Origin of the sequence: Leptolyngbya sp. FACHB-60, from assembly GCF_014695775.1 — a bacterium.
GTDB lineage: Bacteria > Cyanobacteriota > Cyanobacteriia > Phormidesmidales > Phormidesmidaceae > Nodosilinea.
Map to the genome: position 1 here is coordinate 1 of NZ_JACJOX010000065.1, position 43,005 is coordinate 43,005.

The following is a 43,005-nucleotide window of genomic DNA, read 5'->3' on the forward strand; positions in this document are numbered from 1 at the left end:
AATACCGAAGACTATGCTTACGGCTGGTGCTTGAAAGGCGAACGATTCGCGGCTGAACGTCGGGGCAATCGTACCGAACGAGTGAGCTTTATAGCGGCTTGGCATCACCATCAGCTCGTTGCCCCACTTACCTATCAGGGGTACTGCAATCGCCTGGTGTTTGAAACATGGTTAGAGGAGAAACTCTTGCCCGTACTCAAAGCTGGCAGTGTGATCATCTGTGACAACGCCTCGTTTCACAAAGGTGGGCGCATTGAAGCATTGATTCGTCAGGTGGGCTGTCATCTCTTATATCTGCCGCCTTACTCCCCGGATTTGAACCCGATTGAACATCAATGGTTTGTTCTGAAAAACCGGATGCGAAAACAGATTCAATCCGGCCAACCCTTTCGGCAAGTCGTTGACCAAGCCTTCGTTGACTGACCGGACCTATCCACGGATTGCTATACCAGCCCACAGACGACACCGGGTCGATTTCACCAGCAGCGATCCGCCCTGCGTTTGGCTAGCAATTCACAGCTTCAGGGAGTAACCGGGTTTTGGCTCGTTCTTGACCAGGTCTATTGTGACAGGCCATAACCGTCTAAGGTTCGGGGTTTAAGGTGTCGGGTCTAAGGCTTGCCTTGAACCTGAGACCTTGAACCCTAAACCCCACTAACCTTTGCAGACTACTAGCTGAACTTAGATCAGGGAGATGGCACCGCTGAAACCTGGCTTTTGAGTCGGCCTAGTTTGAGATCGCATCTACCGTGAGGTCAGAGCGCAGGGTGATGTCGAGATCGCTGGGGTTAATGACCACTACCGCGCTGTTCGAGGTGACCTGGTTGTCGCCGTTGATGACGGCCCCAACCACGCTGCCCAAGGAGCTGTTGCCGGTAATCCTACCTAAAATCGATTCGGCTGCACCGGTAATTAGCGCCCCTTGCAGGGTGCCGCTGCTGACGGTGTTGGTAGCGGCGATCGCGCTGGACTCAGCATTGATGTTGTAGGTGCGTCCGTTAACCGTGAGGTTGTCGGCTACAAACTTAGCTGCCGTTACCGAAGAACCGCGAATTTGCACCGGCACAATGCGGCCCTGGATGGTGCTGCCCGCAGGGACTAACACCTGGTTCTGGCTATTGCGAATCGGCGTGGTAACTTGCAGGCTGGTAGCAACGGTTTGGCCAGGCGCTACCACAATATCTACCTCGGTAGTGCTGTTGGGGTAGCGCACCGCTAGGGGAGTGCCGCTGGGCACCAAGCGGGGCGAGCTGGTGGAAGTGCCGGTGCCAGTACCAGTACCGGTGCCAGTGCCAGTACCGGTGCCAGTGCCAGTACCGGTGCCAGGGGTAGCGCCGACGATGTAGCTGTTGGCGCTTTGGCTCGCTTGCAGGGCTGGCATGCGGCCCTGGGCCACGAGTGCTTGATAGATAAAGGCTGCCACGTCAGCGCGGGTGGCGGTGCGCTGGGGTTGCAGCGTACCTACGTTGGGATAGTTAACCACCAGCCGGTTTTCGGTAGCCGCCGCTACGGGCCCTTCGCCGTAGCTAGGAATTTGGCCGCGATCGCGGTAGACGCCCAAAACTTCGTTGACGGAGCCCCGAGGGCTGTAGTCAAGGCCATTAGCCAGGGCGACTAGGGCCTGCACCCGAGGAATCTGTTGCTCAGGCTGGAAAGCGCCGTTGGGGTAGCCCGAGAGAAAGCCCTGGCCGTAGGCGTTGGCGATCGCAGCGCTGGCCCAGTAATTGCTGGAGACATCGCTAAACCGAGGAGCAGTGCGATCGAGGGGCTGGTTGAAGGCGTTGCGCACAATGGCAGCAAACTGGGCGCGGGTCACCGGTTGGTCGGGCCGAAAGGTGCCGTCGGGGAACCCAGCGATAATTTGCTCAGAGGCGAGGCTTTCAATAAAGGGACGCGCCCAGTAGCTCGAACCCACATCATTAAACTCGGCAGTTTGGGCAGTGGCAGGCAGCGCCAACCCCACAAATGCTACAGAACCTAGCGCCACAAAGGCGGTGGTTTTGGCAGACAGATTCAGTACGGTGCTCATACTCAATGATTCCTTAAAAAGCGGAGTGTTAATACAGCGTCAATAGAGGGTCAGTGGAAACGGGTCATCCACAGCAAAATGGCCTCAGAACTAGCTAGAGCGAGTCAGAGGCAGTGCTATAGAGATGGGCCGTCCTACCAAGGCATCTTTGGTAGAACCAATAGCCTGGAGCAAATAGGGGCAAATTTATTCGCTAAACCCTGAGAGTGGGGTTTGGTGTTTAGCCGAGCCAAATGGTAAATGCACGGGAACCTATGGAAGAAAAGCTGCGCTTTTAATTACACAGACCATTAGCATCGGGCTATTTGTTCCCCCTTTTCGAGCCTAATGCCCGAAAGTTTGGATAAATCAGCCTTAGGAGATAGGGCGATCGCCTTCTTTCGCCTCTTCACGCTCAGTCTAGTCACTTCTGCTTTAAAGCACCTGTGCCGACAGAGAGGCTTTGCGAATCATCACTACAGCCGATGACTGGCGGTTTCTAAACCCAATCTCGTCAAAAACAGGCTTATCTAGTGGGTTTATGCTAAGACAGACCCTTTAATCTGCATCTGCGCGCAGCGAGCGCTCAATTCACTATGAAAGCTGTTGCCCTGACCCATTATTTGCCCATTAGCGATCCAGAATCACTCTTCGACGCTCGCCTACCCAAGCCTAGCCCTACAGGCCGTGACCTTCTGGTGCGGGTAGAGGCGGTCTCGGTCAACCCAGTTGACACCAAGGTACGTGCCCCAAAGGAAAAAGTCGAAGACACGCCCAAGGTGCTGGGGTATGACGCTGCTGGCGTGGTTGAAAGCGTTGGCGATGCGGTGACGCGCTTCAAGCCCGGCGATGCGGTTTACTACGCCGGAGACATCACTCGCCCCGGCTCCAACGCTGAATTTCAGCTGGTGGATGAGCGCATTGTGGGTGCCATGCCCCAAACCCTCTCCTTCGCCGAAGCCGCCGCTCTGCCGCTCACCACCCTCACCGCCTGGGAAGCCCTGTTTACGCGCTTGGGGATCAATCGAGCCGGGGGCGATTCGCGAAGCGTTCGGGAACCGACTCGGAACGAGTATCCCTACGGGAATCGCGGCCAGTCGATTCTAATCATTGGTGGAGCCGGGGGCGTGGGGTCGATCGCCATTCAGCTGGCCAAACTGGCGGGGTTGGTGGTGATTGCCACCGCCTCGCGGCCCCAGTCGCAGGCCTGGGTGCGCGAGCTAGGCGCCGACCACAGCGTGGACTACAGCGATGCCCTGATTGAAGAAATGGCCCAGCTCGGCCACCGCGAGGTCGATTTTATCGCCAACTTCAGCGATACCGATGCCTACTGGGGCGTGATGGCCGAGCTGATTCGTCCCCAGGGCAAAATTGTCGGCATTGTCGGCAATACCGACCCGCTTGACCTCAATCTGCTCAAAAACAAAAGCGCCACCTTTGCCTGGGAGTTTATGTTCACCCGCTCGATGTACCAAACCGCCGACATGGCCGACCAGGGCCACCTGCTCAACGAGGTTGCGGCGTTAATCGATGCCAAAACAGTTCGCACCACCCTAGGGCAAACGCTCTCACCCATCAACGCCACCAACCTGCGCCAGGCCCACGCGCAGATCGAGTCGGGGCGAACGATTGGCAAGCTGGTGTTAGAGGGGTGGAGGTAGAGAGTGGTGAGGAAGGTAAGGGAGGTAGAGGAGATAGGGGAGGGGAGGACTGTAGAGAGCAGTGCTCAACATCCCCATCCTGTTATTTCACCGAGACGCGGCCATCGGCTTCAATCGTGATGCTGCGATCGCTGGGTTCACTGGGCGCATTGTACAGTTCCACCCGCAGCGTGTTGGGGCTGGGGCGACCGAGGCGAGCGCGCACGGGCAGGCGTTCTTGTGACCAGAAGAAGAACGATGGCTTGGGCTGCCCGGCCCAATTTATCCGGGTTTCGAAGGTGTTGCCGGTGTAGAGCAAACGGGGGCCGAGCAGGGGTGGTTGCTCCAAGCTGAGGGGACGGCTGCCAACGTTGATCACTTGCACGGTGATGCGATCGCCCGGCGTAAACTGAATCTGGCCCGACCGACAGTTAACGGTGCAGGGGTCAGCTATAGCAGCAGGAACGCTCCACAGCCAGGCCGCCAGGCCGACCAAACATCCCCCCACTAAAAAACTAGACGGCACAAACTTCTTCAAAGCAACGATCCTCACAGGAAAACGGATCTTTTGTTGTAATCGCTACCGGAGTACCCTGGAACCCTATCTACACATCTTGTAGGAATTGATGGTTACACCAAGCGCCACCAGAGCGTGATACCCAAACAGCGGGCTATGAAACGTCAGGTATGAACAAGACGACTGAGCTTGACTCAAGAAATATAGGTAATTTAGGCGGCCTGGTCTGTAGCCACGGCCTTAGTAGCCAGGGAAATAACTATGGCATCGTCAGGTTGAGGGGTGAAGCTGTCCCACTGATCTAGATATTGGGTGAGGTGATGGTCGCCCTGGGCAATGCGATCGCCCACCATTCCCCGCACCCGCAAGTCCTCTTCCAAGTACTGCTCTTCGCTAAAGAATCCTGCAAACCTTGCCGTCCGCAGCCACACCAGGTAGGTACTCAGCGCATCGTACTGGCTCTGCACTACGATTGATCGCAAGTCCCCCTCAACCCACCAATTCACTACATCGTGGGGCTCTGGCCCCACCTGCCCAGGAATGCCCATCGCCGCCGCCAGTTCGTGCAGGGTAGGTGTAGCAATTCCCCAGCCGCTGATGACGCTCTTTAAATCAATATGGGCGTCGCCGTGACGACTAAAGTAGTCGCTGCCCCAGCCTTTGTCACCCCGACGGCAAAACTCTGCTGCCGAAATGCCTGTTACCAGCCCACGTTGAAGCAAAATGGGCAAGTCAGCGGTTTGAGAATTAAAGCCCACCAGCTGAGGATGGTGCTGCCCCAGATAGCCTAAAAAAGCCGAAATCAGTTCGCCTTCATCCATTAAGCGATCGCTCTGTCTGGGTAGAGTGGTTAGCCGTAGCGTAACCTCGCCGTTGGTTTGCTGCTCTCGCACCACCGCCGAGACAGCCACCACGCGGCACAGCGCTGTTTTAAGATGAGGCCGAGGTTTTTCTGACGTGGCTCCAGCTTTGGCCCACATCACCTCAAGCACCTCAGTATCCGAGAGTGTTGCGGGCAGGCCGTACACGCGCCGACCCGAGGTCGGGTCGGGCACCCACTCCAAGTCAAAGGCGCATACGTGCCGACTAACGGATTTAAACATGGCTGCTCCCTGGGATGCACTAAAAACTGACCCAGGCCGTTGCCCAGGCGCTGTTTTTAGCATTCCCAGCCCAATTAGATGAGCAGCTAGGGAACCTGCCAAGCCCGCTGATGGTAGTCGTCGGGTTCTGGAAAGAGATCTACAGGTTCGCCGTGATGATGCCCATGATCGTGGCCGTGCCCATGCCCGTGCCCGTGGCCATGATCTTCGTGGGCATGTCCGTGGTCATGACCATGACCGTGCTGAGCGCCCCCGGCAGCCAGGCGAAATTTGCACATTTCACAGTTCATCGCCACCTGGCCCAGGTGAGTTTCAATTTCGCGATCGCGCAAAATCTGCATTAGCTGCGGATGACTTCCCATCTCCGGCAGATAGCTCACCAACTGTTTTGGATGCGCTGCCTGCTCCCGCTCGGTAATCGCTAAAATCTTCTTAATCAGCACACCGGTAAATAGAAAGTAGGGCAGCACGATAATGCGTTTCGGCTCGTACATACGGGCGCGACGAAAGCCCTCTTCTAGGCGCGGATGGGTAATGCCGATGAAGCAAATTTCTACCGTTTTATAGCGGCTGCCCTCCCACACAATACGGGCCAGTTTATAGACATCGCCATTGGCATCGGGGTCGCTGGCCCCCCGGCCCACAAACAGCAGCACCGTGTCTTCGCGGGCAATGTTGTCTGGGTTAAAGCGCGGCGTATCTAGCTCTGCCAGTCTCTCCTGCCAGAGTTGAATGATGGCTGGGGTAATGCCAAAGTGGCGACCGTAGTGAAATTTCACCTGGGGGTGGCGCTGGCGAGCCCGGTCCAATTCGTTGGTGACATCAAACTTGTTGTGGCGAGCCGCAAAGAGCAGAATTGGCAGCACCGAAATATCGGTGTAGCCCTGCTCTACGCACTGATCTACCCCGTCTTGAATAGTGGGTTCCGTTAATTCTAAAAAGCAGGGAATCACCGGGCGAGAAGTGTCGAGTTTTTGGTAGGCGGCAGCAAATTCTAGAACGCGATCGCGCCCCTCCAGATCTCGGCTACCGTGGCCCACCAGCAGCAGCGGTCGCTGAGTCGGTAGCGGCGACCAGGTGCCTGTAACGCTGGGCGAAAAATCGTTGGGGGTAGTAATGATTGGTGCGATCGCCATAGGTGCTCAAAGTGCCGCAGTGATACTAAATCTAACCCTCAGTCCAGCCTAAAGATATCACCAGTGAAAATTTGGCCCACAGCGGCCTAGGAGCAAACGCTAACCTAGACCCAGTTCAACCTTCAAAGCCAAATTGACCATTAGATAACTCGAAGCCCAGGGCAAGATGACTATAAAATCGCAGCCAGATAAAAATCAGTCTGCCTGGTTATCTTAGCCCAGGCCAGAGCACAGAACCATCCTGGGGGTGGGCATTAATACTATGAAAGAACCTACTGACGAGAAGCAGGAAGCCTGGCGCGATGGTCAGAGACCGGCGCTGCGCGAACGCCTGCGCGACCACCTAGACACCACCGACACGGTGCCTGGTCGGGTAATCAATAGTGCGATCGTGCTGCTGATCTTTATGTCGGCCACCATTTTTGTGATCAAAAGCTACCCGATTTCTGCAGCCCTAGATGAATGGCTAGACATTCTCGACTGGCTCATCGTGCTGGCTTTCACCCTTGAGTACGGCCTGCGTCTCTGGACGGCCCCGCGTCCTTGGCAGTACGCCTTTAGCCTCTACGGCTTAATCGACCTGATCGCCATTCTGCCCTCTTGGATTGGCGTCTTTGACATTCGGTTTTTGCGCTTTTTTAGGTCACTACGAATTTTGCGCTTGGTGCGAATCTTTAACGATCGGCTTTGGTTTGGCCAAGTAACCAGCACCGACAGTCTAATTTTGATTCGCATTTTACTTACTTTAGGGACAATTATTTTTATTTACTCCGGCCTGATTTTTCAGGTCGAGCACCCTAGCAATCCCGAAGACTTTGGCACGTTTTTAGACGCGCTCTATTTCGCCGTCGTCACCATGACCACCGTGGGCTACGGCGACGTTACCCCTATTTCAGAAGCCGGGCGAGGGCTGACGGTGATGATGATTCTCACCGGCATTGCCCTGATTCCCACTCAAATCAGCCGTTTGATCCGGCAATTGGGCAAGGTCTCCCAGCCGCAGCACTTACCTTGCCCCAACTGCGGCCTCACCCTCCACGATGATGATGCCCAGTTTTGCAAACGTTGCGGTACCCTTCTAGAACCCTAGTTAGACGAGCCCTTCAGCCGCGCTGTTATCTCAGTGACGAAACATAACAATTATTGAAAAAACAAATATACCTTTTGCCGGATATAGTGTTTCCGGTACAATGACCACCCAAAAGCCCCGTCAGCCTGTCCTCGGTGCTGGCTGCGCAGTTCATACGTTTTTGTCAGCCTCACCCCTGAGTCTGTCTAGCCCATCTCAGTTAGGACGTTCCATGACTTCTGTGCTCCATCGCCCCACCGACGACGCCAAACTGTCCGGTCTTCCCGAAGACGTCAGGGCCAGCCTGCAAGACCGCTTCAAGCTTGTAGTGCCCTCCCGCTCCGCCTCCGACCCTTCCCCTGCCCCCGTGCTCGACGCCGCTCCCCCCAAAGACCCCTCCGTTCAGCCGATCGTCTCCCTCAACAATGTTGAGAAGGTCTACACCAACGGCAGCAAAGCTCTAGCAGGTGTCAATCTCACCGTCAACCCCGGCGACTTTCTCTTCGTCACCGGCCCCTCGGGCTCAGGCAAATCGACCCTGCTCAAGCTGCTCTACGGCTACGAGCGCCCCACCAGCGGCAATATTCTCGTAGGCGATGAACCCATTTCTGACCTAAGAGGCAACCGCCTGGCGATGATGCGCCGCCGTATTGGCGTCGTCTTCCAAGACTACAAGCTGATTCCTAAGCGCACCGTGGCCGAGAACGTGGCCTTCGTGCTGTGGGCCCAAGGCTTCACCCGCAAAGAAATTCACCGCCGCCTCTGGCCGACCCTCAAAATGGTGGGTCTTCAGGGCAAAGCCCAGTGCTTCCCCGATGAGCTCTCCGGCGGTGAACAGCAGCGAGTCAGCATTGCCCGCGCTGTTGTGAACACTCCTCCGCTGCTACTGGCCGACGAGCCCACCGGCAACCTGGACGCAGAAAACTCCCTCCAAGTAATCAAGATCCTTAAAAAGCTCAATTCCATCGGCATTACTGTCATCGTCACCACCCACGATGAGCATCTGGTACGCATCTCAAACCACCCAGTTGTGCAGATTAAGAACGGTCGCCTGCATCACCTGCGCCGGTAGTTTACGTTCCTTAACATCAACAGGTGCGCCTTATCCAATCAATAGGATAATGATCAGAGCTAACATTCAGGCGGTTTTCAACCTAGGCCGCTGAATGACTTTGGACTCTGAGAGGAACGCGCTTTGGTCAGTACAGCCCCGTTTAAAACAGCAAAATCACAAGAAATTTTCGCCGCTGCCCAAAACCTCATGCCGGGCGGCGTTAACTCTCCCGTACGGGCCTTTAAGTCGGTGGGCGGGCAGCCCATCGTATTTGACCGCGTCAAGGGTGCCTATATCTGGGATGTCGACGGTAACCAGTACATCGACTACGTCGGCACCTGGGGGCCTGCTATCTGCGGTCACGCCCACCCCGAAGTGCTGGCGGCTTTGGCAGCAGCTTTAGAAAAGGGCACCAGTTTTGGCGCACCCTGCTACCTTGAGAACGTGCTGGCGGAAATGGTGATTCAAGCCGTGCCCAGCATTGAGATGGTGCGCTTTGTGAACTCCGGCACCGAAGCCTGTATGGCCGTACTGCGGCTGATGCGGGCCTACACCGGGCGCAACAAGATTATCAAGTTTTCTGGCTGCTACCACGGCCATGCCGATATGTTCTTAGTGCAGGCGGGTTCCGGCGTTGCAACCTTAGGCTTGCCTGACTCTCCAGGGGTACCCAAATCGGCCACCAGCGACACCCTTACCGCTCCCTACAATGACCTTGAGGCGGTCAAGGCCCTGTTTGCCCAAAACCCTGAGGAAATTGCCGGGGTGATTCTAGAGCCGGTGGTGGGTAACGCCGGGTTTATCACTCCTGATGGCGGCTTTTTAGAAGGGTTGCGAGAAATTACCCGCGAAAACGATGCTCTGCTGGTGTTTGACGAAGTCATGACCGGCTTCCGCATCGCCTACGGTGGGGCTCAGGCCAAATTTAACGTCACTCCCGACCTCACTACTCTGGGTAAGGTGATTGGGGGCGGCTTGCCCGTAGGTGCCTACGGCGGTCGTCGCGACATTATGGAAATGATTGCCCCTGCCGGGCCGGTCTACCAGGCGGGCACCCTATCGGGCAACCCCCTGGCCATGACCGCCGGCATCAAAACCCTGGAGCTGCTCCAGCAGCCTGGCACCTACGACGAGCTCGATCGCCTGACGAAGAAGCTCATCGACGGTTTACTTCAGGTGGCGCGGGATGCAGGCCATGCTGTCTATGGTGGCCACATCAGCGCCATGTTTGGCATGTTCTTCCATGCAGGGCCGATCAGCAATTTTGAAGAGGCCAAGGGAGCTGATCTGGAAAAGTTTAGCCGCTTCCACCGGGGCATGCTGGAGAGTGGGGTTTACCTGGCACCGTCGCAGTTTGAGGCCGGGTTTACCTCCCTAGCCCACACCGATGCCGATATTGACGCTACGATCGCAGCCGCCCGCGACGTACTTACAGCCCTGTAAGCCGTTCTGTCGGTTCGTCACCCTGAGTGGTGACGAACCCCAGGACAGTTAGCCTACCTAAAACAAACCCCCAGATTCCTCAAGAATCCGGGGGTTTTAGATTTCTCTAGCAAGATTTTTCTAGAGCTATGACATCGCTTGGATGATGTAGTCGAAATAGGGCCGAGCTTCGGCAGCGTCTTCGTCAGATAGCAGATTTAGAGAAGCCTCTTTCAGACAGCGAATGGCTTCAGCCATACCGGGCACGGGCACGTCTAGGGCGTTGTACATTTCGCGAACGCCCACGATGCCAATGGCCTCAATGGGAGTCTGATCACCCGCTAGCACACCGTAGGTGACCAGGCGCAAGTACCAGCCGTAGTCACGAATGCAGAGGGAACGCTGCTTTTGACCATAAGCATTGCCGCCAGGGGCGATGAAGTCGGGCCGTCGCCGCCATAGCTCTCTGCTGGCCTGGTCAACAATCTTTTTCTCGTTTTCAGATAAGGTAGCGGCAATGCGGGTGCGCTGCTCGCCAGTCTTCAAAAATTCTTCAATGGCCTTGAGCTCGCCAGTAGTTGGATAGCGCAGCTCGTCGTCGGCATTCAAAATAACTTGGCTAACAACAGACATAGTTAAAAATGACGGGATGACCTTTTTCCATAGCTAGTTTAGCGACTTGGGGGTCATCAGGGAAAGTTAACTTCTCATTTAGTTGCCAATGTCAAAGGCGCTCTAGACAGATTGACTGGGGCGACAACCAAGCTAAAACGTCCATTCTGTGGGGAATTTTTAGGGATTACTCAGTGTTCTTCTGGTGAGAACGCGGGGGGCTTTCGTAACGCTTTTGCAACAATTGGCTAGGTGAAAAGGTCAGCGCGGGGGCGGAAGCGCTCAGTTTGACGAAGCTCTTCATAGAGGGCTTTTTCGCGATCGCTTAGCCCCGTCGGCACCACCACCTCTAGCTCCACAATTTGGTCGCCCCGGCTTTCTTTGCCAACGGGGTAGCCCCGCCCCGGCAATTGAAGGATCTGCCCGGTCTGCGCTCCCTGGGGCAGGGTGGTGCGAACAGGGCCATCCAGCGTGGGAATATCGATGGTGCTGCCCAGGGCCGCCTCGCTGGGGGTAATGGGCAGCCGGCAGTACACATCGTTGCCCTGGAGGGTGTAGAACGGGTGCGGGTCAACCTGAATGCGCAGATACAGGTTGCCACCGCCCACACCCTGACCCCGCAGGCGAATGCGCTGCCCGGTGACCATGCCAGCGGGCATGTTGACCTCTAGCGATCGCCCATCCTCTAGGCGAATGCGCTCTCGCCCGCCCCGAAAAGCTTTTTCTAGAGGAACGGTGAGATCGGCCTCGGCATCGCGGCGGCCGGTGGGGGTAGACGGTGCGTAGGTAGTGGTGTTGGTAGGGTAGCCGTCGTCGTCACTAACACTACGGCGGGCTGGGCGACGGTTGAGGAGTTGGTCGACAAAAACATTGAAGTCGGGAAATTCGCCAAAGCCAAAGTCTTCTAAGGAAATTCGTCCGCTGAAAATATCGCTGACAACAGATTTACCCTGGCCTTTCTTAAAGCCCTCCTGCTGCCAGTACTCGCTAAATTTCTCGTACTGGGCGCGCTTTTCGTCGTCGGAAAGCACGGTGTAGGCTTCGCTAAGCAGCTTGAACTGATCCTCTGCCGCTTGGTCACCGGGGTTGAGGTCGGGGTGGTACTGCCGGGCCAGCTTGCGGTAGGCCTGCTTAATGTCGCTAAAGGTTGCTTCTCTGGAAACCCCCAGAATGTCGTAGTAGTTCCGAAAGTTCTCCATGCAAGGTGGATGGGTGGGCGGGTTGGGGGAGGGGGTGGGTGAGCGAGTAGGGGAGTGGATAGGCCTGTTTACCAGTTCACTCCCCTAACTAGCAGGGTGAAGTGAGCGGTGGTTTAGAGCCACTCGTCGCGATCGCTCAAGTTGTCGCCGTCATAGCGGGGGGCAGGGCGGCGATTGTCTTGACGCGGGGGCACTGGTCTCGCAGCGTCAGTCCCGCGTTCCGGGGGTGCGGGCCGTGAGCGATTCTCGGGTGCCGGATTTTCAGGGGGGCGATTTGTCCCTGCGGGCTGGCCCCAGGGGTCATCCTCCCAGTTGTTGTCTCGACGAGGGGCCGCAGGGGCGGTATTGGGTCGAGTCTCCGGAGAGGACGCATCGCGAGCATAGGGGTCATAGCCCTGATTGTCGTAGCCACGGTTCCCAGAGCGCTCTGCTCCAGGGTCGCGATACCCGGCATTGCCGTAGCCTGGCTCAGGGGCGCTAGGTCGGTCGTAGCGCGGGTCATCGTAGCCCGCTTGACCATAGCCCGCATCGCCATAGCTAGGACGAGCAGGTTCAGAATTTTGCGTTCTGGGGGCATTCTCCGCGGGGAATCGACCGTAGTCTTGGCCATAGTCTTGACGGCCATAGCTAGATTGGTCGTAGCCACGGTAGTCGTCGGCAGCGGGTTGGGTATCGCCTGACGGTCTATAGTCTTGGCGATCGTAGCCAGGTTGCCCATAGTCTTGACGGTTATAGTCTTCACGACCATAGTCCGAGGCGGGCGGCTGGGGACGGCTCGGTTCTGGAGGACGGTCATAGCCATTGCTGTAACCCTGGTCATAGCCAGAGTTGCCATAGCTAGAGCCGCCGCTGGGGCGATCGCTGTACACCTGACTGCCATAGCCCTGATCGCTATAGCCTTGGCTGCCGTAATTAGAGTTGTTGTAACCCTGGCCGTTGTAACCGGTCGTACCGTAGGCACGGTTATCATATGCTGGGCTGCCATAGCGCTGGCCGCCTGCTCCACCACGATTGTCGTAGTCCCAGTCGTCGTCCCAGTTTCCCCAGGTGGTAGATCCCTGGTAGCCGTAGTTGGGCCGAGCATCCAGGTCATCGTCGAAGGAGAAGGTTTTCTTCAAGGTATTGCCAATCTGGCCTAAGATGCCGCCTTCGGGGGCATCGTCAGCTTCGTAGAGGTAGGCCTCACGGTTGAGGTCGTAGAGTTCGTCTTGCAGTTCGGCCTGGGCAATATCGATGCCCCGCTCGTCGCTTTTCTCTAGGTAGTCGCGCAGCTCTTGCACTAACCCTTCGATGCGGCGACGGCGATCGCGGGCAAACTGCATACCAAAGTCAAGGGCTACCTCCCGCAGCAGTCGCTCGGCCTGGAAGGTGAGGGCTTCGGCCCGGTTGCGCTTCTCGACTCGCTCGCGCTGGAGGCGATCGGTTTCAGCAAACTCCTCCGCCTCGCGGATCATCCGCTGCACTTCGCCTTCTTCGAGGTTAGAAGCGCCCTGAACGGTCAAACTCTGCTCGCGGCCGGTGGTCTTATCCATGGCCGACACTTGCAGAATGCCGTTAGCGTCGATATCAAAGGACACTAGCACCTGGGGCACACCGCGCGGCGCAGGGGGAATGCCCATCAGCTTGAAGCGACCCAGGGATTTGTTGTTGGCCCCCATCTCACGCTCGCCCTGAAGCACATGAACCTCCACGGAGGTCTGGTTATTCTCAGATGTGGAGAAGATATCCGATCGCCGCACCGGAATCGTAGTGTTGCGAGGAATCACCTTTTTCATCACGCCGCCGATCGTCTCCAACCCCAGGGATAGCGACGTGACATCCAGCAGCATGATGTCTTGCACTTCTTGGGTGATGATGCCCGCCTGCACGGCAGCGCCCACGGCGACGGCTTCGTCAGGGTTCACATTTTGGCTAGGTTCGAGGCCGATGAGACCGCGCACCAAGTCCTGCACCATGGGCATGCGGCTGCCACCCCCCACCAGCACCACCTCGTCGATGTCGTTGGGGGTGAGGCCAGCATCACTGAGCGCCTGCTTGAGGGGAGCGCGCAGGGCGCTAACCAGATCGCCACAGAGGCCTTCGAACTGCGATCGGCTCAGGCGCGTCTCAATGTGCTTTGGGCCTTCAGGGCTAGCGGTAATAAACGGCAGGCTGATTTCGGTACTGGCCACGCCAGAAAGCTCAATCTTGGCTTTCTCAGCCGCTTCGGTTAGTCGCTGTAGGGCCTGGCGATCTTTCCGCAGGTCAATGCCTTCTTTTTCGAGAAATTCATCCGCTAGCCAGTCGACGATTTTGGTGTCAAAGTTGGTACCGCCCAGTTGGGTATCGCCCGAGGTCGATCGCACCTCAAACACCCCATCACCCACGTCGAGAATCGACACGTCAAAGGTGCCACCCCCTAGGTCAAACACCAAGATAGTCTCGTTCTGCACCTGATCGAGGCCGTAGGCCAACGCCGCCGCCGTGGGCTCATTCAAAATGCGCTTGATTTCCAGGCCGGCGATCCGTCCGGCGTTGCGGGTGGCCTGGCGCTGGGCGTCGTTGAAGTAGGCAGGCACGGTGATCACTGCCCCGGTCACCGGTTGGCCTAGGTAGCGGCTGGCCTCATCTGCCAGCTTGCGCAGCACAATGGCCGAAATTTCTTCGGGGGCAAAGTCTTTTTCGAGGCGGGGGCAGCGAATTTTGACGTTGCCCAGTTCATCGCGGCGAATGGTGTAGGGTACCCGCTTAGACGATGGGTCAAGCTCGGCGTAGCGGCGACCCATATAGCGCTTAACGCTATAGAAGGTGTTTTGGGGGTTGAGCACCGCCTGCCTGCGAGCCATCTGCCCCACCAGGCGCTCGCCCTCTTTGCTAAAGGCCACCACCGAGGGCGTAGTGCGCATCCCTTCGGCGTTGGCAATGACTACCGGCTTGCCGCCCTCCATTACAGAGACCACGGAGTTGGTCGTACCCAGGTCGATGCCAACTACTTTTCCCATGCGCTCTGGCGTCTCCTTATCTGTCGGACTGCGTGCTCAATGAAGGTTAGCACCGAGGGGGCATCGCTTCTGCCAACCTACTTACATCAACTTTCTTAATGATAGTCTGTCACGGGCTGGCCTTGATTCTACCCTATGGCTTCTGGAGCCTTAGCTAAGGGGGAAATGAGGGTAGAGAAATGGGGGAGATAAGGGAGATGGGGAGGTGATTGGGTTAGTGGTGTTTCTGGAGTTGGGCTGGGCTTTAGACTGAAGTTATCTTGAGAGTGCTTAGCCTTCTTTGGTCTTATGGTGCAGACGCGGCCTAGGTTCTATAGCTTTGAAGAGTATCTGGCCTACGACGACGGCACGGAACATTTTTACGAGCTATTTAATGGAGAACTGATCGAGGTGCCGCCAGAGTCAGGGCAAAACGTGCAGATTGCCAATCGCCTGCTGCTGACCTTCGCGCTGCTGTTAGGGATAGACCGGGTGCGGGGGCATGGTCTAGAGCTTGAAGTCAGGGGCGAACCGAAGAATCGCTACCCTGATCTGACGGTAATTCAGCCCGAACACATTCAGCTATTGGCCAAGCGCAACACCATTCGCCTAACGCTGCCGCCTCCGGCACTGGTGGTCGAGGTAGTCAGCCCTGGAGAATTGCAGTGGGAGCGCGACTACGTGGCCAAGCGTGCCCAGTACGAAGATTTAGGCATTTCTGAATACTGGATTATCAACCCTCAAGATCGCACAGTGCTGTTGCTGGCGCAGCAGGGGCAGGGGTTTGCTCCGATAGGAACCTTCGCCGGGGAGCAACGGATAGAGTCGGCCCAGTTTACCGATCGCACCCTGACCGCCGCTCAGCTTTTTGCGGCGGAGCTGCCCGCATAAAACATTATGGTTGGTGATGCAGTTTTGTTGACCGCGATCGCACCCTATCCGCAGTTTCCCACTGCCGCCTAATCTGCTTATTATTCAGACAATTCTTAGGGTAACCACCCTCTATGCGCATCAATCTGGATATTCCTGACGAAGTCACTCAGTGCCCAACTTTCTCTAGGGCCGACTGGCTGCGAGAAATGGCAATTTCTCTGTTTGAGCAGGAGCGGGTTACTCTGGGCATTGCCAGCCAGATTGCCGGCATTCACCCGATGGAGTTTCAAAGAATTATCGGCAGTCGCGGCGTTTGTGCCCACTACGATGTCGAAGAGTTTGCAGACGACATCAAAAACCTGCGCCGCCGGGGTTGGCTATGACCATTGTGAGCGATGCTTCATCACTGGGCAGCTTGGCCTTGATTGACTACCTCTGGCTGCTGGAGTCAATTTACGACACCGTGGTGATTTCAGAAGTGGTGGCGCGGGAGTTGGCCACGGCCAAAAATGCTCGCATTCAGGCGGTGCTGTCGGTCAGTTGGGTCAAGGTGCGGGTGCCGACGGAGAGCGCGATCGCTACCATTCGGCAGCAGGGCCAGCAGTTCGACCTGGGCGATACCCATACCCTGGCCCTGGCTCTACAGATCAACGCCGACGAACTGCTGATGAACGAGCGGCGGGGACGGCAGATCGCCCAAGGGCTAGGGCTGTCGGTGATTGGCATTTTTGGCATTATTATCGTCGCTAAGCAGCGGGCGCTGATTCCCAGCGTGCGACGGGTGATGGATACCCTGGTTGAGCTGGCGGGTTTTCGCATTAGCCATCGGCTCTACCAAAAGATCCTTAAATTTGTCGATGAAATCTAAGGTGTCAGCGGACGGGGTTTAAGGTTCAGGGTTCAGGGTTTGGAGCTGCACCCTAAACCTTTACACCCTAGACCCGACACCTCGAACCCGTCAGCCCTTGATACCCAACAACTCCCCAGGTTCACCATCAAAATGACAGAATCCCTAGGTACACTGTCTTTAATGCAAATAGTCCCCGCGCTCCAGGTTTTGTGATGACGGCCACCGTTCCCGCTCTCTCCGCCCAGTACGACCCCACGCAGACCGAAACCAAGTGGCAGGCTCAGTGGGAAGAGAACCAGGTCTTTAAAGCCGACCCCGACCACCCCGGCGAGCCCTACTGCGTGGTGATTCCGCCGCCGAACGTGACCGGCAGCCTGCACATGGGCCATGCCTTTGAGAACGCCCTGATCGACACCCTGGTGCGCTACCAGCGCATGGCCGGGCGCAACACACTGTGGCTGCCGGGCACCGACCACGCCAGCATTGCCGTGAGCACAATTTTAGATCGGCAGTTTCAGGCTGAGGGGTTGAAGAAGGAGGATGTGGGGCGCGATCGCTACCTGGAGCGTGCTTGGAACTGGAAAGCTGAATCCGGTGGCACCATCGTCAACCAGCTGCGCAAGCTGGGCGTCTCGGTGGACTGGTCGCGGGAGCGCTTCACCATGGATGAAGGGCTTTCTCACGCGGTGCTGACCGCCTTTACCCAGCTCTACGACGAGGGGCTGATCTATCGGGGCAACTACATGGTCAACTGGTGCCCCGCCAGCCAGTCGGCGGTGTCTGACCTGGAAGTTGAGCAACGGGAGGTCGATGGGCACCTCTGGCATTTCCGCTACCCCTTCACCGACGGCTCGGGCTACCTAGAAGTGGCCACCACCCGCCCCGAAACCATGCTAGGCGACACGGCGGTGGCGGTGAACCCCAACGACGATCGCTACCGCGACATGGTGGGCAAAACCCTAATGCTGCCGATTGTGAATCGCGAAATTCCCGTGATCGCGGATGACTATGTCGATACGGAGTTTGGCACCGGCTGCGTCAAAGTCACCCCCGCCCACGACCTCAACGACTTTGCCATGGGCCAGCGCCACAACCTGCCCCTGATTACCGTCATGAACAAAGACGGCACTATGAATGAGCATGCGGGGCCATTCCACGGGCTAGACCGCTTTGAGGCTCGTCGTCTGGTGGTGAAGCGGCTGGATGTCGAAGGGTTTTTGGTGAAGATCGACGATTATCGTCACACGGTGCCCTACAGCGATCGCGGCAAAGTGCCCATTGAGCCGCTGCTCTCCACCCAGTGGTTCGTCAACATTCGCCCCCTGGCCGACAAGGCGCTTGATTATTTAGACAATCGGCAGGAACCTAAGTTTGTGCCCGATCGCTGGACCAAGGTCTACCGCGATTGGCTGGTAAACCTGCGCGACTGGTGCATCTCCCGACAGCTCTGGTGGGGCCACCAGATCCCCGCCTGGTATGCCGTGAGCGAAACCGGCGGTGAAATCACCGACAACACCCCCTTCGTGGTGGCCGCTACGGAAGAAGAGGCCAAAGCCAAGGCCACCGAGCGGTTTGGCGAATGGGTGACCCTGACCCGCGACCCCGACGTCCTCGACACCTGGTTTTCTTCCGGTCTGTGGCCCTTCTCCACCATGGGCTGGCCCGCTGAATCGGCTCAGGATTTTCAGACCTACTACCCCACCACCACCCTAGTCACCGGCTTCGACATCATCTTCTTCTGGGTAGCCCGCATGACCCTGATGGCGGGGCACTTCACCGACACCATGCCCTTCGAGACCGTCTACATCCACGGTCTGGTGCGCGATGAAAACAACAAAAAAATGTCGAAGTCGGCCAACAACGGCATTGACCCCCTGGTGCTGATCAACAAGTACGGCACCGACGCCCTGCGCTATACCCTGATTCGCGAAGTTACCGGGGCGGGCCAAGACATTCGCCTGGAGTACGATCGCACCACCGACGAGTCAGTTTCGGTGGAAGCTTCTCGCAACTTCACCAACAAGCTATGGAATGCCTCCCGCTTCGTGATGATGAACCTGGGTGGGCAGTCTCCCAACAGTCTGGGTGTGCCCGATGTGGCGGGGCTGGAGCTGGCCGATCGCTGGATTTTGTCTCGTTTTAACCGGGTTGTGCAGAGCGTACGCGGCAACCTCGATGCTTACGGCATGGGCGAAGCCGCCAAAGACCTCTACGAATTTGTGTGGGGCGACTTCTGCGACTGGTACATCGAGCTGGTCAAACCGCGCCTCCAGGGGGAAGGCTCGTCGAAGTTTACTGCGGCCCAGCAAACCCTGGCTTTTGTGCTCGACGGCATTCTCAAGCTGCTGCACCCGTTTATGCCCCACATTACCGAGGAGCTGTGGCACACCCTCAACCAGGTGGGCGACGACCAGTTTTTGGCCGTGCAGCCCTACCCCACGGTGCAGCCTGACCTCATTGACGATGCCCTGGAGCAGCAGTTTGCCCTGCTGTTTAACACCGTGCGCACCGTGCGCAATCTGCGGGCCGAGGCGGGCATCAAGCCGAGCCTGCGCATCGAGACCATTCTCGAAAGTGAGAGCGACGACGAGCGCCACATTCTGCAAGCCACCGCCGACTACATCAAAGACCTGGGCAAAATCGACACCCTGGTGATTCTCGGCGGCAAGCAGCCGGTCTCTACGGCACACAGCGCAGAGGAAAACGCTAGTGCCGCCAGTGAGTCGAACGCCGTGGCAGAGCTGAGCAGCAACCCGATGGTGGTCGAGGTGCCAGAAGTCTTGCACAACATGCTGCCCCTATTCGACGACCCCGTGCACTACGCCGACTTGTTTTTTACCGCTTTGCGCCGTCCCGCCTTTACCATGCTGTGGATTTTGGTGGGTCTGGTGGCCCTCAAGTTTACGGGGGCGTTGGTGAGCGCGGTTGACAGCACCCCCATCTTTGGTGCCCTGATAGAGCTGGTGGGGCTGTGGGTGACGGTTAACTTTGTGCGGCAGAACTTGCTCAGAGGGGGCGATCGCGCCCGCCTCAATCAGACCTATCAGCAGTGGCGGCACAAGGTGCTTGACCCCGATATTGCAGCGCCAGCCCCCACCCCGGGCCTGCTTCCTGCGCCCGTGCCCCAAGAAGGCAGCGACGACGATGCCCCCACCCCCCACGATGAGGGTCGCGATACGGTTAGAGGAAATGGGGAGCCGAACCAAAAGCTGTTTGCTGGGGTCACCGGCACCGTGCAGGTACTAATTCCTCTGACGGGCGTGGTAGATGTCGATGCCCTCAAAGCCAAGGTGGAAAAAGACCTGGGCAAGGTGGAGGCGGAGATCAAATCGCTCTCGGGGCGGCTGAGCAACCCCGGTTTTGTGGATAAAGCCCCCGCCGATGTGGTGCAGGGAGCCCGCGATTCTCTAGCTGAGGCCGAAGCCCAGGCGACGATTCTCAAGGAGCGGCTGGCAATGCTGTAAGGGGCAGCGGCTGCCAATTCTCTGACGGCAAAATCCCGAAAAAGAGCACCCCCTGCTCTCCTAGCCTGTGGGAAGCCGCAAGGTCTATAGAGGGAATGGTCTGAAGGCTTTATAAATGCCTGGGACTCGACTGAGCCATGAGGCACTTCACTCAACTGGGCTCGCTTTTGCAATGCGCCTACAGGATAGATCTATCGCCCACGTTAAGACCAGCTCAGAGGTACGAGCCTTTCTAACTCTGGCGATGCCCCTAGCTGGGGCTCAGGTGGCCCAGGCTGCCGTGGGATTTGTGGATACCTTAATGATGGGGCGGTTGGGGGCTGAAACCCTGGCTGCGGGAGGTCTAGCAGCCATTAGCTTTCAGCTACTGCTGGCGGTGATTGGCGGTTTTGTGATGACGGTGGGGCCGCTGGTAGCCCAAGCCTTTGGGGCCGGCCAAAAGGATCAGATTGAGGCGATCGCGCGGCAGGGGTTTTGGCTCTCGCTAGCGCTGAGTCTGCCGATGATGGCGGTGCTGAGCCAGCTCGATCGGGTGCTGCTGGGGCTGGGGCAGCCCGAGGCGATCGCCACTCTCACTACCCCCTACTTTCAATGGATTTTGTGGGGCGCATTTCCGGCCCTGGCCTTTGCCATGCTGCGGGGCTACGCCTCGGCCCTGGCTGAGGCCCAGGTGGTGATTGTGATTGTGCTGGTGGGCACGGCCTTCAACATTGTGGGCAACTATGCTCTGGGGTTTGGCAAATGGGGCTTCCCGGCTCTGGGGCTGGGGGGGCTGGGGCTGGCCAGCGGGCTGAGCTACTGGTTGATGTTTGGGTTATTTTTGCTCTACACCCTCAAGCACCCCAATTTTAAGGAATATCGCTTTTGGTGCGGGTGGCACCGGGTACAGCCCCGGCTGGTCGGTCGGCTGCTGGGCATGGGGGGCGAGATCGCCGTCACCATCGCCCTGGAATTTAGCCTGTTTGCCGTGGTCACGTTTTTGATGGGGATACTTGGGCCTGAGGTGCTGGCCGCCCACCAAACCGTGTACCAAACTATTTACGTGGTTTTCATGGTGCCCTTGGGCATGTCCTACGCGGCGACGGCGCGAGTGGGGCAGGCTCTTGGCCAGCAAAATATGGGCGCGGCAAGGCGGGCGGGATATGTGGCGATGGCGATCGCCGCCGCTTTTATGCTGCTGGCCACCCTAGGGCTACTGCTGTTTCGCCAGTCCATCATTGGGTTGTATCTGGATCTGCGCGACCCGGCCAACGGCCCGGTGGTCGCCCTGGCCCTGCCGATGCTGCTGGTCGCGGCCCTGGCCCAGCTCACCGATGGCGTTCAGCGCGTCGCCTCTGGGGCGCTCTATGGGCTGCAAGATACCCGCATGCCCATGGTGCTCAGTGGGGTGGCCTTCTGGGGCGTGGGGCTGACTACGGGCTATATCCTGGGTTTTTGGCTTGGGCTCGGTGGGGTCGGGCTATGGATTGGTCAGTCCATTGGGGTGGCCACCGCTGGGATAATTTTTGTGGCCCGGTTCCATCGGCTGACGGCCTCAAAGGGTCAGTAGAAGCGACGTTACGAGCCCTCTCAGCCTAGGCTAACGCTCCCATTGAGAGCGGCTTTGGCGCACAATAAGACTACTTCCTCTTCGGCAGCACCATGGTTCAGAATCTCAAATTTGATGCGGTCAGCGATCGCCTGCCACCCCAAAACATCGAAGCCGAAGAGGCCATTCTGGGCGGCATTTTGCTCGACCCTGAAGCCCTCAGCCGGGTGATGGAGATTCTCACCCCCGATGCCTTTTACATCGGTGCCCACCGCGATATTTATAAAGGGGCGCTGGCCCTCCACGCCAAGGGGCAGCCCGCCGATTTGATGACCATCGCTGTGTGGCTCAAGGACAACGGCAAGCTCGAACAGGTGGGTGGTCAAACCCGCCTGGCTCAGCTAGTCGATCGCACCGTCAGTGCCGCCAACATCGACCAGTACGCCACCCTGGTGATGGATAAGTACACTCGCCGTCTGCTGATTCAAACCGGCGGCGAAATTTCTCAGCTGGGCTACGACACGACGTTGCCCATTGAGAATGTCATGGATCAGTCGGAGCAGCGGCTGTTTGGCATTACCCAGTCACGGCCCCAGGGGGGGCTCACCTCTACGTCCGATATTTTAATTGAGACGTTTTCGGAAATTGAGCAGCGATCGCTCGGCGTTGTGCTGCCCGGCATCCCTTGCGGCTTCTATGACCTAGATGCCATGACTCAGGGTTTTCAGCGTTCTGACCTGATTATCGCTGCTGCCCGTCCGTCAATGGGAAAGACCAGCTTCGTCCTTAATATAGCTCGCAATATCGCAGCTTTACAGAAGCTTCCTGTAGCAATATACAGTCTAGAAATGTCAAAGGTGCAGCTCGTCTATCGCCTGCTCTCCAGCGAAGTGGAGATGGAAAGCAGCCGCCTGCGCACCGGTCGCATTGCTCAGAACGAGTGGGAAAAACTGGGCCACGCCATCAGCATTCTCTCCCAGATGCCGATTTTCATTGACGATACCCCCAGCATTTCGGTGACCGAAATTCGCTCTCGCTGCCGCCGCCTCCAGGCCGAGCAGGGCGGTGCGCTGGGGCTGATTTTGATCGACTATCTCCAACTAATGGAGGGTGGCGGCGACAACCGGGTGCAGGAATTGTCGAAGATGACGCGATCGCTCAAAGGCCTCGCCCGCGAACTCAACGTGCCGATCATCGCCCTCTCGCAGCTCAGCCGGGGGGTCGAATCGCGCACCAACAAGCGCCCCATGATGAGCGACCTACGAGAGTGCGTCACTGGCGATACCCTAGTTGTCCTCGCAAACGGTCAACGAGTACCGATTCAAGACTTGGTAGGCAGCACCCCAGACGTAGTGAGCTTAGATGAACAGGGTAAGTTGACTCAGGCTAAGGCCGATTTAGTTTGGCAGGTGGGTAATCGCCCAATTTATGCGTTGACCACAGCCAGCGGACGCAAAATTCGTGCAACTGAGAAGCACCGACTTTATACCCTCGATGGCTGGCAACGGTTAGAGCAGTTGAAGCAGGGAAGCCGTATCGCTGTGGCTCAGCACTTGCCCGAACCCGTTGTCGCCAAGACCTGGCCCGAGTTAAGGCTGGCATTGCTAGGGCAGCTAATTGGCGATGGTAGCTACCTCAAGGGGCAGCCCCTTCGATACACCACCGGCTCCGAAGAAAATAGCCAAGTCGTCACATTAGCTGCTGAGCAAGAATTTGGCTGTGAAGTGAAGCGCTACAAAGGCAGAGGCCAGTGGCATCAGCTTTTGATCTCTGGTAACGGCAATCGTTGGCGCCCTGCCGGGGTAAATCGTTGGTTACGGCAGCTTGGCATTTTTAACCAGCCTTCTCGGGAGAAACGCATTCCTGCCGAAGTGTTTCGGCTCTCCAATCAACAGGTCGGTCTTCTCCTAAAACACCTGTGGGCCACCGATGGCTGTATCTCCGTACGCAAGGGCAGAGGCGGAGATGCCGTATTCTTCTCCACCTGCAGCGAGGGCTTGGCCCGTGATGTTGCCGCTTTACTCCTAAGGCTCGGCATTTGGGCCTCCGTGTTTTGGCAGCCAAGTCAGTGTTTTACCGTCAACGTTCAAGGTAGCGTCAACCAGCTGAAGTTCTTAACTCAGGTTGGGGCTTTCGGCCCTAGGGTAGAACCCGCCACTGCTCTACGGCTCAAACTTGAGAGCATTGTCTCAAATCCCAACCGGGACACCTTGCCCAGAGAAGTTTTTGATCGAGTCAAGGCTGATATGAGAACCCAGGGCATTAGTCAGCGCCAAATGGCAACCCTGCGAGGCACCTCCTACGGCGGGACATCACACTTCAAATTTGCTCCTTCGCGGCAAACACTCCTCAGCTACGCAGAGATTTTGAACAACGAATCCCTCAAAGAAATTGTCGCAGCAGACATTTTCTGGGATGAAGTGCTTTCTATTGAGCCTGCGGGGGAAGAACCCGTGTATGACCTGACTGTACCGGGGCCGGCCTCCTGGTTGGCAGACGGCATTGTGTCCCACAACTCAGGTGCGATCGAGCAGGACGCCGACTTGATCATGATGCTTTATCGCGAAGAGTATTACGACCCTGACACCCCCGATCGCGGCATTGCCGAGATCATCATTACCAAGCACCGCAACGGCCCCACCGGCACCATCAAGCTGCTGTTCGAGCCGCAGTTTACCCGCTTCCGCAACCTGGCCACCCCTGGCATGTAAACAGGCAGGGCTCAGAGGATTAGGGATGTGAGCTAACTCTGAACCCTAACTGCGGTGAAAGCTTTTTATAATTGCAGCAACTCCTCTGTGCGGTCAGTCAATGCAGTCTCCTACCACCTCAGAGCAAAAGCCTAGTCTCTACGACCAAGACTTTTATCGCTGGATTCAAAAGACTGTCCATGCGCTTAAAGATCGCGACCTAGAGCAGGTGGACTGGGAAAATTTAATTGAAGAAATTGACAGCATGGGCCGCAGCGAGAAAAAGGAGCTAAAAAGCCGCCTGCTGGTCATTCTTGAGCACTTGCTAAAGCTGATGTTTTGGGAGTCAGAAAAAGCTCAAAACGGCCGGGGCTGGCGCAACACCATCATTGAACAGCGGAGCCAATTGGAGCTGCTGCTAGACGATAGCCCTAGCCTCAAGCCCATGGTGCCAGAGCTTTTTGTAGAATTTTATGCCAGGGCTAGAAGCCAGGTTTTGCAGAAAAGTGATCTGCCGAGCAGTTGCATTCCCACCCTGCCACCGTTCTCCGCCGATGACGCCCTCAACACCGATTTTCTACCGCGCTGAGCTTCAGACAAGCTGGGCGGAGATTGGGACGCCCAACCTCCGACACTTAGATTTTGCTCCTTTGAGAGGTAATCTAGCGTTGGCGCAGCCTCTCTTTTAGAGAATCGCACTCTACCTCAGGAGACCTCCCATGGGCGACATCATCAGCTTTAATCGACCCGATGGCCAACCGTGCCAGGGCTACTACGTCGAGCCAGCTAGCGGCAGCACCGCCCCCGGCATTGTTGTGATTCAGGAGTGGTGGGGCCTCAACGACCAGATCAAAGGCGTGGCCGACCAGCTGGTGCAGCAGGGCTACCGGGTGCTGGTGCCCGACCTCTACAAAGGCGAAGTCACGGTCGAAGCTGCCGAGGCCGAGCACCTGATGGACAACCTCGACTTCGGCGATGCCGCCACCCAAAACATTCGCGGTGCGGTGCAGCACCTCAAGGCCGACAGCCCCAAGGTGGCGGTGCTGGGCTACTGCATGGGCGGAGCGCTCACCGTGCTAGCCGCCGTCTATGTGCCCGAGGCCAACGTAGCCGTGTGCTGGTATGGGGTGCCGCCCGCCGAGGCTGCCGACACCCGCACGATTTCGATTCCCTTTCAGGGGCATTTTGCCGAGCGGGACGAGTTCTTTCCACCTGACCAGGTGAAGGCTTTTGAGGCGCGACTTCAGGAGGGTGGCGTGAACTACGAGTCTTACTGGTACGACGCTCACCACGCCTTTGGCAACGAGAACAACGACATCCACGACCCCGAGGCGACGAAACTGGCCTGGGAGCGATCGCTGACCTTCCTCGCCACCCACTTGACCTAGGGTTGGTCTGGATCAATCCCCTGGGCTCGGAGCAGGGCGGCCAGGCGATCGGCCCGCTGACGCTCTGTCTCAGCTCTCTGACTCTCTGTCTCAGCTCTCTGGCGCTCTGTCTCGGCTCTCTGGCGTTCTGTCTCGGCTTGTTCAGAACTCCAGGGCAGCAGGTTGCCATCGGCATCCCACCAGCGCAGCCAGTGCAGGTTTTGGGCCAGACGCTCTCCCTGCCACACGCCCAAAAACAGCTCTAGCTCAGGAACCCAGAAGCGCCCCAAACTATTGGCGGTCTGAGCCTCGTAGCGCCCGTTTTGCAGCTGCCGCACCTCCAGCACTGCGCTTAAGGGGTCATAGATGGCGTAAGTAGGCACCTGCAAAATCTGCTCGTAGACGTAGAGCTTGCCATAGGGCGGAATCGCCCGAATCGACAGCTCGCCGTTGTCCTCTGCTGAGAGAAATTCCATCACCACCGCCACGGGGTCGCCCTCCAGGTTGGGGGTATAGCTGCGGCGCACCACTCCAGGTGGCAGGGGGTGAACCCGGGGCACATAAAACCAGTCTGGCGCTTTGACCACGGTTTCTCCTGCCACCCCCGCCACCAGGGCAAAGTTAGAGCCGACCAGCATGGCCGGCTGCAGGCGCTGGGCTGCCCCCAGGGCATCGGTGAGGGCTGCTGCTAGGGGCGGCTGCTGAATGTTTTCCACTGGATCATCGGGCAGTAAAAAATCGGCGGGCAGGGGGGGCCAGGTGATGGTGGGGCCAGTGCGAGGCTGAGCTTGAACCATGGTCGTTCCTCAAGCAAAACCGTTTGCGGCGGTTGTCTGTCTCTATCCTAATCTGTCGCTTCTCTGCTGCTGGATGCAGACTGCTCCAGTCATAGGAAATCCGATTTGGTCAACCCCGACTCATGATCAGGAACTCCGTAGGGGCGTAGCAGGCTACGCCCCTACAAACCAAGGGTATTCATTCGGGATTTGGTATCAGACTGGCTATTCCATGATCAGGATTACGCCCTGCACCTGCTTTTTGGTGTTTACGAGGGGGGTGCAGGTGATGTGGCAGCTCAGGCTGCGGCCCTTGCGGTTGACGGCCTCAACGGTCAGCTCGACGGAGCCGACGGCGGCCGAGGTCAGGCAGTCGCGAATGGGCTGGCGCAGCTGCTCTACCGGCAGGCCGATATCTAAGTTGAGGAAATATTGGCCAACGACTTCTTCGGGGCGCAGGCCCCAGAGGTCTTCGGCTTTGGTGTTCCAAATTTGCACTTGCAGGTCGCGGTTGACCACCGCCACGCCGCCCTTGAGGCTAGCGAATACGCATTCTAAAAACGTGTTGCTTTTATTCAGGTCGCTGCTGCTGCGCTGGAGTTCTTCGTTGAGGGTTTGGAGTTCTTCGTTGGCCGATTGCAGCTCTTCGTTCATGGTTTCCAACTCTTCGTTGGTCGACTGCAACTCTTCGTTGGTGGTCTCTAACTCTTCGTTGGTCGACTGCAATTCTTCATTGGTGGTTTCTAGCTCTTCGTTGGTGGATTGCAGTTCTTCATAGGCCATCTCCAGCTCTTGGTTGGCATGCTCTAGCTCGGCCTGCAACCGTTTGAACTGGGTAATATCGACAAAGCTAATGCTGGCCCCGAGGATGGCGTTGTCGCGGCTAAACAGCGGGATGATTTGCACCTCTAAGAAAAGGGCCTCACCCCGAGAATTTTGCCAGGCGACATCGGATAGGGTAATGGGGCGGCGGCGTTCGTAGGCTTCTTCTAGGCAAGAGCGCAGCTCTACGGGGCGGTAGGAGAGTTCTAAATCTTGCAGAGGGCGACCGATATCCTGCGGGGAGAGACTAAAGAGCCCCCTGACGCGCTGGTTGGCCAGGGCCAACACACCGTTGTGCTTGAGCACAATGCGGGCCACCGGGCCAATGTCAAAGGCGGTCTCTAGCAGGCGTAGCTGGTCAGGCAGGTTATCGGGGCTGGCTTCGTGGCCGGTTTGAGCCATGATCAGCAGGCGATCGCGCCCCGTTAACCGAGGCACCTTAGTAAAGACGCGCCCTTTTAGCTGCACTGGGCTAAAGAGGTCGCTGTGGGTGAGCAGCATTTCGGCTTTGCCTAAGAACAGATAGCCGTTGTCATTGAGGGCAAAGTGAAACCGGGTCAAAATTCGCCCCTGGGTTTCAGCGTTGAAATACATCAGCGTGTTGCGGCACAGCAGCAGGTCAATCTTAGAGATGGGGGCATCTTGAACCAGGTCGTGGCGGCCAAAAATCACCATCCGCCGCAGCTCTTTGCTGAAGGTGTAGATTTCGTCTTTGCGGTCAAAAAATGTGCGGAGCTGGGTTTCTGACAGGCCGTCTATCTTGTGCCGGGAGTAGGTGGCCTGGCGTGCCTCTGTCAGAGCGTCTTCGTCTAGATCGGTGGCATAGATTTTGACTCTGGCCTGAAACTGCTCAATGCCTAGCAGCTCTGCCAGCACCATGGCAACGGAGTAGGTTTCTTCTCCAGAGGCGCAGCCAGCGCTCCAGATGCGAATGGGGTCGGTGTCTGCCTTGGCGCGCAAAATCGCCGGTATAACCTCGGTCCGCAGAGCCTCCCAGATAGCGGAGTCGCGAAAAAATGCGGTGACGTTGATCAGCAGTGTGTTGAACAAATGCTGAAATTCATCGGGGTGCACCTCTAAATAGTCGGTGTAGTTGCTAAAACTGGTGATACCGACCGTCTGCATGCGGCGCGTCACCCGCCGCATGAGGCTGGGCTGTTTGTAGCCCGTAAAGTCAAACCCCCGGTTGCTGCGAACGTATTCTAATAGGGTTCTAAAGTCGGCAGCATCGCCAAAATCTTCCAAATTTGAGGCCACAGACTATATCCTTTCTGGTTGCACTAGGTTGACCAGGGTTTGAGGAATTGACTCTAGGGGCAAAACCCAGTCTACCTGGTGGGTATCAATGGCGGCCTGGGGCATGCTGGCCACGTTGGCGGTAGCCGGCTCTTGCACAATCACCCGACCGCCGTGCTGCTTGATGGCCTGAATGCCGGCAGCGCCATCGCGGCCATAGCCAGTCAGAATGACGGCGATCGCCCGCTCCCCAAAACGCTCCGCCACCGATACTAGAGTACAGTCAGCGGCCGGCCGAGAATAGTTTACTTTTGCGGTGTGGGTCAGGCGCAGGGTGCGACCGGCCCCAATGAGCAGGTGGTGGTCGGGGGGGGCTGTGTAGATCGTTCCCGCCTGCAATGACTCTCCGGGGTTGGCGTCTTTGACGATGAGCGGCGTCATGGGCTTTAAGACCTGGGGCAGCAGGCTAGTCATGTTGGGGTCAATGTGAATGACAATGACAATGGCGGCGGCAAAATCGGCGGGCAGCTGGGGCAGCAGCTGAGCCAAAGCCTTAATGCCCCCGGCAGAGGCCGCGATCGCTACGATGTCAAACTGCGCCGCTGAAGATAGCACCGAAGACGGTGAAACACTCATAGGGTTTTAGGCCAATAGCCAAGTGTCTGGTCTAGCATGACGACCTAGGCCTACTAGCCAGGGCAAACGAGAGATTTTGGCCGGGCAAAGCGGCTCAACCTCGGGATGGTTAGAGCGCGATCGCCAGCCCCGCCAAGCAGGTAAAAAAGGGTTGCAAAGCCATCTGTGAACCAGTTTAGACCCGTTCTGTCGTCAGAGGCAGCGCTCTAATTTTAGTTTATTAAATGAAATAAACGGTCATGGTGATGTCGTCCCTATTCCTGCTCAGAGATCAATGATTTTAGCGGTTTTGGAAAAGGTTTTGCTGCTGCTCGCAAACCTAAAGATCCCCTTAATCTCCCTTTAGAGAAAAGACTTTCACCCGTCTTTTTAACGGGGGCAGAGAAAATCAGTCGGTGACTAAAGCTCCAGCAAATCGCGTTTCAAACGCCCGCTTAGACCCCTAGAAAACCGGTTCACTCGATCTGCACAGTCTCAGGAACGGTGCCTCCTTGAAGGTGAATCTCTTTCTGATTGAGAATCAGTTGTCTGACGAGGCTAGCGTTGCTTTCGGCCTCCATCGCCCGTTTTGAAAACTGTTCGGCTGATTGGGTGCGATTTTGCTCGTAGGCGTGGGCCATCAATCGGCGAGACAGGGCGGCTCTCTCTTCGATCGCCCGTACTGCTGTCCACAGAGCGCGCTCTAGGTTTTCACCATGGAGCGTCATCAAACTGTCGAGGGAGTAGGCGTGGCCAATGTGGCAGCGAAACCGCAGCAGATGATAGGCGTCCTGCAGTTCCCACAGCACGCCGCCACAGTCGGGGCAGGTGAAGGGAGAGGCGGCATTAGGCCGCTCCCCTTTTTCGGCGGCGGTTTTCTCCTCGAGAACGATCTTCTCTTCAGGTACTTGTGGGTTAGTTGTCATCGGAGTTTCCTGGGTGATAGGAATTTCCTGGGCGAGAGGAGATTCATGGGTGATAGAAGATTCTTGGGTAACAGGAGTTTCCGGTATGGCATCCGCCACTACATCAACAATGTGGTTGGCTAGCTCGGTAAGGGGCAGCACTCGATCGACGGGGACATGGGCGATCGCATTTTCAGGCATGCTTCTGAACATCGCCTCTTCAGGGTCTTGCACCAAGGCGACTCCGCCCAGGGCTTTAATCACCTGTAGACCACTGGTGCCGTCGTCTAGCATGCCCGTGAGCACCACCCCCACGGTGTAGGGGCCGTAGGCCTGGGCCGCCGAACGAAATAGAACGTCGATGGCGGGGCGATGGCCGTTTTCTCGGGGGCCTCGACTAAGCTCTATGGCGTCGCGATGCACCAGCAGATGGTAGTCGGGCGGGGCGACATAGATACGCCCTGGCCGAATGGCTTCGCCATCGTGGGGGTGGACGGCCGGCAAAGTCTGGGCGCGGCTGAGAATATCAGGCAAAAAACTCGCGCTGCCAGCCGGAAAATGTACGGCCACAAAAATTGCGGCGTTGAGCTGAAGGGGCAATTGCTCAACCAGCCGAACCAATGCTTCAACACCACCTGCCGAAGCACCAATGACAACAACACGATAATTGCTCAAAATCTGCTCCTGCCGATGGCGTTCATAAGTAGTTCAGTAGTTTCTCATAGATTACGAGTCTAGCTAAACCATTGAGTATTAACATCCTCCCCAGGCCTGCCTCTGGCAGACTGCTAGCTTTTGTGGACTAGGGCTGTAGCAGCCATTTTGCCAAGGGCGGGGCAGGGGATGGCGCGATCGCCCAAAATCATCCTCTGGAGAGATAAAAATTGTTGCCGCTTCCCGCAGCATTAGTAAGAGCGAGCAACCTTGACTCTGACGCGCTAAAACGCCGAAATTTGGAGAATTGATGAAAGTTTTGGTTGTCTACTATTCTATGTATGGTCACACCCTGAAGCTGGCCCAGGCGGTGGCCGAGGGCGCTGGGCAAGTGGCTGGGGTAGAAGTGGTGTTGCGCCGGGTGCAAGAGTTCGACGCTGTTAACCAAATCATTGACCAAAACGATGCCGCCCGCGCAGTGCGAGAGCAGCAGCAGCAAATTCCAGTCTGCACCGTAGACGACCTCAAACAGGCCGATGGTGTGGTCTTTGGCTCGCCCACCCGCTACGGCAACATGACCGCCCAAATGAAGCAACTGTTTGACTCAACCGCCAGCCTCTGGCTCAACGGCGACATGGAAGGCAAACCGGCGGGGGTGTTTACCGCCACCGCCTCGACCCACGGCGGCCAAGAAACCACCCTGCTCACTATGATGGTGCCCCTGCTGCACCTCGGCATGCTTGTGGTGGGGGTGCCCTACTCAACCGCCGGCATGATTCACACCGAGGCCCGAGGCGGCACCCCCTATGGAGCCAGCACAATCACTGGTGGTCAGGGCGAACTGCAGCCCCAGCCAGAAGATTTGGCGATCGCCCGCGTCCTGGGGCGGCGCGTAGCCGAAGTCACCGCCAAAGTGCGCGGCTAGAGTGCCCGTGAGCAGGCTCTACAAAGCTGGGCGGCACGCGGCCGGGTGATTTTGGGTGGGGGCCACGCTTTGCGGCAGCTCAATGCAAAAGTCACTGCCCTGGCCTAGCTCGCTGTCTACCGTAACCGTGCCCTGCATGACCTGCACCAGCGCATACACAATGGCCAGCCCTAGGCCGGTGCCCTTGATGGTGTTGCGTGCGTCGTGAACTTGCCAAAACTCTTGAAAAATATGCTGCTGATCTTCGGGGCTGATGCCGCAGCCCGTATCTTTGACCTGTAGCACCAGTCGGTCGTCGGGCAACTCCTCTAAGCTCACCACGACCTGACCAACATCGGTAAACTTAATAGCATTTGATATCAAGTTGGTCAAAATTTGCCGCAGACGGCCACGATCATTTACCACCACCACGGGGTGATCGGGCAGCTGTGTCTTTAGGGTCAGGGCCTTTTGCTGAGCCAAAGATTCGAGTTCGGCTAGGGTGGTCACAATCATCTCGGTTAGGTCAAAGGTTTCGAGATTCAGCTCGACCTGGTCTGCCCGCAGCCGCGAAAAATTGAGCATGTCTTCAACCATGCCCAGCAGGTGCTGCCCGTTGTGAAAAATTCGCTGCACCATTTTGGTGGACTTAAAATCGCGCCTGCCATCAAACTGCGCCATCAAAACTTGCGAAAACCCTAAGATGGCATTCAGCGGCGTTTTAAACTCGTGGGAAACGGTGGCTAGCAGCTGCGCCCGCAGGCGATCGGCTTCTAGCAATTCTAAATTTTCAGCCTGAAGCTGGCTCAGCGTGGCCTCGGCTTTTTTGCGATCGCTAATATCTCGCATTTGCCACCGCAGTCCAACCCCTAGGCCTTCAGCATTTTTGACGACTTCAACCGTCGTTGAGACGACAATGGCGGCGGCTCTTCGATTCTGTAGGGTGAGTTCCCAGCCTTCTATGCGTCGGGACCGGGTAATGTGGTTCAGCAGCGTGCGAAAGGCCACCCGTTCAGCTGGGGGTATGTGGGCGACCAAGGGCTTGCCAATCAGATAGGACTGGTTGAGGTGCAACAACGCAACAGCAGCATGGTTTGCCTCTAGCACCACCCCGTTCATATCAGTCACAAGGTAGCCATCGGGGGCAAAATTAAACAGATCTTGGTAGCGCTGGCGCTCGGCTTCAATAATGTGATTAGCGGCAGCGAGCTGCTCGTTTTGGGCTAACAGCTCTTCTTCGGCAACATGGAGTTCTTCCACCGCTAGGCTCAACTCTTCTAGGGTTTGAGCCAGTTGATGGGAATGATTTAAGGGAAACTGCTCGGTCTCCCGATAGAGAGCAGTCACCCGACTTTGAACTTTTTCTATGTATTGAGTGAATACCTCGTCTCTTGCCACACTCACTGTGCCCCCTCTCCGCTATTCGCTTAGTTTGTCGCTATTGCCCCATTGCCGCATCCATCCCCCGAAATAGCGGGTGAGTTATCATGGAGGCAGATCGTAGCTGCACCTTAAGTTTTAGTTCGCAACAAGAACGCTGATCTCAGACTGGTAAGAGTCTCTAGCACTAGCATTACATACTATTCACTGAGGTCAGGGCAATCACCTTGACCTCAGTTGACCCATTAGCTCGGGTGTCTACTGCACCGCTGCCGAGACTCGCACCCGTTGCAGGCTCTCGGCTAGCTGGCGCACCACGGCGACCATAGCCAGAGAGTTATCGAGCCGGTTGACGGCAGAGCCAACGCCAACGCCAGCGGCACCGGCGGCGATCGCCATCGGTGCCGTCACATCCGACAGCCCCGACGCGCAGAGCACCGGCACCGACACAGCCCGAGAAATCGCGTGGGCGGCAGCCAGCGTAGGTGCGGCTTTCTCAATCAATCCCAGGGTGCCGGGGTGAGTCGGCTGGCTAGAGGTGCCCCCCTCGGTCTGAATAATGTCGGCCCCGGCGGCCACCAAAGCTTCGGCCAGGCTCACCTGCTCATCTAGCGCCAAAATGTGGGGCACCGTGACCGACAGCGTAATCTGGGGCAGCAGGGCGCGGGTGCGGCGGGTCAGTTCTAGCACCTCGGGCGCTTCAAACCGCCGCCCCTGGGCATAAAAGGCGTCAAAGTTGCCAATTTCGATCAGGTCGGCCCCAGCGGCCACGGGGGCGAGAAACGCCTCAGCCTCGACGGCAGAAACGCAGATGGGCAGAGTCGTTGCGGCCTTGGCCAAGCGAACCAACTCGGCATCGGCGGCGATATCCACAAAGGTAGCACCGCCCTGGTCAGCGGCCTTCACCACGGCCACCACCCGCTCGGGGTCAAAGTTGGTGAGCCCGCTGATGATTTTAAGGGCGCTGCGGGTATCGAGGGCGCGTTGTAAGTCAGAGCGCATAGGTCTATCTCTCAAGATTGGGCATGACCCGCCCGGGTCAAACAAGCTGGGCGGGCGCTAGTTTGACCTATTGTTGCACTGTTGCCGAATTGCGGATAGTCCTATGTTTTGAGTTTTGAGTTCTCAGTTTTGAGTTTTGAGTTCAGTGGCCTAACTCAAAACTCAAAACTCAAAATTTAGAACTCAATTGCCTCCACCGCTGCCGCCACAGCCGCTGGGTAATGTAAAACGGGCTGACCAGACTATAGAGATAGAGCCGCATCTCGCAGGCGGCCACCGTATCGCTGACCACCTCGCCCTGATATTTGACCAAGTGGCGCAAAATTTTGCGAATATCGTTGACCAGGTAGGCATGGGCCGCCAGCGGACGCTGCCACAGGGGCACGCTGAGCATGCGCGTGCGATGGCGGCTGAGGCCAATGCCCCGAAACATGCGCAGCAGATAGTCGCGCTCAAACCGACTAGCCGGAATCTCGTGCTGCATCCGCATGGCCGGGTTATACCAAATCTCCCAGCCGTGACGCTGCATGTGGAGCACCACCTCCAGATCTTCGCCAGCGGCCCGAAAGCCAATAGCATCGGCCAGCGATAGCTGCTCGGGCACACTGCCAAGCCAGGCCTGCCGCCGCACCACCAGCCCCGCCGCTGGCGGCAACACCTTCTGTTTGGGTGCATAGAGCAGAGGGGCCGACCCGCGCTCAGTCAACGCCAACAGAGATCCAATGCGGCCAAAGTTTGGCGGCGGGGTAACTTCAAAATCTCCTTGAATGCGGCTGCCAAAGGCCCCCGCCTGAGGGTGAATCTGGCCAAAGCGGTGGGCCGCCACCACCCAGCCCAGGGCCGGGTGGTTGTCGTCGTCTAAAAACCCCACCAGAGGGCTGCGGGCTAGGCTAATAGCGTGCTGGCGAGCATAGCCAGCCCCCTGGCGTGCCTCAAAGGCATAACGCAAAGGAATATCTTGGGGCCACTGCTGCTGATAGGTTTTGAACACCTGGGCGGTGCCGTCGGTGCTGTTGTTGTCAACTACAATCACCTCCCAGGCCAGATGCTCGGTGCCCAGCTGGGCGAGCAGGCAGTCGAGCACCTTGGGCAAGCGGTGCTCACCGTTGTAGGTGCAGATCACCACCGACAGGTCGAGAACTTCTTTGCCAGGGGCAGCATTGGCCAGCTTCAACCGTAGGCGCCGCAGCAGGCCCTGGGTGTAGCTGGGCAGCGGTCGGCTGGCCATCGCCCGCCGCTTTTGAGTATCTGGGGCGACCAGCCGTTTAGCGGGTGGAGAGCTTACCCCAGCAGAGAACGATTCAGCTACCGCCAAAAAAGACTCAGCCATAGGTACCAAACCCTTTGCGCTACTGGGTGACGCCCCCAGTGTGCCCGTGGAGAATGGCCCAATATCTCGGCTGGTGGCTGAGTCTGGCCGCAAGGGCTGCTGGCTTAGTGCAGCCCCGGCTCGATCTGGCTAATGGGGACAAAGCACTCGGTGGGCAACAGCACAGGGCGATCGCCAAAGATCAGCTTGCCGCGATGGGTCTTAGTGCTAATGGCAATGCCGATGGGGCGCTGCACATCTCCAGGGTGCACCTCGTAGTAGGTGCGGTAAATTTGCCGGGCTGACTTGAGCAAGACCGGGTTAAGCGCCATGGGCAGGGCACCAACATCTGGCAGCTGACTGGGCAATGGGCTAGAAGAAGGGGGTTGCTGTAGACCGTACACGGCTCACCTGTGCGCTTATAGACAGACTCTAACTTGATCTCTCCAGGGGCAGCAAATTCTAGAAAGGCTTCTAGAAAGAACTTTATGACAGGGCACTCAGCAGGGCTTCGCCCATGGCCTTGCAGCCTACCTGGGTCATGGTCTCAGACATGATATCGCCAGTTCGATAACCCTGATCTAAAACTGTGGTCACGGCTTGCTCAATGCGATCGGCGGCGGCGGGCTGGTCGAGGGCGTAGCGCAGCATCATGGCGGCGCTCAGCACCTGGGCCAGGGGGTTGGCCTTGTCTTGCCCAGCAATGTCGGGGGCCGACCCGTGGACAGGTTCGTAGACCCCTGGCCCACTGGCTCCCAGACTGGCCGAGGGCAGCATGCCAATGCTGCCGGTGAGCATCGCCGCCGCATCGGAGAGAATGTCGCCAAACAGGTTGCCGGTAACGATCGTGTCAAACTGCTTGGGCCAGCGAATCAGCTGCATCGCCGCGTTGTCTACATACATGTGAGTTAGGGCAACGTCGGGGTAGTCAGCGGCTAGGGCGGTGATGCGATCGCGCCACAGCTGCGACACCTCCAGCACGTTGGCCTTATCGACTGAGCACAGCTGGCCTTTGCGTTTTTGGGCGGTCTCAAAGGCGACTTTGCCGATGCGATCGATTTCGCGATCGGTATAGGCCATGGTGTTGACCCCCCGCTTTTCCCCCGTCTCAGTTTCAAACACCCCCTTGGGGGAGCCAAAGTAGATGCCTCCGGTCAGCTCGCGCACCACCATAATATCGACGCCCTCTACCACCTCTCGCTTCAGCGAAGAGGCGTCAATTAGCTGCGGCAGAATGGTGGCTGGGCGCAGGTTGGCAAAAAGTTCTAACCCCGATCGCAGACCTAGCAGCCCTGTCTCAGGTCGCTGGTGGCGAGGCAACGTATCCCACTTATAGCCGCCGATCGCCGCTAGCAGCACTGCATCGCTGGCCTTGCAGGTCTTCAGCGTCTCCTCCGGCAGCGGCTCCCCAGTTTCATCAATCGCCGCTCCCCCGATCAGCGCTTCCTCAAACTCAAAGGCCAACTCCATCTGGCGGCCCACGGTGTTGAGCACGTCCACCGCCACCGCCATGATCTCAGGGCCAATGCCGTCGCCGGGCAGCAGGGTAATGCGATAGGTCGAAGTCATAGCGTTTGCAGAAGATGGCTTAAATGTAGGGTGGGCACTGCCCACCAGCCAGCCTGGGGAGCGCACCGATTCAATATCATACCCCCAGGGGCCAACCCTGCCCCACTCGCTTTCTACCAACTCACCTGTTCCCAATTCGACCCACCTAACTCCCGGCTGATGGTCGATACCCTATATGGGCAAACGACCGTTTGCCCATACGAGATGCCTGCTTTGATTTAAGTTACGGTCTCTCACTTAAACCCCGCTGCCCCCCATCCACCCTCCCATCCATCCACTCCCCACCACTCCAGCCCCCATGCCCCAATACCTCTACCTCCACGGCTTCGCCTCCAGCCCCCAATCGGCCAAAGCCCAGGCGATGAAAGCCCGCTTCGCTGCCCTCGGACTCGACCTCATCATCCCCGACCTCAACCAGGACGACTTTGCCCACCTCACCCTCAGCCGCCAAATTCAGCAGGTCAGTCTTCTGGTTTTGGCCCAGAGTGAACCTACAATCCTGATCGGCTCTAGCCTAGGGGGCCTCACCGCCGCCTGGGTTGTCCAGCAGGCCGCCATTACAAACCGCATCGAAAAACTGGTGCTCCTTGCCCCCGCCTTTGATTTTCTCAAGCAGTGGCTGCCTCGCATTGGCCCCGATCAGCTCGAAGCCTGGCGCACTGAGGGCACTTTGCCTATCTACCATTACACCGAGCAGCGCACCCTGCCGCTGCACTACAACTTCATCATCGACGCCCAAAGCTACAGCGACGATGGCCTAAAAGCCCAGATTCCGACCCTGATTCTCCACGGCACCAACGACGAGACTATATCTATAGAGGCGAGCCGTGCCTATGCGGCCACGCGCCCCTCGGTGCGACTGGTAGAACTCTTCAGCGACCACGCCCTAACAGATGTGGAGAAAGACATTTGGCAGCACACTCAGGAATTCTTACGCCTTTGAAGAGGCGATCGCACTTCACTCATAATGAGTCCACATCCGCAGAATTTTGACGGTGTGCTCATCCTCAATCACCTCGTAAACTAGCCGATGCTGAATATTGATGCGTCGAGAGTAGGCTCCAGCCAAGTCTCCCACCAGTTTTTCGTAGGGCGGCGGGTTTTGAAACGGATCAGCTTGAAGCACATCGAGGAGGCCCTGGGTCTTTTGCTTGAGATTGCTAGCAGCAAGCTTTTTGGCATCTTTTTGAGCTTGTTTTGTGAAAACTAGCCGCCAACTCACCAGTCAAGCTCCTCATCGCAGGCGTCGGTAGGGGTAGCCAGTCCTGTTTTAATCGATTCCCGCATGCCGGGCACAGAGAGTAAATAGAGCGTTTCTTGAATGCTGGCCCAGTCTTCTTCAGACAGCAGTACGGCATTGCTCTCGGCCCCAGTAATTACAATCGGCTGATGAGACTGGGTTACTTGATCAATCAGGTGCTGCAAATTGCTCTGCGCCTCTATCAACGGCCACTGTGCCATTGGGTTTCTTCCTAATTGGATTTCTTTTAGTCTAGCGATCGCAGCCTGTTCGTAAACCCGTTTCAAGAACTGCAACCCCCGTGCCACAATTAGCCCAATCCTCTACGTTAGTAACAGGGCAGCCCGGTGGAACCGTCTTCCCTCAGTGCGTCAAACAGTGAGCCCAATCCAGTTCAGCCGCAGGGGCCACCAACCCCACGGCAGTTGAGCAGCATTAAAGCGCAGCTCGACCTGGTACTGCTGGCCCTAGAAGCCCTCACCGGCCTGGGGTCCGACGCCATGCTGGCGGCGGCAAACGAGTTGGGAGTATCGGATTTGCTGAGCGATCGCGTCAACCTATGGCGCTTGCGTCAGGCCAGTCCGCTGCGCAAGGGTCAGGGCCGCAAAAAGCTTGATGTTGACGAAGCCCGCGCCCTAGTGTTGGTGAGTTGTCATTTAGCGATCGCCCATCGCGACCCCATTCGGCAGGCCGTGGCGCGGCTAGAGAAGGCCCTCGAACAGGGGCAGCCTCCTCACCGCACCGCGCAGTTAGGCGACTACCTCGACGCCTTTAGCAATGCCTACCAAGACCGCATGGAGGGCGACCAAACCGCCACCACTGACGAGATCAATGCCCTGGGGCTGAAGCTGCTGGTCGATCTGTTGTTCTACAGCGGGTCTGGCGGCAACCGTAAGCTGTGGGTGGCGCTGCTAGAGCGGGCTGGCCAGTGACGAGACGTTTGAATTTTAGATTGGTTAAGGTGTTCTTGAGCTGAGTGCTATGGCTGCGATCGCCACTGTCACCTCCTACGAATATGCAGCGGGTACCTGTACTCTGCGACTGGTGGGGGAGCTTTCGCCTCTGAGTCAGGTCACGGGCCGCCCAGTGCTGGGGCGATCGCGGTTTCACCTGCAAATGCAGGGGGATGATGCGCTCAGGGAAGCTAGAACCCTCGCTAGCCGGGCCATGCTTTTAGAGATCAGTGGCCGAGAGCCGCAGTTTTCGACCCTGGCAGAGTTGGTGCAAACCTACGTCCAAAATTATCTCAATGCCGATGCGATCGCCGCGGGAGGAGCGGTTGCTCGGGGAGAAAATTCGCTTCAGCCCGTCGGCCTCACTCGCCACCGGCTCACCCTGGCTGTGCCCCCCGAGCCACCTAGAGTAGTTGAACTCTCCACCCTGCAACTGTCTGACTTAGCCGATGCCCTAGAGCAGGCCGACAGCAACCTTCAGATCCTGCCCGATGCGGCGGTGCCCAAGACTCGTCGAGTGCGCCCCAAACTGCCGCTTTGGCTGGGATCTGTGGCGGCGGTGGGCATTGCGGCGCTGCTGGGCAACCAACTGCTCACCACCGCCCCTAGCTCCGTAGTGCTTTCCCCTAGCGAGGAGTCTCAACCAACCAATGGCTCAACGACCCAGAATTCTGCCGATAACCCACAGCTGACCCCAGCAGAACCTGCACCCACCGCCGCCAATACTCCTACTGCGGAAGATTCTGCCCCCGCTGCCGCAGGCGAAGCTTTGCCAGCACCCATTACAACAGCTCCGACCGGTCCAGCGGTCCCCGCTCCAACTAGTCCAGGGGCCCCCTCAGGCAGTGCACCTGAGCCTGGAACGCCCAAGGCATCGCCCCCATCTGCCGCCAGCCCAGCCCCAGCTCAACCATCCCAAAGTGAGCCCGCTCCAACCCCTGCCAACCCAGCCCAGGCCGAGGCGCGCGCTGGGGGGCAGGCCGCGCCTGACGCAAGCATAGCCACTGAACAGGCACCGAATGCTGCTCAGCCCGAGGCCCGAACGGCCCCGGCCAGCCCCGAAGCTTTTGATACTGGCCCCAGCATTGCCGCCACTACCGGCCCCGACTCTGCGATCGCCTGGATTGGCAACCTCACCCAGGCCCTTGAACAGCAGTGGCGGCCCCCGGCAAACCTAGCTGCGCCCCTGCGCTATCGCCTTGTCCTTGAGCCAGATGGCACCGTAACCGCCCTAGAGCCCCTCAATGACTTCTCGGCTAGCTACCAAAACAATGCCACCCTGCCTCAGGCCGGTGACACCATCCCTGGAGTTGTCAAAGACGCATCAACCACAGTAGAGGTGCAGTTTTTGCCCACCGGAGCAGTCGTCATAGCTAACCCTTAGGACTACTGTGGAGCTGCCCCTTGGGAACCAGTTTCTGGTCGGCGCTGGCTCCTGCGCTTGGCCTTGCGCATTTGCAGAGTTGACATGGCTTTGTCCACCGGGAACCCGACAACGGGAATGACCTGGTGCTTGCGATCGCGCTCTAGCTCCTTAAGCTCGGTGTAATCTATCCAGTGAATGCAGTCTACCGGGCAAGTATCGATCGCCTCTTGAATGAGCTCTTCAGAGTCACCATCTTGGCGGTAAACGCGCGAGCGCCCGTAGTCGGGCTCAATATAAAAGGTGTTGCGGGCCACGTGGGCACAGTGCTTACAGCCAATGCAGGTAATTTCGTCGACATAGACACCCTTTTGGCGCAGCTGGCCGCCCAGCTCAGGCTCATAACCAGTGCGGTCTTCGGCTTGGCGCAGGTGACCACCGAGTTCGGGTTCAAAGCCGGTCGCATCAGGTTGCCCATCAAACTGTGTCATCGTGGTTGCTACTCGTGCTTTAGAACGTGCTGGGCCAATACAAAGAGAGGGGCCAAATAGCCCCTCTCCAAGATTCAAAAGGTCGAGGGGCTAGCCATTCCAGCGCTGCACTACCAGCCGCACAGACCCATCTTCTCGTACCTGCTCCTCAGACAGCTGAAATCCCTGACGAGAAGTCTCAGCTACCACAGTGTTGTAGGCGTAGCGCTGGGTCACCCGGCTGAGGAACCCTTCAACAGTCAACGGTTGCTGCCAATATTGCAGATCGGCCACCAGCTCATAGTCACTGGTTTCGGGGTTGCGGCGAAAGCCAATATCGTAGCCGTTGTCTTGGGCAATTACTACGTCCGCAGACTGGGTTTGGCCTTGGTAGCCGCGCACATCACAAGGGCCAGACTTCCAGTCGGTGCCCAGGTCATTCAAAGCCAGCTTTAGGGAATCTAGATTGCGAATTTTGGTTTTGATTTGGCTAAAGTGTGACATTGCTAGGGGTGATAGTAGGGGACTCTAGAATCGAAAAATTACCACTGACTGTAGGCAGTTTGGGCAGCCACAGTTTCGGTAGCCGTCTGCTCATTCCGCTGAGCAAAATACTCAGAGGTTTGCTGCTGCGCCACAACGGTGCCTAGCTGAGCTTCAATAGCCGCAGTTACCTCAGCACAGGAGGCCCCCACAATGCCAGTCACCGTCTCTTTAACCCGACCGTCAGGGTAAATAATGAACTCTAACGTTTCCATAGGACTGCTCGTTTCAACACCATTGATGGTGATACTAGTGACCTTTAAACATTGTGGGTATTAACAACTTCCCTAGCGGTGTCAGGCTGGCAAGCACCAAATGTAGTAACCCGATCTTAACCAGCAGGGGTAGTGTAATCCGCCACTGTTCATTACGAAACTCAATCTAATGCATTGATCCCGGAAGTGGGCACATCCATTAGACGTAGTGTCGCGTAACTTCTAGAGAGCGTCAAGGCAACTTTTGTTACATATCGCAGCGCTTTTGATGACTTACGAACGATAAATAGCCGTTTCAGCCCCATCCAAAGTTGTAGAGAGTATTAAGAAAGTTAAAGATCAGTCTTTTGGCTCGATTGCTAAAGCTGAAGAAAAGTAGTTGTTCCGCCATCCCATCACTGTCCCCAAGTTCAGGCCATGACTACTTAGCTGCCCAATCCCAAAGCGTTACGAGATACATCGCTCTGACACTTCTAGAGAAGCAGTAAAATCAGCCGCCTCCCAATTTACGCCCCTGCCGGAGTGTTTGATAACGATCAAGTCGTGGTTGGACTAAATTCTATCGCCCAGTTGAAATGTCGGCAAATTGCTCATGGAGCATCCCGATTGCAAAAACTCGGTAACTATCAGCTGGCGGAACCAGATATTATCTGACTCCGCCGTACCACCCTGCTATTTCAGCTGGGTTACAAGACCAGAATTGATAAGGCTCTGCTCTTTTCTGCGATCGAGCAAAACAAAGACTCTAAAGAAATTTTTCATCCAAAACGTCGTTGGCTGGACGCTGCGGGACTATTCTAAAACTGCTTCGGAAGCCATACAAGCATTTGTAGCGGAAACGCTCTTAGCTCCCTCAGTTAGCAAGAAGCTCCGAAATGGCGAAGGCTAAGGGAAAACTACCGCCAAGCTAACAGCTTAAATCTAGAGGAAGCAACAACGGCAGTTGATGACACTTTGGTGACCGCGATCGCCCCTCTAAGCCGACATAGCTATCCCGCAACCCACACCAACCGCGTCTGCGCCGCTGAGAGGCATGCAAAAAGCGCCCCCCTTGCGGAGAGCGCTCTTTTGCTAATCAATCAATGGGGTAGCCGCAAGGGACTAGCCGATGATTTCAGGCGCCTCAGCCGTAGCGAGGTCGAGGGGGAAATTGTGAGCATTGCGCTCGTGCATCACTTCCATACCCAGGTTCGCCCGGTTGATCACATCCGCCCATGTGCCAATCACGCGACCCTGTGAGTCCAGAATCGACTGGTTGAAGTTGAACCCGTTCAGGTTGAACGCCATGGTGCTGATGCCCAAGGAGGTGAACCAGATGCCAATCACAGGCCACGCACCCAAGAAGAAGTGCAGTGAACGGCTGTTGTTGAAGCTGGCGTACTGGAAGATGAGACGACCGAAGTAGCCGTGGGCGGCAACGATGTTGTAGGTCTCTTCTTCTTGACCAAACTTGTAGCCGTAGTTCTGAGACTCAGTCTCGGTGGTCTCACGCACCAGAGACGAGGTCACCAGTGAACCGTGCATGGCGGAGAACAGAGAGCCACCGAACACACCGGC

37 protein-coding genes and 2 pseudogenes are annotated in these 43,005 nt (G+C 57.3%); 17 read left to right on the plus strand and 22 right to left on the minus strand.

The features are described from left to right. Nucleotides 1–423 (plus strand): IS630 family transposase (locus tag H6F57_RS24310; RefSeq protein WP_190625276.1); only part of this gene is annotated, 423 nt, incomplete at its 5' end. Between the two features lie 304 nt (nt 424–727). Here H6F57_RS24310 and H6F57_RS24315 read toward each other — a convergent pair. Continuing rightward, entirely contained in the window at nt 728–2,029 is a 1,302-nt protein-coding gene (locus H6F57_RS24315; protein WP_190631413.1) for an S-layer homology domain-containing protein, read from the minus strand. 575 nt (nt 2,030–2,604) lie between these two features. On the opposite strand from H6F57_RS24315, the gene H6F57_RS24320 reads away from it, so the two are divergent. Then, on the plus strand, nt 2,605–3,669 hold the full coding sequence (locus H6F57_RS24320) for a zinc-binding alcohol dehydrogenase family protein (RefSeq protein WP_190631415.1): 1,065 nt from the start codon (nt 2,605–2,607) through the stop codon (nt 3,667–3,669). 82 nt (nt 3,670–3,751) lie between these two features. Here H6F57_RS24320 and H6F57_RS24325 read toward each other — a convergent pair whose 3' ends face one another. The 3 genes from H6F57_RS24325 to H6F57_RS24335 all read right to left on the minus strand — a co-directional run bounded on the left by H6F57_RS24325 (nt 3,752) and on the right by H6F57_RS24335 (nt 6,404). Beyond that, nucleotides 3,752–4,186: a hypothetical protein gene (locus tag H6F57_RS24325; RefSeq protein ID WP_190631417.1), complete on the minus strand. Its 435-nt coding sequence runs from the start codon at nt 4,184–4,186 to the stop codon at nt 3,752–3,754. Between the two features lie 191 nt (nt 4,187–4,377). Beyond that, nucleotides 4,378–5,268 carry a hypothetical protein gene (locus H6F57_RS24330; protein WP_190631419.1) on the minus strand — a complete coding sequence of 297 codons (891 nt, stop codon included), beginning with the start codon at nt 5,266–5,268 and terminating at the stop codon, nt 4,378–4,380. Nucleotides 5,269–5,354: 86 nt separating this feature from the next. Beyond that, nucleotides 5,355–6,404 carry a sirohydrochlorin chelatase gene (locus H6F57_RS24335; RefSeq protein ID WP_190631421.1) on the minus strand — a complete coding sequence of 350 codons (1,050 nt, stop codon included), beginning with the start codon at nt 6,402–6,404 and terminating at the stop codon, nt 5,355–5,357. A 262-nt stretch (nt 6,405–6,666) separates the two neighbouring features. Here H6F57_RS24335 and H6F57_RS24340 point away from each other — a divergent pair, with 262 nt between their 5' ends. The 3 genes from H6F57_RS24340 to hemL all read left to right on the plus strand — a co-directional run bounded on the left by H6F57_RS24340 (nt 6,667) and on the right by hemL (nt 9,970). Then, on the plus strand, nt 6,667–7,494 hold the full coding sequence (locus H6F57_RS24340; RefSeq protein ID WP_190631423.1) for an ion transporter: 828 nt from the start codon (nt 6,667–6,669) through the stop codon (nt 7,492–7,494). A 211-nt stretch (nt 7,495–7,705) separates the two neighbouring features. Further along, nucleotides 7,706–8,545: a cell division ATP-binding protein FtsE gene (gene ftsE, locus H6F57_RS24345; protein WP_190631425.1), complete on the plus strand. Its 840-nt coding sequence runs from the start codon at nt 7,706–7,708 to the stop codon at nt 8,543–8,545. 123 nt (nt 8,546–8,668) lie between these two features. After that, nucleotides 8,669–9,970, plus strand: coding sequence for a glutamate-1-semialdehyde 2,1-aminomutase (gene hemL, locus H6F57_RS24350; protein WP_190631427.1), 1,302 nt, complete (start codon nt 8,669–8,671; stop codon nt 9,968–9,970). Nucleotides 9,971–10,096: 126 nt separating this feature from the next. Here hemL and apcD read toward each other — a convergent pair whose 3' ends face one another. The 3 genes and pseudogenes from apcD to dnaK all read right to left on the minus strand — a co-directional run. Continuing rightward, nucleotides 10,097–10,582, minus strand: a complete 486-nt coding sequence (apcD, locus tag H6F57_RS24355) for an allophycocyanin subunit alpha-B (protein ID WP_190631429.1) — start codon at nt 10,580–10,582, stop codon at nt 10,097–10,099. Between the two features lie 227 nt (nt 10,583–10,809). Beyond that, a complete protein-coding gene (locus tag H6F57_RS24360; RefSeq protein WP_190631431.1) occupies nt 10,810–11,760 on the minus strand; it encodes a J domain-containing protein in 951 nt (316 codons plus the stop codon). A gap of 1,082 nt (nt 11,761–12,842) precedes the next feature. Next, nucleotides 12,843–14,741, minus strand: a pseudogene (gene dnaK, locus H6F57_RS24365) (molecular chaperone DnaK); the annotation flags it as partial. 288 nt (nt 14,742–15,029) lie between these two features. On the opposite strand from dnaK, the gene H6F57_RS24370 reads away from it, so the two are divergent. From H6F57_RS24370 to H6F57_RS24405, 8 genes are all read left to right on the plus strand, one after another. Further along, entirely contained in the window at nt 15,030–15,611 is a 582-nt protein-coding gene (locus H6F57_RS24370) for a Uma2 family endonuclease (RefSeq protein ID WP_190631434.1), read from the plus strand. A gap of 113 nt (nt 15,612–15,724) precedes the next feature. Beyond that, complete coding sequence (locus H6F57_RS24375; protein ID WP_190631436.1) at nt 15,725–15,976, plus strand: UPF0175 family protein; 252 nt, start codon at nt 15,725–15,727, stop codon at nt 15,974–15,976. Then, nucleotides 15,973–16,461 (plus strand): DUF3368 domain-containing protein, encoded by a 489-nt coding sequence (locus tag H6F57_RS24380; protein ID WP_190631438.1) that lies wholly within the window; start codon nt 15,973–15,975, stop codon nt 16,459–16,461. Before H6F57_RS24375 ends, H6F57_RS24380 begins: the two co-directional genes overlap by 4 nt. A gap of 194 nt (nt 16,462–16,655) precedes the next feature. Continuing rightward, complete coding sequence (locus H6F57_RS24385) at nt 16,656–19,907, plus strand: valine--tRNA ligase (protein ID WP_190631440.1); 3,252 nt, start codon at nt 16,656–16,658, stop codon at nt 19,905–19,907. A gap of 172 nt (nt 19,908–20,079) precedes the next feature. Continuing rightward, nucleotides 20,080–21,456: an MATE family efflux transporter gene (locus H6F57_RS24390; RefSeq protein ID WP_190631442.1), complete on the plus strand. Its 1,377-nt coding sequence runs from the start codon at nt 20,080–20,082 to the stop codon at nt 21,454–21,456. Nucleotides 21,457–21,548: 92 nt separating this feature from the next. Further along, nucleotides 21,549–24,146: a replicative DNA helicase gene (locus H6F57_RS24395; protein WP_190631444.1), complete on the plus strand. Its 2,598-nt coding sequence runs from the start codon at nt 21,549–21,551 to the stop codon at nt 24,144–24,146. Nucleotides 24,147–24,246: 100 nt separating this feature from the next. Further along, nucleotides 24,247–24,714: a DUF29 domain-containing protein gene (locus H6F57_RS24400; RefSeq protein ID WP_190631446.1), complete on the plus strand. Its 468-nt coding sequence runs from the start codon at nt 24,247–24,249 to the stop codon at nt 24,712–24,714. A 130-nt stretch (nt 24,715–24,844) separates the two neighbouring features. Then, on the plus strand, nt 24,845–25,513 hold the full coding sequence (locus H6F57_RS24405; protein WP_190631448.1) for a dienelactone hydrolase family protein: 669 nt from the start codon (nt 24,845–24,847) through the stop codon (nt 25,511–25,513). Here H6F57_RS24405 and H6F57_RS24410 read toward each other — a convergent pair. The 4 genes from H6F57_RS24410 to H6F57_RS24425 form a co-directional block, all read right to left on the minus strand. Continuing rightward, complete coding sequence (locus tag H6F57_RS24410; protein ID WP_190631450.1) at nt 25,510–26,289, minus strand: Uma2 family endonuclease; 780 nt, start codon at nt 26,287–26,289, stop codon at nt 25,510–25,512. The two genes, H6F57_RS24405 and H6F57_RS24410, sit on opposite strands and share 4 nt — an antisense overlap. A 204-nt stretch (nt 26,290–26,493) precedes the next feature. Then, nucleotides 26,494–28,347, minus strand: a complete 1,854-nt coding sequence (locus H6F57_RS24415; RefSeq protein WP_313933682.1) for a CheR family methyltransferase — start codon at nt 28,345–28,347, stop codon at nt 26,494–26,496. A gap of 3 nt (nt 28,348–28,350) precedes the next feature. After that, nucleotides 28,351–28,962 (minus strand): chemotaxis protein CheB, encoded by a 612-nt coding sequence (locus tag H6F57_RS24420; RefSeq protein ID WP_190631451.1) that lies wholly within the window; start codon nt 28,960–28,962, stop codon nt 28,351–28,353. Between the two features lie 455 nt (nt 28,963–29,417). After that, on the minus strand, nt 29,418–30,521 hold the full coding sequence (locus H6F57_RS24425; protein ID WP_190631453.1) for a chemotaxis protein CheB: 1,104 nt from the start codon (nt 30,519–30,521) through the stop codon (nt 29,418–29,420). Between the two features lie 289 nt (nt 30,522–30,810). Between H6F57_RS24425 and wrbA the strand changes: the two genes are divergently transcribed. Beyond that, nucleotides 30,811–31,425 carry an NAD(P)H:quinone oxidoreductase gene (gene wrbA, locus H6F57_RS24430; protein ID WP_190631455.1) on the plus strand — a complete coding sequence of 205 codons (615 nt, stop codon included), beginning with the start codon at nt 30,811–30,813 and terminating at the stop codon, nt 31,423–31,425. A gap of 18 nt (nt 31,426–31,443) precedes the next feature. Here the strand turns inward: wrbA and H6F57_RS24435 are convergent, their stop codons facing one another. From H6F57_RS24435 to leuB, 5 genes are all read right to left on the minus strand, one after another. Then, nucleotides 31,444–32,808, minus strand: coding sequence for a HAMP domain-containing sensor histidine kinase (locus tag H6F57_RS24435; protein ID WP_199289996.1), 1,365 nt, complete (start codon nt 32,806–32,808; stop codon nt 31,444–31,446). A 234-nt stretch (nt 32,809–33,042) separates the two neighbouring features. Further along, the gene (locus H6F57_RS24440; RefSeq protein ID WP_190631457.1) at nt 33,043–33,786 is read right to left on the minus strand and encodes a DUF561 domain-containing protein; all 744 of its coding nucleotides are present in this window, start codon (nt 33,784–33,786) and stop codon (nt 33,043–33,045) included. Between the two features lie 169 nt (nt 33,787–33,955). Continuing rightward, the gene (hpsE, locus tag H6F57_RS24445; RefSeq protein ID WP_199294894.1) at nt 33,956–35,116 is read right to left on the minus strand and encodes a hormogonium polysaccharide biosynthesis glycosyltransferase HpsE; all 1,161 of its coding nucleotides are present in this window, start codon (nt 35,114–35,116) and stop codon (nt 33,956–33,958) included. Between the two features lie 104 nt (nt 35,117–35,220). Next, nucleotides 35,221–35,427, minus strand: coding sequence for a hypothetical protein (locus H6F57_RS24450; protein WP_190631460.1), 207 nt, complete (start codon nt 35,425–35,427; stop codon nt 35,221–35,223). Between the two features lie 154 nt (nt 35,428–35,581). Further along, entirely contained in the window at nt 35,582–36,664 is a 1,083-nt protein-coding gene (leuB, locus tag H6F57_RS24455; RefSeq protein WP_190631461.1) for a 3-isopropylmalate dehydrogenase, read from the minus strand. 298 nt (nt 36,665–36,962) lie between these two features. Between leuB and H6F57_RS24460 the strand changes: the two genes are divergently transcribed. After that, nucleotides 36,963–37,607 carry a YqiA/YcfP family alpha/beta fold hydrolase gene (locus tag H6F57_RS24460; RefSeq protein ID WP_190631463.1) on the plus strand — a complete coding sequence of 215 codons (645 nt, stop codon included), beginning with the start codon at nt 36,963–36,965 and terminating at the stop codon, nt 37,605–37,607. 15 nt (nt 37,608–37,622) lie between these two features. Here H6F57_RS24460 and H6F57_RS24465 read toward each other — a convergent pair whose 3' ends face one another. Continuing rightward, on the minus strand, nt 37,623–37,886 hold the full coding sequence (locus H6F57_RS24465; RefSeq protein WP_190631465.1) for a Txe/YoeB family addiction module toxin: 264 nt from the start codon (nt 37,884–37,886) through the stop codon (nt 37,623–37,625). Further along, complete coding sequence (locus H6F57_RS24470; RefSeq protein ID WP_190631467.1) at nt 37,883–38,125, minus strand: type II toxin-antitoxin system Phd/YefM family antitoxin; 243 nt, start codon at nt 38,123–38,125, stop codon at nt 37,883–37,885. Before H6F57_RS24470 ends, H6F57_RS24465 begins: the two co-directional genes overlap by 4 nt. Nucleotides 38,126–38,251: 126 nt before the next feature. On the opposite strand from H6F57_RS24470, the gene H6F57_RS24475 reads away from it, so the two are divergent. Further along, the gene (locus tag H6F57_RS24475; protein WP_190631469.1) at nt 38,252–38,836 is read left to right on the plus strand and encodes a DUF3038 domain-containing protein; all 585 of its coding nucleotides are present in this window, start codon (nt 38,252–38,254) and stop codon (nt 38,834–38,836) included. 49 nt (nt 38,837–38,885) lie between these two features. Next, nucleotides 38,886–40,241 carry a DUF4335 domain-containing protein gene (locus H6F57_RS24480; protein WP_190631471.1) on the plus strand — a complete coding sequence of 452 codons (1,356 nt, stop codon included), beginning with the start codon at nt 38,886–38,888 and terminating at the stop codon, nt 40,239–40,241. 2 nt (nt 40,242–40,243) lie between these two features. Here H6F57_RS24480 and H6F57_RS24485 read toward each other — a convergent pair whose 3' ends face one another. From H6F57_RS24485 to H6F57_RS24505, 4 genes and pseudogenes are all read right to left on the minus strand, one after another. Continuing rightward, entirely contained in the window at nt 40,244–40,711 is a 468-nt protein-coding gene (locus H6F57_RS24485) for a ferredoxin (RefSeq protein ID WP_190631473.1), read from the minus strand. A 90-nt stretch (nt 40,712–40,801) separates the two neighbouring features. After that, nucleotides 40,802–41,194, minus strand: coding sequence for a DUF1257 domain-containing protein (locus tag H6F57_RS24490; protein WP_190519616.1), 393 nt, complete (start codon nt 41,192–41,194; stop codon nt 40,802–40,804). Between the two features lie 38 nt (nt 41,195–41,232). Then, nucleotides 41,233–41,448, minus strand: a complete 216-nt coding sequence (locus H6F57_RS24495; protein WP_190519618.1) for a DUF2997 domain-containing protein — start codon at nt 41,446–41,448, stop codon at nt 41,233–41,235. Between the two features lie 1,101 nt (nt 41,449–42,549). Beyond that, nucleotides 42,550–43,005: pseudogene (locus H6F57_RS24505) on the minus strand (photosystem II q(b) protein); the annotation flags it as partial.

Coding starts and splice junctions, on each gene's coding strand:
- H6F57_RS24400 (WP_190631446.1), top strand. CDS start 24,247: ATGCAGTCTCCTACCACCTCAGAGCAAAAGCCTAGTCTCTACGACCAA.
- H6F57_RS24340 (WP_190631423.1), top strand. CDS start 6,667: ATGAAAGAACCTACTGACGAGAAGCAGGAAGCCTGGCGCGATGGTCAG.
- H6F57_RS24360 (WP_190631431.1), bottom strand. CDS start 11,760: ATGGAGAACTTTCGGAACTACTACGACATTCTGGGGGTTTCCAGAGAA.
- H6F57_RS24460 (WP_190631463.1), top strand. CDS start 36,963: ATGCCCCAATACCTCTACCTCCACGGCTTCGCCTCCAGCCCCCAATCG.
- H6F57_RS24330 (WP_190631419.1), bottom strand. CDS start 5,268: ATGTTTAAATCCGTTAGTCGGCACGTATGCGCCTTTGACTTGGAGTGG.
- apcD (WP_190631429.1), bottom strand. CDS start 10,582: ATGTCTGTTGTTAGCCAAGTTATTTTGAATGCCGACGACGAGCTGCGC.
- H6F57_RS24375 (WP_190631436.1), top strand. CDS start 15,725: ATGCGCATCAATCTGGATATTCCTGACGAAGTCACTCAGTGCCCAACT.
- H6F57_RS24470 (WP_190631467.1), bottom strand. CDS start 38,125: ATGGCACAGTGGCCGTTGATAGAGGCGCAGAGCAATTTGCAGCACCTG.
- H6F57_RS24420 (WP_190631451.1), bottom strand. CDS start 28,962: ATGAGTGTTTCACCGTCTTCGGTGCTATCTTCAGCGGCGCAGTTTGAC.
- H6F57_RS24335 (WP_190631421.1), bottom strand. CDS start 6,404: ATGGCGATCGCACCAATCATTACTACCCCCAACGATTTTTCGCCCAGC.
- H6F57_RS24440 (WP_190631457.1), bottom strand. CDS start 33,786: ATGCGCTCTGACTTACAACGCGCCCTCGATACCCGCAGCGCCCTTAAA.
- wrbA (WP_190631455.1), top strand. CDS start 30,811: ATGAAAGTTTTGGTTGTCTACTATTCTATGTATGGTCACACCCTGAAG.
- hpsE (WP_199294894.1), bottom strand. CDS start 35,116: ATGGCTGAGTCTTTTTTGGCGGTAGCTGAATCGTTCTCTGCTGGGGTA.
- H6F57_RS24495 (WP_190519618.1), bottom strand. CDS start 41,448: ATGGAAACGTTAGAGTTCATTATTTACCCTGACGGTCGGGTTAAAGAG.
- H6F57_RS24370 (WP_190631434.1), top strand. CDS start 15,030: ATGGTGCAGACGCGGCCTAGGTTCTATAGCTTTGAAGAGTATCTGGCC.
- H6F57_RS24390 (WP_190631442.1), top strand. CDS start 20,080: ATGCGCCTACAGGATAGATCTATCGCCCACGTTAAGACCAGCTCAGAG.
- H6F57_RS24395 (WP_190631444.1), top strand. CDS start 21,549: ATGGTTCAGAATCTCAAATTTGATGCGGTCAGCGATCGCCTGCCACCC.
- leuB (WP_190631461.1), bottom strand. CDS start 36,664: ATGACTTCGACCTATCGCATTACCCTGCTGCCCGGCGACGGCATTGGC.
- H6F57_RS24385 (WP_190631440.1), top strand. CDS start 16,656: ATGACGGCCACCGTTCCCGCTCTCTCCGCCCAGTACGACCCCACGCAG.
- H6F57_RS24405 (WP_190631448.1), top strand. CDS start 24,845: ATGGGCGACATCATCAGCTTTAATCGACCCGATGGCCAACCGTGCCAG.
- H6F57_RS24380 (WP_190631438.1), top strand. CDS start 15,973: ATGACCATTGTGAGCGATGCTTCATCACTGGGCAGCTTGGCCTTGATT.
- H6F57_RS24410 (WP_190631450.1), bottom strand. CDS start 26,289: ATGGTTCAAGCTCAGCCTCGCACTGGCCCCACCATCACCTGGCCCCCC.
- H6F57_RS24450 (WP_190631460.1), bottom strand. CDS start 35,427: ATGGCGCTTAACCCGGTCTTGCTCAAGTCAGCCCGGCAAATTTACCGC.
- H6F57_RS24315 (WP_190631413.1), bottom strand. CDS start 2,029: ATGAGCACCGTACTGAATCTGTCTGCCAAAACCACCGCCTTTGTGGCG.
- H6F57_RS24490 (WP_190519616.1), bottom strand. CDS start 41,194: ATGTCACACTTTAGCCAAATCAAAACCAAAATTCGCAATCTAGATTCC.
- ftsE (WP_190631425.1), top strand. CDS start 7,706: ATGACTTCTGTGCTCCATCGCCCCACCGACGACGCCAAACTGTCCGGT.
- H6F57_RS24485 (WP_190631473.1), bottom strand. CDS start 40,711: ATGACACAGTTTGATGGGCAACCTGATGCGACCGGCTTTGAACCCGAA.
- H6F57_RS24320 (WP_190631415.1), top strand. CDS start 2,605: ATGAAAGCTGTTGCCCTGACCCATTATTTGCCCATTAGCGATCCAGAA.
- H6F57_RS24480 (WP_190631471.1), top strand. CDS start 38,886: ATGGCTGCGATCGCCACTGTCACCTCCTACGAATATGCAGCGGGTACC.